The organism is Rhizobium sp. FY34, assembly GCF_005222845.1.
Classification (GTDB): Bacteria; Pseudomonadota; Alphaproteobacteria; order Rhizobiales; family Rhizobiaceae; genus Neorhizobium.
On sequence record NZ_STFZ01000021.1, the window covers coordinates 114,029 to 171,699 of the forward strand.

The 57,671-nt window shown below is 59.5% G+C and carries 50 protein-coding genes, 2 tRNA genes and 2 pseudogenes (1 of these 54 cut by a window edge); 34 read left to right on the forward strand and 20 right to left on the reverse strand.

The features are described from left to right. The first annotated feature begins 200 nt into the window (after positions 1-200). Positions 201-842, forward strand: coding sequence for an exopolysaccharide biosynthesis protein (locus E8M77_RS17390; RefSeq protein WP_137131897.1), 642 nt, complete (start codon positions 201-203; stop codon positions 840-842). Positions 843-864: 22 nt separating this feature from the next. On the opposite strand, the gene E8M77_RS17395 is transcribed toward E8M77_RS17390, so the two are convergent. Beyond that, positions 865-1,062 (reverse strand): hypothetical protein, encoded by a 198-nt coding sequence (locus tag E8M77_RS17395; protein WP_170975924.1) that lies wholly within the window; start codon positions 1,060-1,062, stop codon positions 865-867. A gap of 229 nt (positions 1,063-1,291) precedes the next feature. Here E8M77_RS17395 and E8M77_RS17400 point away from each other — a divergent pair. The 9 genes from E8M77_RS17400 (at position 1,292) to E8M77_RS17435 (ending at position 9,148) form a co-directional block, all read left to right on the forward strand. Then, positions 1,292-1,366: transfer RNA gene (locus tag E8M77_RS17400), tRNA-Asn, on the forward strand. 229 nt (positions 1,367-1,595) lie between these two features. Then, entirely contained in the window at positions 1,596-1,766 is a 171-nt protein-coding gene (locus E8M77_RS23935) for a hypothetical protein (RefSeq protein ID WP_170975922.1), read from the forward strand. 317 nt (positions 1,767-2,083) lie between these two features. Beyond that, the gene (locus E8M77_RS17405; protein ID WP_137131898.1) at positions 2,084-3,121 is read left to right on the forward strand and encodes a cysteine synthase A; all 1,038 of its coding nucleotides are present in this window, start codon (positions 2,084-2,086) and stop codon (positions 3,119-3,121) included. A gap of 10 nt (positions 3,122-3,131) precedes the next feature. Then, positions 3,132-3,869, forward strand: a complete 738-nt coding sequence (locus tag E8M77_RS17410; protein WP_137131899.1) for an alanyl-tRNA editing protein — start codon at positions 3,132-3,134, stop codon at positions 3,867-3,869. Positions 3,870-3,910: 41 nt separating this feature from the next. After that, on the forward strand, positions 3,911-5,332 hold the full coding sequence (gene sseA, locus E8M77_RS17415) for a 3-mercaptopyruvate sulfurtransferase (RefSeq protein WP_137131900.1): 1,422 nt from the start codon (positions 3,911-3,913) through the stop codon (positions 5,330-5,332). 77 nt (positions 5,333-5,409) lie between these two features. Next, the gene (locus E8M77_RS17420; protein WP_137131901.1) at positions 5,410-5,880 is read left to right on the forward strand and encodes a DUF1203 domain-containing protein; all 471 of its coding nucleotides are present in this window, start codon (positions 5,410-5,412) and stop codon (positions 5,878-5,880) included. A 168-nt stretch (positions 5,881-6,048) separates the two neighbouring features. Further along, positions 6,049-6,378, forward strand: coding sequence for a PilZ domain-containing protein (locus tag E8M77_RS17425; RefSeq protein WP_137131902.1), 330 nt, complete (start codon positions 6,049-6,051; stop codon positions 6,376-6,378). A 248-nt stretch (positions 6,379-6,626) separates the two neighbouring features. Then, positions 6,627-7,004 carry a PilZ domain-containing protein gene (locus tag E8M77_RS17430; protein ID WP_137131903.1) on the forward strand — a complete coding sequence of 126 codons (378 nt, stop codon included), beginning with the start codon at positions 6,627-6,629 and terminating at the stop codon, positions 7,002-7,004. A gap of 155 nt (positions 7,005-7,159) precedes the next feature. After that, the gene (locus E8M77_RS17435) at positions 7,160-9,148 is read left to right on the forward strand and encodes a bifunctional 2',3'-cyclic-nucleotide 2'-phosphodiesterase/3'-nucleotidase (protein WP_137131904.1); all 1,989 of its coding nucleotides are present in this window, start codon (positions 7,160-7,162) and stop codon (positions 9,146-9,148) included. Positions 9,149-9,234: 86 nt separating this feature from the next. Here the strand turns inward: E8M77_RS17435 and E8M77_RS17440 are convergent, their stop codons facing one another. Next, the gene (locus E8M77_RS17440; protein ID WP_137131905.1) at positions 9,235-10,206 is read right to left on the reverse strand and encodes a LysR family transcriptional regulator; all 972 of its coding nucleotides are present in this window, start codon (positions 10,204-10,206) and stop codon (positions 9,235-9,237) included. A 128-nt stretch (positions 10,207-10,334) separates the two neighbouring features. On the opposite strand from E8M77_RS17440, the gene E8M77_RS17445 reads away from it, so the two are divergent. Next, positions 10,335-10,949: an FMN-dependent NADH-azoreductase gene (locus tag E8M77_RS17445; RefSeq protein ID WP_137131906.1), complete on the forward strand. Its 615-nt coding sequence runs from the start codon at positions 10,335-10,337 to the stop codon at positions 10,947-10,949. A gap of 75 nt (positions 10,950-11,024) precedes the next feature. Here E8M77_RS17445 and amt read toward each other — a convergent pair whose 3' ends face one another. From amt to ilvA, 3 genes are all read right to left on the reverse strand, one after another. Next, on the reverse strand, positions 11,025-14,210 hold the full coding sequence (gene amt, locus E8M77_RS17450) for an ammonium transporter (protein WP_246659308.1): 3,186 nt from the start codon (positions 14,208-14,210) through the stop codon (positions 11,025-11,027). A gap of 130 nt (positions 14,211-14,340) precedes the next feature. Then, positions 14,341-14,661 (reverse strand): HlyU family transcriptional regulator, encoded by a 321-nt coding sequence (locus tag E8M77_RS17455; RefSeq protein WP_137131908.1) that lies wholly within the window; start codon positions 14,659-14,661, stop codon positions 14,341-14,343. A gap of 76 nt (positions 14,662-14,737) precedes the next feature. Then, positions 14,738-15,988, reverse strand: coding sequence for a threonine ammonia-lyase (gene ilvA, locus E8M77_RS17460; RefSeq protein ID WP_137131994.1), 1,251 nt, complete (start codon positions 15,986-15,988; stop codon positions 14,738-14,740). Between the two features lie 103 nt (positions 15,989-16,091). On the opposite strand from ilvA, the gene E8M77_RS17465 reads away from it, so the two are divergent. Further along, entirely contained in the window at positions 16,092-17,546 is a 1,455-nt protein-coding gene (locus E8M77_RS17465; RefSeq protein WP_137131909.1) for a TrkH family potassium uptake protein, read from the forward strand. Between the two features lie 255 nt (positions 17,547-17,801). After that, positions 17,802-18,176 carry a tudor domain-containing protein gene (locus tag E8M77_RS17470; RefSeq protein WP_137131910.1) on the forward strand — a complete coding sequence of 125 codons (375 nt, stop codon included), beginning with the start codon at positions 17,802-17,804 and terminating at the stop codon, positions 18,174-18,176. A 39-nt stretch (positions 18,177-18,215) separates the two neighbouring features. Here E8M77_RS17470 and E8M77_RS17475 read toward each other — a convergent pair. Beyond that, positions 18,216-18,300 (reverse strand) — tRNA-Leu (locus E8M77_RS17475). A gap of 248 nt (positions 18,301-18,548) precedes the next feature. On the opposite strand from E8M77_RS17475, the gene E8M77_RS17480 reads away from it, so the two are divergent. After that, positions 18,549-18,818 (forward strand): hypothetical protein, encoded by a 270-nt coding sequence (locus E8M77_RS17480; protein WP_137131911.1) that lies wholly within the window; start codon positions 18,549-18,551, stop codon positions 18,816-18,818. Between the two features lie 116 nt (positions 18,819-18,934). On the opposite strand, the gene wrbA is transcribed toward E8M77_RS17480, so the two are convergent. Further along, complete coding sequence (wrbA, locus tag E8M77_RS17485; RefSeq protein ID WP_137131912.1) at positions 18,935-19,534, reverse strand: NAD(P)H:quinone oxidoreductase; 600 nt, start codon at positions 19,532-19,534, stop codon at positions 18,935-18,937. A gap of 237 nt (positions 19,535-19,771) precedes the next feature. On the opposite strand from wrbA, the gene E8M77_RS17490 reads away from it, so the two are divergent. The 6 genes from E8M77_RS17490 to E8M77_RS17515 all read left to right on the forward strand — a co-directional run bounded on the left by E8M77_RS17490 (position 19,772) and on the right by E8M77_RS17515 (position 27,063). After that, entirely contained in the window at positions 19,772-20,542 is a 771-nt protein-coding gene (locus E8M77_RS17490) for a competence/damage-inducible protein A (RefSeq protein ID WP_137131913.1), read from the forward strand. A gap of 100 nt (positions 20,543-20,642) precedes the next feature. Beyond that, positions 20,643-21,485 (forward strand): universal stress protein, encoded by an 843-nt coding sequence (locus E8M77_RS17495; protein ID WP_137131914.1) that lies wholly within the window; start codon positions 20,643-20,645, stop codon positions 21,483-21,485. Positions 21,486-21,716: 231 nt separating this feature from the next. After that, positions 21,717-22,214: a xanthine phosphoribosyltransferase gene (gene gpt, locus E8M77_RS17500; RefSeq protein WP_137131915.1), complete on the forward strand. Its 498-nt coding sequence runs from the start codon at positions 21,717-21,719 to the stop codon at positions 22,212-22,214. 320 nt (positions 22,215-22,534) lie between these two features. After that, entirely contained in the window at positions 22,535-24,319 is a 1,785-nt protein-coding gene (locus E8M77_RS17505; RefSeq protein WP_137131916.1) for a methyl-accepting chemotaxis protein, read from the forward strand. 76 nt (positions 24,320-24,395) lie between these two features. Continuing rightward, positions 24,396-24,986, forward strand: a complete 591-nt coding sequence (locus E8M77_RS17510; RefSeq protein ID WP_137131917.1) for a hypothetical protein — start codon at positions 24,396-24,398, stop codon at positions 24,984-24,986. 226 nt (positions 24,987-25,212) lie between these two features. After that, positions 25,213-27,063: an ABC transporter ATP-binding protein gene (locus E8M77_RS17515; protein ID WP_137131918.1), complete on the forward strand. Its 1,851-nt coding sequence runs from the start codon at positions 25,213-25,215 to the stop codon at positions 27,061-27,063. A gap of 20 nt (positions 27,064-27,083) precedes the next feature. On the opposite strand, the gene E8M77_RS17520 is transcribed toward E8M77_RS17515, so the two are convergent. Next, the gene (locus E8M77_RS17520; RefSeq protein WP_137131919.1) at positions 27,084-27,674 is read right to left on the reverse strand and encodes a DUF1349 domain-containing protein; all 591 of its coding nucleotides are present in this window, start codon (positions 27,672-27,674) and stop codon (positions 27,084-27,086) included. Between the two features lie 143 nt (positions 27,675-27,817). Beyond that, complete coding sequence (locus E8M77_RS17525) at positions 27,818-29,725, reverse strand: methyl-accepting chemotaxis protein (RefSeq protein WP_246659309.1); 1,908 nt, start codon at positions 29,723-29,725, stop codon at positions 27,818-27,820. 655 nt (positions 29,726-30,380) lie between these two features. Between E8M77_RS17525 and E8M77_RS17530 the strand changes: the two genes are divergently transcribed. Together E8M77_RS17530 and E8M77_RS17535 are read left to right on the forward strand one after the other, a co-directional pair. Beyond that, positions 30,381-34,196 (forward strand): vitamin B12-dependent ribonucleotide reductase, encoded by a 3,816-nt coding sequence (locus E8M77_RS17530; RefSeq protein ID WP_137131920.1) that lies wholly within the window; start codon positions 30,381-30,383, stop codon positions 34,194-34,196. Positions 34,197-34,269: 73 nt separating this feature from the next. Next, a pseudogene (locus E8M77_RS17535) lies at positions 34,270-34,457 on the forward strand (IS4 family transposase); the annotation flags it as partial. 126 nt (positions 34,458-34,583) lie between these two features. Here E8M77_RS17535 and E8M77_RS17540 read toward each other — a convergent pair. Continuing rightward, the gene (locus tag E8M77_RS17540) at positions 34,584-35,891 is read right to left on the reverse strand and encodes an NtaA/DmoA family FMN-dependent monooxygenase (RefSeq protein WP_137131996.1); all 1,308 of its coding nucleotides are present in this window, start codon (positions 35,889-35,891) and stop codon (positions 34,584-34,586) included. Between the two features lie 66 nt (positions 35,892-35,957). Continuing rightward, a complete protein-coding gene (locus E8M77_RS17545; protein WP_137131921.1) occupies positions 35,958-38,057 on the reverse strand; it encodes a TonB-dependent receptor in 2,100 nt (699 codons plus the stop codon). A gap of 258 nt (positions 38,058-38,315) precedes the next feature. On the opposite strand from E8M77_RS17545, the gene E8M77_RS17550 reads away from it, so the two are divergent. After that, positions 38,316-39,125 carry an IclR family transcriptional regulator gene (locus E8M77_RS17550; protein WP_137131997.1) on the forward strand — a complete coding sequence of 270 codons (810 nt, stop codon included), beginning with the start codon at positions 38,316-38,318 and terminating at the stop codon, positions 39,123-39,125. Here E8M77_RS17550 and E8M77_RS17555 read toward each other — a convergent pair. After that, a complete protein-coding gene (locus tag E8M77_RS17555) occupies positions 39,122-39,907 on the reverse strand; it encodes an ABC transporter ATP-binding protein (RefSeq protein WP_137131922.1) in 786 nt (261 codons plus the stop codon). The genes E8M77_RS17550 and E8M77_RS17555 overlap by 4 nt on opposite strands. 12 nt (positions 39,908-39,919) lie before the next feature. On the opposite strand from E8M77_RS17555, the gene fepB reads away from it, so the two are divergent. The 5 genes and pseudogenes from fepB to E8M77_RS17585 all read left to right on the forward strand — a co-directional run bounded on the left by fepB (position 39,920) and on the right by E8M77_RS17585 (position 44,019). Continuing rightward, complete coding sequence (gene fepB, locus E8M77_RS17560; protein ID WP_246659310.1) at positions 39,920-41,002, forward strand: Fe2+-enterobactin ABC transporter substrate-binding protein; 1,083 nt, start codon at positions 39,920-39,922, stop codon at positions 41,000-41,002. Next, positions 40,999-42,054, forward strand: coding sequence for an iron chelate uptake ABC transporter family permease subunit (locus E8M77_RS17565; RefSeq protein ID WP_137131923.1), 1,056 nt, complete (start codon positions 40,999-41,001; stop codon positions 42,052-42,054). Before fepB ends, E8M77_RS17565 begins: the two co-directional genes overlap by 4 nt. Next, positions 42,051-43,073, forward strand: a complete 1,023-nt coding sequence (locus E8M77_RS17570; RefSeq protein ID WP_137131924.1) for an iron chelate uptake ABC transporter family permease subunit — start codon at positions 42,051-42,053, stop codon at positions 43,071-43,073. The genes E8M77_RS17565 and E8M77_RS17570 overlap by 4 nt, the downstream gene beginning before the upstream one ends. A gap of 219 nt (positions 43,074-43,292) precedes the next feature. Then, positions 43,293-43,394 (forward strand): annotated as a pseudogene (locus E8M77_RS24280) (AlpA family phage regulatory protein); the annotation flags it as partial. A 367-nt stretch (positions 43,395-43,761) separates the two neighbouring features. Then, complete coding sequence (locus tag E8M77_RS17585) at positions 43,762-44,019, forward strand: GIY-YIG nuclease family protein (RefSeq protein ID WP_137131925.1); 258 nt, start codon at positions 43,762-43,764, stop codon at positions 44,017-44,019. A 483-nt stretch (positions 44,020-44,502) separates the two neighbouring features. Here the strand turns inward: E8M77_RS17585 and ftsZ are convergent, their stop codons facing one another. From ftsZ to E8M77_RS17600, 3 genes are all read right to left on the reverse strand, one after another. Further along, a complete protein-coding gene (gene ftsZ, locus E8M77_RS17590) occupies positions 44,503-45,468 on the reverse strand; it encodes a cell division protein FtsZ (RefSeq protein WP_137131926.1) in 966 nt (321 codons plus the stop codon). A gap of 199 nt (positions 45,469-45,667) precedes the next feature. Then, complete coding sequence (locus tag E8M77_RS17595) at positions 45,668-46,312, reverse strand: outer membrane beta-barrel protein (RefSeq protein ID WP_137131927.1); 645 nt, start codon at positions 46,310-46,312, stop codon at positions 45,668-45,670. A gap of 238 nt (positions 46,313-46,550) precedes the next feature. After that, the gene (locus E8M77_RS17600; protein ID WP_246659311.1) at positions 46,551-46,985 is read right to left on the reverse strand and encodes a cytochrome c family protein; all 435 of its coding nucleotides are present in this window, start codon (positions 46,983-46,985) and stop codon (positions 46,551-46,553) included. A gap of 398 nt (positions 46,986-47,383) precedes the next feature. On the opposite strand from E8M77_RS17600, the gene E8M77_RS17605 reads away from it, so the two are divergent. Then, the gene (locus tag E8M77_RS17605; protein WP_137131928.1) at positions 47,384-47,704 is read left to right on the forward strand and encodes a DUF1883 domain-containing protein; all 321 of its coding nucleotides are present in this window, start codon (positions 47,384-47,386) and stop codon (positions 47,702-47,704) included. A gap of 12 nt (positions 47,705-47,716) precedes the next feature. Here the strand turns inward: E8M77_RS17605 and E8M77_RS17610 are convergent, their stop codons facing one another. Together E8M77_RS17610 and E8M77_RS17615 are read right to left on the reverse strand one after the other, a co-directional pair. After that, entirely contained in the window at positions 47,717-49,030 is a 1,314-nt protein-coding gene (locus E8M77_RS17610; RefSeq protein ID WP_137131929.1) for a replication-associated recombination protein A, read from the reverse strand. Then, on the reverse strand, positions 49,027-50,427 hold the full coding sequence (locus E8M77_RS17615) for a DegQ family serine endoprotease (protein ID WP_137131930.1): 1,401 nt from the start codon (positions 50,425-50,427) through the stop codon (positions 49,027-49,029). Before E8M77_RS17615 ends, E8M77_RS17610 begins: the two co-directional genes overlap by 4 nt. A 241-nt stretch (positions 50,428-50,668) precedes the next feature. On the opposite strand from E8M77_RS17615, the gene E8M77_RS17620 reads away from it, so the two are divergent. After that, a complete protein-coding gene (locus E8M77_RS17620; protein ID WP_137131931.1) occupies positions 50,669-51,826 on the forward strand; it encodes an endonuclease/exonuclease/phosphatase family protein in 1,158 nt (385 codons plus the stop codon). A gap of 13 nt (positions 51,827-51,839) precedes the next feature. Here E8M77_RS17620 and ilvD read toward each other — a convergent pair whose 3' ends face one another. Beyond that, entirely contained in the window at positions 51,840-53,675 is a 1,836-nt protein-coding gene (gene ilvD, locus E8M77_RS17625; RefSeq protein WP_137131932.1) for a dihydroxy-acid dehydratase, read from the reverse strand. 251 nt (positions 53,676-53,926) lie between these two features. Here ilvD and msrP point away from each other — a divergent pair, with 251 nt between their 5' ends. The 3 genes from msrP to E8M77_RS17640 all read left to right on the forward strand — a co-directional run bounded on the left by msrP (position 53,927) and on the right by E8M77_RS17640 (position 56,028). Then, a complete protein-coding gene (gene msrP, locus E8M77_RS17630) occupies positions 53,927-54,874 on the forward strand; it encodes a protein-methionine-sulfoxide reductase catalytic subunit MsrP (RefSeq protein WP_137131933.1) in 948 nt (315 codons plus the stop codon). Between the two features lie 2 nt (positions 54,875-54,876). After that, a complete protein-coding gene (msrQ, locus tag E8M77_RS17635; RefSeq protein WP_137131934.1) occupies positions 54,877-55,509 on the forward strand; it encodes a protein-methionine-sulfoxide reductase heme-binding subunit MsrQ in 633 nt (210 codons plus the stop codon). Between the two features lie 150 nt (positions 55,510-55,659). After that, on the forward strand, positions 55,660-56,028 hold the full coding sequence (locus E8M77_RS17640) for a YciI family protein (protein WP_137131935.1): 369 nt from the start codon (positions 55,660-55,662) through the stop codon (positions 56,026-56,028). A gap of 117 nt (positions 56,029-56,145) precedes the next feature. On the opposite strand, the gene E8M77_RS17645 is transcribed toward E8M77_RS17640, so the two are convergent. Further along, positions 56,146-56,472: a DUF1330 domain-containing protein gene (locus E8M77_RS17645; RefSeq protein WP_137131936.1), complete on the reverse strand. Its 327-nt coding sequence runs from the start codon at positions 56,470-56,472 to the stop codon at positions 56,146-56,148. Positions 56,473-56,483: 11 nt separating this feature from the next. Next, entirely contained in the window at positions 56,484-56,885 is a 402-nt protein-coding gene (locus E8M77_RS17650) for a hypothetical protein (RefSeq protein ID WP_137131937.1), read from the reverse strand. 128 nt (positions 56,886-57,013) lie between these two features. Here E8M77_RS17650 and E8M77_RS17655 point away from each other — a divergent pair, with 128 nt between their 5' ends. Further along, positions 57,014-57,671: the 5' portion of a helix-turn-helix transcriptional regulator gene (locus tag E8M77_RS17655; protein ID WP_137131938.1), read on the forward strand. It continues 155 nt past the right edge of the window; only the first 658 of its 813 coding nucleotides appear in the window; its start codon is at positions 57,014-57,016; its stop codon lies off the right edge, out of view.

Sequence of the window (57,671 nt, forward strand, 5' to 3'; positions counted from 1 at the left end):
CCTGATCGGTTGGAGGAGAACCGTGATGCAATATCTGTCTTACCTGACATCGCTCAACCCTTACGTCCTTGCAGCCCTTGGCATCGTTTTGTGCTGTGGTGCCGTCGATTGGTGGATGACGCTGCGTTAGCGCATGCCCTTCAAGCCGCGGGCGATTGCTGCTAGACCTCTGCACTTGGACAACAAGCGCGGAGCCCGATGTGCAGCATCCCACCGATTTTGAAGATTCGACAAAGCCACTCAGCGATACGCTACGCTATCTGATCGCCGGGATCAGGGGCGAGACCGTGACGTTGCGAGACCTGATGGAGGCGGTCGGCGAGCAGGGTCTTCTGCTGATCTGCGCGCTTGCCTGCCTGCCCTTCCTCATTCCGGTTTCCATTCCCGGTGTGAGCACCGTATTCGGCGCGGCGATCATTCTGGTTGGAATTGCTATCTTTCTGAACCGCTTACCTTGGCTTCCCGCACGCATTCTCGACCGCAAGCTCGACACGGCAAAGCTGGTGCCAGCGTTGGAAAAAGGTGCAGGCGTCGTCTCGCGCATCGATCGCTACCTGAAGCCGCGTCTGTCGGGGCTCACACAAGGGGCAACAGTCAACCGTATGAATGCGCTTGGCATTACCGCCGGCGGCATTCTGCTGATGTTTCCGCTCGGCCTCATTCCCTTTTCCAACACGCTGCCGGCCGTGGCGATCCTTCTTCTGGCAACCGGCATGATCCAGCGCGATGGTCTGATGGTTCTGGCCGGCTATGCCTTCCTGGTGTTCACGGTCATCTATTTCAGCGTTCTGGCCGTGATGGCCGTCAGCGCCGGCCAGGGCCTTGCCACCTTCATCAACTGATAATGTTCATCCAAAGCTGTGCTTAGCGGCGCGCCGCCCGTCGGCGCGCCCACCACACAGACACCCGACGACGCCTGCGGCGCACGAAAGCCAGATCGTGCGACAGCACCAGCAGCCCCAAAGGCACCATCCAGAAACCGAGGATGGGCAGAAATCCCAACACTCCGCCGCCGACAAGACCTGACCCGATGACAATGCGGCCCATCCGCGTGCGGGGCATCGGTACGTGCCAATTGCCCAGATGCAGACGCCCTGTGTGCGCGTCGATTCCGAACCTGGACGGCTTTGCTTTTTCGTTCAAACGCTTCACCTGATTTTCTCGCCTCTGCAGCGCGGCAGATGGGAAGCAGATGGGGATAAAACAAGCAGATGAAATTTTTTTGAAAAAACCGCTTGGCAAATGGCCGAAGCGTTTGTATTACCCCGCTCACACCGCGGCGACGCGATGTTCCCTGGTAGCTCAGCGGTAGAGCATTCGACTGTTAATCGACAGGTCGCCGGTTCGAATCCGGCCCGGGGAGCCAAATTCTTCAGCTCAAAGCTGACTATAGACAAAAGCCGGTTCACTTGTGAACCGGCTTTTTTCATATTTCCCGTCAAGCGCCTGTCTTCCATCCTGGCTCACCGCTCCTTGCCCATCCACTGCGAGATCTGACCTGCCCTCCTCCCCCTCCATCAGCCTTTGCTGATCTTGCGCTTGACGAGGCGATTCGTTTCCGCTAGAACAAAAGAAGAACAAAGCGGAGATGTCGCATGACCAGTGCCGAACAAGCCGTCGAAAACGCCATGGCAGCCGTTGCCGCCTCACGCGCCCTGCGGGAGCGTGCAGCCGAAGATCGCAAGACATTCCATCGCATTCAGCTGGCGAGCATGAAGCCGCTTTACGTGCCAAAGGGCGTGCAGATGTCGTTCAACCTCAGCTGATACTGGCCTGGGAAAAATGGCTGCAACAGATGCTGCTGCGTGTTGCGTACGAAATTTCCCAGGAAAGACATCGGAGCAAGTTCCGTCCCGGCAGGTTTGATCACCGGCATGAGAAGAGAGGCGGCTCCAGACTGCCCCTTTCTTGTTCGTGCCTTGGCCTGCGTATCTATTGCCTGTTTCGGCATAGCAAGCAGCCGCATAGTGCTTCGACGATATGGATTTTGCCTGCAAAACGACAGGCGCGGAACGGATTTCCTTGCCCAACGAGCAGCAAAGTTGGAAAAGCGGCTTAGCATCTTTTTTGTAAGGGCCAGTTCATGACCATCCAACCGACCGTGCTGAATGTGATCGGCAACACTCCCCTGATCCGTCTCAAGGGCCCATCCGAGGCGACGGGCTGCGAGATTCTCGGCAAGGCCGAATTCCTCAATCCCGGCCAGTCGGTCAAGGATCGCGCCGCGCTGTTCATTATCCGCGATGCGGAGAAGAAAGGCCTGCTGCGCCCCGGCGGCGTGATCGTTGAAGGCACGGCCGGCAATACCGGCATCGGGCTGACGCTGGTGGCCAAGACGCTCGGATACCGCACCGTCATCGTCATTCCGGAGACCCAGAGCCAGGAAAAGAAGGACGCCCTGCGGCTGCTCGGCGCAGAGCTGGTTGAAGTACCGGCCGTTCCCTACAAAAATCCCAATAACTATGTGAAGCTTTCGGGACGGCTTGCCGAGGAACTGGCAAAGACCGAGCCGAACGGCGCCATCTGGGCAAACCAGTTCGACAATACCGCCAACCGCGATGCGCATATCGCCACCACAGCGCCGGAAATCTGGCAGCAGACGGATGGCAAGGTCGATGGCTTCATCTGCGCCGTCGGTTCGGGCGGAACGCTGGCCGGCACGGGTGCTGGCCTCAAGGCGAAAAACCCGAATATCAAGATCGGCCTTGCCGATCCGGAAGGTGCGGCACTTTACGAATATTACGCCCATGGCGAGCTGAAGTCGGAAGGCTCCTCCATCACCGAGGGCATTGGCCAGGGCCGCATCACCGCCAATCTCGAAGGTTTCACGCCGGATTTCGCCTATCGGATTTCAGATGCCGAAGCACTGCCGATCGTCTTTGATCTGGTGGAACGGGAAGGCCTCTGCCTCGGTGGTTCGTCCGGCATCAACATTGCCGGCGCCATGCGCATGGCACGCGATCTGGGTCCGGGGCACACCATCGTTACCATTCTGTGCGATTACGGCAATCGCTACCAGTCGAAGCTCTTCAATCCGGAGTTCCTGAAGTCCAAGGGCTTGCCCGTGCCGGCTTGGCTGGTAGAAAAGCGGGACATTGCCGTTCCCTTCCAAGCTGCCTGAGCAGGACTTCATGACCAGCAAAGCCCTCTACCGCGATGATTTTTATCTTTCCACGGCAGAGGGCAGTGTCATCGCCGTCCATGCGGATGGCGGCATCGAACTCGACCAGACCTGTTTTTACGCAACCTCCGGCGGTCAGCCCGGCGATACGGGCTTTCTGGAGCGCGCCGATGGGTCGCATATCCTGCTTGGTCAGACGCGTCATGGCGCGACAAAGGATGTGATCCTGCATATGCCGCTCGAAGGCCAGCCGCTCCCGGAGATCGGCGAAGGGCTGACCCTGCATGTCGATTGGGCACGGCGCTACAGGCTGATGCGCATGCATACCGCCTGTCACCTTCTCTCGGTCGTCTGCCCCTTCCCCATCACCGGGGCGGCCGTTGGCGAAGACGAATCGCGCGTCGATTTCGACATGGCGGACGGCATCGACAAGGATGAGGTGACCGCAAAACTGATGCAGCTTGTGGCTGAAAACCATCCGGTCTTTCTCACCTGGATCACGGATGATGAGCTGAGCGCCAATCCGGATATCGTCAAGTCGAAGAATGTCCGCCCGCCCGTCGGGCTTGGCCGCGTCAGCCTTGTGTGTATAGGCGAAAACTCCAGCGTTGACAGCCAGCCATGCGGCGGCACACATGTCTCCGAGACCCAGGAGGTCGGCGCGATTCATATCGCCAAGATCGAAAAGAAGGGCAAGGAGAACCGCCGCTTCCGCATTCGCTTCGGCACAGGCTCCGAAAGCGCCTGACGGATAGGCGTTTATCTCCCGCCGAACAGTGGAGAGACACAATGAGCACAGGCAAGAGCCGTTTCGTCGTTTCCGCCGATTGGGTGGAACAGCAGCTGAGCACTGCAGGCTTTCGCGTCATTGACGCATCCTGGTACCTGCCAGCGCAAAAGCGCAATGGCGCGCTGGATTATGCCTCGGGCCATATCCCCGGCGCGGTTTTCTTTGATCAGGATGTGATCGCCGATCACTCGACAGGCCTGCCGCATTCGCTTCCCGCACCGGAATTCTTTGCCCGCGAACTGGGCATGCTTGGCATCAGCGAGCACGACGTGATCGTCGTCTATGATGGACCGGGCTTTTTCTCGGCGCCGCGCGTCTGGTGGATGCTGCGCGCCATGGGCGCTGAAAAGGTCTATGTGCTGGAAGGTGGTCTGGATGGCTGGAAGAAAGATGGGCGACCGCTGGAAACCGATCTGCCGGAGCCGGAACCGGCGGTGTTTACCGCAAAATTCCGTGGCCGCCGGGTCACCACGCTCACCGAAATGCGCGCCGTGGTCGATAGCGGCTCGGCCCAGGTGGTCGATGCTCGCGGGGCGGGCCGTTTTACCGGCGAGGAGCCCGAACCGCGCGAGGGCATGCGGTCTGGCCATATGCCGGGGGCCCGCAGCCTTCCGGCTGCAAGCCTGTCGGAAGGGGGCGTATTGAAGGATCTCGATGCGCTGAAGGCCCTGATGGACGAGGCCGGCATAGATCTGGCGCGTCCCGTCGTGACCAGCTGCGGATCGGGCGTCACCGCCGCCGTCGTCACGCTGGCGCTCGAATCGCTCGGCCACACGAACAACTCGCTCTATGACGGCTCCTGGTCCGAATGGGGCGGCCGTACCGATACGCCGGTCGCAACGGGGCCATCCGATATTTTGGAGCCTTCACGTCATGGGCCGGTCAAGGCGCATGTGACGCGGCTTGAAATGACAGCCGCGCCGCGCCAGAGCCTGTCTGTGCCGGTCAACCTGCACACGGCGCTAATGAGCACGCAGAACATTCCCCTGCACTATTACCGTTATCTCTACCGGCAGGTCGGCAAGCGCTGGCACTGGTACAATCGTTTGCGCCTCAGCGACGAGGAACTGTCGGCAATCCTCACCGACAAGCGGGTATCGGTGACCATTCTCTATGTGAACGGCGCACCGGCCGGCTTTTTCGAGCTGAACCATGTGAACGAGGATGTGGTCGAGCTTTCCTATTTCGGCCTGTTTGAACATGCGCTGGGGCTCGGCATAGGCAAATGGTTCCTGCTGCAGGCCCTCTATTCCGCCTGGCAATTGAACCCGAAGAAAGTCACCGTCACCACCAACACGCTCGATCATCCGCGCGCTTTACCGCTCTACCAGATGATGGGATTTGCACCCGTGAGCACCAGCGAGGTCTGGGTGGAGCCGATGTCGGATGCCGAACTCCTTGCGCTTGCCAAGCGCGATTGATCTTCCTTTGCAGGAAACGGGTGGCGCCTGCGCCACCCGGCACGCATGGTCCAGGCATCGCAACAGAGGGATGCCCCATGAACACCATTCGTTTTACAGCAATGCCGACCGAGATTGCGCAGGCCCTTCGCGCCGGTGATGCCGATGCCTATGGCCAGGCACCGGAACGCATCACGTCTCCCGGCGACGGAATGCCCTGCCGCCACTGCCTGGACCTGATTGATGCCGGCGAGGAAATGCTGGTTCTGGCCTACCGCCCTTTCCCAGCACTTCAGCCCTATGCCGAAACAGGCCCCATTTTTCTCCATGCACGCCACTGCCCGCGCTACGAAGCGGTGGAAATCCTGCCACCCATGCTCGCAAGCCCTGACTATATCCTGCGCGGCTACGGACAGGACGACCGAATCGTCTACGGCACCGGTGCCGTGACGCAGACACACGAGATCGCCGAGCGAGCAGGTGCACTGCTGGCACGTCCCGATATTGCCTATGTCCACATCCGCTCGGCGCGCAACAATTGCTATCAGTGCCGTATTGATCGGGTCTGAAGCCGCAAAATACGCTATCTTGTCGGGCCTACCGCAGGAGCACCATGCTCTCGCAACAGCAGGCCTGCATCAAAGCGGGCATCGCGAAAATTTGACGGTTGTTGGTAAGACGTTTTAAACGCTCAGGGTGCCATTCTCCCGCAGAATGCAGCAAGCGAGCGCAAAGTCATGCATCTTTTTCCCGGCATCAAGGCCCGCAAGGCGGAACGCAAACGCACCCGGATCACCGGCACCGTCCGCTACGGCATGCAGCATGCGCTTGGCCGGGTGATAGACCTTTCAGCCGTTGGCATGGCGCTCGATCTGGAGAAGCCTCTGCATGCCGCCATAGGCAGCCGCATTCGCGTTGAGAGCGAAGCCCTCGGCCTCATCGAGGGCACCGTCCAATGGTGCCACGGTGCACGCCTTGGCGTGCAGTTCGACCGTTCGTCGAACGCCTTTGCCAAGGTCGCCTCCTATTTCCGCTTCTTCCATCGAGAAACACGCCCGCTGCGCTGATAGCAAGTGTCGATGGCGGTCGCCCGGTCCTATGCGCGACACGCAGGTGGTGTGAACCTATCCCGCCCGCCCTTCAAAATAGGGCGACCACAGCGCAAAACCCACACAAGAACCGAATAACATACTGATAAAACAAATACTTATAAAAATAATTCTTTAAGATTCTAACGAATAAATAAAGACCACGTCAGGAGGTTTTAACGCTCATTCACATGATCTTGAAGTTCAACACTTTGGAACATGATGACATGAGTGGCACCACAGGGGACAATCGACGCGCTGAGCGCATACGCTGCCAGTTTTCCGGCTTTCTTTATTTCATCGATGAGGTCGTCGAGACAAGAATCATCGATATTTCGCGCACAGGGCTTTGTCTCAGCCTGAAGGACTGGATCGGCGCGAAGCCCGGCAGCAACATCCGTATCCGCACCAATGAGCTTGGATTGATTGAGGGAACCGTTCGGTGGTACCGAGCCGGCAAGATGGGCATCAAGCTGGACGAAACGACCAATACCGCAGCCCAGGTGAACTCCTATTTCAAGCACTATCATCGCCAGATTGCCGCGACACCGCTGCCCGTGTCTCATTTGCGTGCACATGCAACCAAGATGATGCGACCACTATGAGCCGCTCAGCGTCATGCCGCATGGCCCTTGGGCATGACTGCAAAAGCACAGGCAGACAGTGTCGCAGGCACGGCACTGATTCCCTGTCATTTTCCTGATGCGTTTGCGTGACATTGACCCTACACTTGGCATTGCAACGTCCGAGGGAGAGCACCATGTCATACCTGTTTCACACCACCCACATGACACGCCGATCGCTGCTCGGCACTATTGCGGCGACCTCCGCCCTGGTCATGCTGCATCCGTTCGCGGCCCGCGCACAGGCCAACCAGGCGCATCTGCGGCTGATGGAAACAACTGACATCCATGTGCATGTGATGCCCTACGACTATTACGGCGACAAGCCGAACGACACGCTGGGCCTTGCCCGCACGGCCTCGATCATCAATGCCATTCGCGCCGAAGCCGGCAATTCCATGCTGATCGACAATGGCGACTTCCTGCAAGGCAATCCGCTCGGCGATTACATGGCCTATGAGCGCGGCATGAAGGAAGGCGACGTGCATCCGGTCGTCAAGGCGATGAATGTCATCGGCTATGATGCCGGAACGCTCGGCAATCATGAATTCAACTATGGCCTGGACTTCATGTTCAAGGCCCTTGCCGGCGCCAAGTTTCCCTATGTCTGCGCCAACCTGACCAAGGGCCAGCTGGCTGCCAATGCCCGGAATGACGAACTTTTCCTCAAGCCCTATGTGATCGTTGAGAAGCAGATCCGCGACGGTTCCGGTGCAACGAGCCCGATCAAGGTTGGCTTCATCGGTTTCGTGCCGCCGCAGATCATGGTCTGGGATGCCAAAAACCTCGAAGGCAAGGCGCAGACGCGCGATATCGTCGATGCCGCCAAGGCCTGGGTGCCGCTGATGAAGGAAGAGGGCGCCGATATCATCATTGCGCTATCGCATTCCGGCATTGATGGCACTGGCCAGAGCGACCGCATGGAAAACGCCTCGCTCTATCTTGCCGGCGTACAGGGCATTGATGCGGTGTTTACCGGCCATCAGCATCTGGTCTTCCCCGGCCCCAAGGACTTTGAGGGCATTGCCGGCGCCGATGCCAAGAAGGGCACGCTGATGGGCAAGCCTGCCGTCATGGCCGGCTTCTGGGGCTCGCATATGGGCCTGATCGACCTCTTGATCGAGAAGGACGGTGCCGGCTGGAAGATTGTCGATTTCACCTCCGAAGCCCGGCCAATCTATCACCGCGACGAAAACCGCAAGATCATCGCTGACGTCAAGGACAAGCCGGACGTGGTAGCCGCCGTCAAGGAAGAGCACGAGGCAACGCTTGCTTACGTTCGCCGTCCGGTTGGCAAGTCCTCGGCACCACTCTACTCCTATTTTGCGCTGGTGGCTGATGATCCGTCCGTGCAGATCGTCTCCAATGCCCAGACCTGGTATGTGAAGGACCTGCTGAAGGAAGGCCAGTACAAGGATTATCCGGTGCTGTCGGCCGCAGCTCCGTTCAAGGCCGGTGGCCGTGGCGGCGCAGACTATTTCACCGATGTTGCAGCCGGCGATATCGCCATCAAGAATGTCGCCGATCTCTACCTCTATCCCAACACGGTGCAGGCGGTTCTGATCACCGGCGCGCAGGTGAAGAACTGGCTGGAAATGTCGGCCGGCATGTTCAACCAGGTGGCGCCCGGAACGAAGGATGCGCCGCTTTTGAGCACATCCTTCCCCTCCTATAATTACGACGTCATTGACGGCGTGACCTACCAGATCGACCTGTCGCAGCCGGCCCGCTTCGACAAGGACGGAAAGCTTGTGAACGCCGATGCCCACCGCATCGTCGCATTGAGTTTTGATGGAAAGCCGATCGACCCTTCGCAGAAATTCGTCGTGGCCACCAACAATTACCGCGCCGGCGGCGGCGGCAAGTTTCCAGACATTGCCGGTGACAAGGTGATCCTGGTCGCGCCCGATACCAACCGCGATGTTCTGGTGCGCTACATCATGGATCAGGGCACGATCAACCCATCCGCCGATGCCAACTGGTCGTTCAAGCCCATGCCGGGCGCCACGGCCGTCTTCGAAAGTGGCCCCAAGGGCCGGCAATATCTGGCCGACGTAAAGGGTGCCAAGATCGAGGATGCCGGCGAAGGCGCCGAAGGCTTTGCAAAGTTCCGCCTGGTTCTTTGACGAGAAAATTGATGAGCGCATGACATAAAGCCGCCGGCACCGCTGGCGGCCTGTTCGCCTCTCTCGACCTATGCGGCCTAAGCTGCCTATTCCGCCGCGATGCGTCTGTCGTCAATCCGTTGCGAACGCTGAAGCAGCGAGTCGTATTCGTCACGGTTGGGACATTGGCTCAGTTTTGCAGCAAGTGCAGCAATCAGCCAACTGGTGGCGGGACCGGGCGGATTGGCCAGACGACGGATCACATAGAGCGGATATTCCACCGTCTCATAGGCATCGATATCCAGCGCCATCAGCCGGCCGCTGGCCAGATCCTCATGGATCAGCGAGGCCGGAAGCCCACCCCAGCCGAGCCCACCGCGGATCAGTTGATGCTTGGTGGCCACATCGCTGACCCGCCATGTCTTGTAGGACAGAACATTGAAATCGCGCCCCTGCGTAATGCCGGAAGCATCCGTCACGACAAGCTGCACCTCTTCGCGCACATCCGCATGGGCAAGCGGTCGGCGCAATTGCACCAGCGGGTGGTCGGATGCGGCAACCGGCACCATGAAGGAATGTCCGATCCGCTCCACCGTCAGCGTGTCATCCTGTTTCAGAAGCGCCCCGCCAACGCCGACGCATGCCTTACCGGTGGAAACCAGGTCCATGACCATGCCAAGCTCGCCGGCATTCACCCGCAGCGCCACGGAAGGAAACATCCTGCCGAACTCCGTCAGTGCCTCGACCACGGCTTCGGTCGGCACCATATTGCTGATTGCCAGCGACAGTTCCGCCTCCAGTCCCTGGCGAAGACCCTTGGCACGCGAACGCATCACCTGCAGATCCGAGAGGATGCGGCGCGCATCAGCGAGCAGAGCCATACCTGCCTCCGTCAGCCGGGTCTGGCGCGAACCGCTACGCTCGAACAGCGTCACTTCCAGCTGCGCCTCAAGGTTCGAAATGGAATAGCTGACCACCGATTGCGCCCGGTTGAGCTGACGGGACGCGGCAGAAAAACTGCCCGTCTCCGCAACGGATAGAAATACCTGTAACTGATCCAGTGTCGGATTGGCGTCCATGATCCCTATCCAATTCGTAGATGGCTTTCTTCGACATTATCTGGATTTTCTCGATAGGTGTCCATTCCTATGTTGCGCGCGATGGAGGCAAGCCCTTCGGCCCTCCGCACCTTATCGGGAACACTATCATGTCGAATATCCTTCTCGTAACATCCAGCCCGCGCGGCGACGAATCCGTCTCCACCAAGGTCGCCACCGATCTCGCGGCAGCACTGGCTGCCAGCGCAGGCAAGACCGTCGTTGCGCGCGATCTCGGCCAGAACCCGATCGCCCATCTCGATACCGTTACCACCTCGGCCATCCGCAAGGCACCGGCAGACCGTTCACCGGAAGAAGCAGCAGCCGCTGCGGCCTCGGATGCGCTGGTTGCTGAACTGTTTGCCGCTGACTCCATCGTCATCGCCACCGGCCTCATCAACTTCAACATCTATTCCGGCCTGAAGAGCTGGATCGACAATATCGCCCGCGCCGGCGTCACCTTCCGCTATACGGCGGAAGGCCCGGAAGGTCTTGTCACCGACAAGAAGGTCTACATCGTACTGGCATCGGCTGGCGTCTATTCCGATGGCCCCGCAGCTCCGCTCAACCATGCCGTCCCTTACCTGAAGACGGTTCTGGGCTTCCTCGGCATGAAGAATGTCGAAGTGGTCTATGTCGAAGGCCTGGCCTTTGGTCCGGACGCTGTCGCCAAGGCGCTTGCTTCGGCTGAAAGCCGCACCAAGGAACTGGCGCTCGCCGCCTGATCCACCGCATTGCCGTGAACATGAAGAAAGGGTCGCGTAATGCGGCCCTTTTTTCGTTCCAGATCGTGAATACCTTCAGGCGCGCACGGACTTCGGCACCCGTTGCGCGCCAGCCAATGCCATGGGCATTACCGTTTGCGCCGGGATGCCCCGCAGGTGGCGCGCGACATCATCCGGAATAGCAATGATCCGCTCGTCAACCGGGGTCGGGCGACCAAGAAGATAGCCCTGCAACTCGTCGCAGCCAGATCGGGCAAGGAAGAGCGCTTCCTCCACCGTCTCGACCCCTTCGGCAACAATCTTCATGCCAAGGCTTGCGCCCAGATTAATGATCGTCGTGACAATCGCCTGGGCCTTATCGGTGGCGGCCAGATTGGTCACAAAACTGCGGTCGATCTTGATCGAATCGAAGGGATAGCGCGACAGGTAGCTGAGTGACGAATAGCCGGTGCCGAAATCGTCCAGCGCGATCGACAGGCCCATCTGCTTCAGATCCCGTAGTACCTGCAGGGCCCGCCTGTCATCGTCGATCAGCACGCTTTCGGTGATTTCCAACTCAATCAGGCGCGGGTCGGCACCGGATGTGCGCAGGATCTCGCTCAGACCCGAAATGAAGCCGGAATGGCGAAACTGTAAGGGACTGACATTGATGCTGATACGTCGCCCGTCAAGATCCTGCAAAAGCCGGCAGGCTTCCGCCACAACCCAGCGTCCCAGCGGAATGATCTTGCCGGAGGCTTCCGCAACGGGAATGAAATCCAGAGGCGAGACCAGTCCGCGCAGCGGATGGTTCCAGCGGATCAGCGCCTCATAGCCCGCTACCTCGCCGGATAGCGCCTCGACACGCGGCTGAAGATAGAGTTCAAACTCGCCGCGCTCCAGCGCAAGGTCGAGATCGGCCTCCAGCAACCGGCGCTTTTCGATCAACGCATTCATGCCGGGCTTGAACACCCGCCCGGTATTGCGTCCGCCATCCTTGGCCTCGTAAAGGGCAATGTCGGCGCAGCCGATCAGGCTATCGGTATCACGCGCATGGTCGGGGCAGAGTGCACCGCCAATGCTGACCGTGACATTGACCTGATCGCCACGACCGACCGTGACCGGACGTGCCATGGCCTGTAGAACGCGGTGGGCAAAATCCTCCAGCTGGCTGGCAAAGGCCGCCTTTGTCAGAATGACGGCAAATTCATCGCCACCGAGCCGCGCCACGATATCATCCGGCCCGGATTGAGCCACCAGCCTTGCGGCCACCTCGCGGATCACCATGTCGCCGGCCTGATGGCCGTGGATATCGTTGATATCCTTGAAATGGTCGATATCGACCAGGATCACGCCGCAGCGCGCGCCGCGATCTGCCCATTGCACGAGGCTCTCCAGACGTTCGGAAAACAGTGTGCGGTTGGGCAATTCCGTCAAGGGGTCGTGCAGGGCCATGAAGCGGATGCGCCGCTCGGCCTCCTTGCGCTCGCGCAGGTCCACCAGGCAGCCGATCCGCGCCTTCTCGCCGCGGTAGTCGATATCGCGACCGCGCACCTGCACCGGAATACGCTCGCCGGAACCGCGCAACAGCCAGACTTCGTGGCTACTGTCATCGTTCAGCTTCATGATGCTGGGGATATCGAGCCCGGAGCCGTTCTCGAGAAACTCGAAGATGGAGCGGCCGGCGATCTCCGAAAGGGGCACATCGAGCAGTTTCTCCAATTGCTGGTTGCCGTCGATGATGCGCCCGCCGATATGCAGCACGATGGCCTCAAAAGTGGTGTTGGCAAGCACTGCCACCCGCTCGGCCTCTTCATGGTTCCGCTTCAGGTCGCGCAATTCCTCGCGGTTGCGCTCATCCACCTCGATCGTATCCATCAGCCGGTTGAACAGACCCGTCAGCCGCTCCGATTCATCGCCGCGCACCACGGCCAGCCGTTTTCCCAGATCCGCCTCGCCCTTCAGGAGATCGGAAATAGCATCCTCCACATGGCCGACGCCCAGACGGCTGCCATGTTCGGCGGTGTTGAGTCCATCCTCTTCGTCCTTGGCCTCCACCCGCAGCTTGATGAAACGGTTGCAGGTCCAGAAAAAGGCGTAACCCAAGCCGAAGGCCCAGTAGAAATTCACGCCGAGCCCGAAAGCCTGGATATAGAGCTGGGCCAGGCGTCCACCGGCCGGCAGAAGTTCGACAGGCGCCAGAAGCGCAAGGCCGAGAGTGCCCGTCACACCGGCAAAGGCATGGATGCCGATGGCACCCACCGCATCATCAATCTTCAGCCTCGTCTCAACAAAGGCATTGCCGAGGATGGCAACAATACCGCCAACGGCGCCGATCATCAGCGCACCGCCAGGCTCCAGAATATGGCAGCCGGCGGTGACCGCCACGAGCCCGCCCAGCATGCCGCCATTGGATTTTTCCGGCAGGATGACGCCATCCTGGAAATAGCCGAGCACATAGCCGACGCAGGTGCCCATGCCGCCGGCCAGCACCGTGTTCATGATGATCGGCGCGATATCGGCATTGGCATGCAGCGTTGAGCCGCCGTTGAAGCCGATCCAGCCGATGAACAGCAGGAAGGCACCGGTGGTTGACAGGACCGGATTGTGGCCTGCAATCCGCACCGGCATGCCCTTTTCATCGAACCGACCGATGCGCGGACCAATGACCAGACAGGCGGCAAGCGACACCCAGCCGCCGGTGGCATGCACCACTGTCGAGCCGGCAAAATCGACAAAGCCGAGATCGCCAAGGAATGCCGAGCCATTGGGTATGAGCGCGCTTCCCCAGGCCCAGTGCACGAAAACCGGATAGATGATGGCCGAGAGAAACACCGAGCCGAAGACATAGGCCGACAGGCGCATGCGCTCTGCCACGGCGCCAGAAACGATAGTGGCCGCCGTACCGCAAAACATCATCTGGAACACGAAGAAGCCGGCCTGCCAGGGATCAAGGTCGGCGAGAAAATAGAAGTTTGCGTCCCAGCCGAAGGGCATGCCGTTTGAATCGCCAAATGCCAGCATGAAGCCGATGGCGGCAAAGGCAACGACGCCGAAGACGAAATCCAGCAGGTTCTTCTGCGCGACATTGATGGAATTTTTCGAGCGCACCATGCCGGCTTCCAGCAACAGAAAGCCAACCTGCATCATCATGACGAGGCCCGCCGCCGACATCAGCCAGGCGAGATCAACATTGAAGGACGGGTCACTGGAGGAGATAACGGCAGGAAAAGCAGGCGTTGCCGCAAGGAGGCTGAGGGCTGCACCGATGGCAACAGACAAACGAGAACCTGGGCAAAGTCTCATGAAAAATTACAACCGCGCAATCACTGGGGGCAATAAGACATGAAACTTAGTCTCAATCACTTAACATTGCGTGATTGCAGGTGTGCAGTAATGCCCGTCGGCGGGATCAGGCGGAACGCTGCTCGACCTTGTCGGAAAACAGCGAGGCGCCGTTCTGGTCGATGATCTGGCGCGCCTTGCGGAAGGTGCATTCCAGCGCATCATCCATAGAGGTGAACATGTCTGCACGCACGAAGCTGCGCACCAGTTTCTGGCCATCCACGTCCTTTTCGATGCGACCCGCCAGACGATACTGCGACCCTTCCCGGATCGGCTCTGCAAAAATCATGCAGCCTTCATGCTGCTGCGGCTCTGCAGCCGGCGCCTGCGGGGCAGGTGAACCGGTGCCTGAAAATATCGAGAGGAATTTTGAAAAGATCGAAGCCATTTTGTCCGCCTATCATATCTGCCGGTCTCCGGGAAGGGCCGGATTTCAACCGGTCCCCTCTCCTGCCCTCTCGGGATCAGATGACCAGGTTCGCCAGGATTTCGTTGTCGGTGATATCCTGATAGCCAAGCCCCGCCGCATCAAAGCGCGCCAGAAGGTCGGCGAAATTCTCCGGCCGGCCGGTTTCGATACCGATCAGGATGGAGCCGAAATTGCGCGCCGATTTCTTCAGGTATTCGAAACGGGCGATATCGTCTTCCGGGCCAAGCAGATTGAGGAAATCGCGCAGCGCGCCGGGGCGTTGCGCCAGCCGCAGCACGTAATATTTCTTCAGCCCCGCATGGCGCATGGCGCGCTCTTTGACGTCGGGCAGGCGCTCGAAGTCGAAATTGCCGCCAGACACAACGGCCACAATCGTCTTGCCACGCACCGTTTCAGGGTCAAGCGCCGCAAGGGCTGCAAGCGACAGCGCACCGGCAGGCTCCAGAACGACACCCTCGATGTTGAGCATTTCGGTTATGGTCACGCAGATGGCGTTTTCCGGGACGGCCATGACCTGGCTTTCCGAAAAATGCTTCAGCGCCTCGAAATTCAGGTCGCCCAGGCGGGCAACTGCCGCGCCATCGACGAAATTATCGACCTTGGACAGAGTGATGGCGCGGCCGGCCTTCAGGCTTTCCTTGAGGCTCGGCGCGCCGGCCGGCTCCACCATCAGGAAGGCAGAGGCCCCAAGGCTTGGCTCCAGATAACCGGTCATGCCGGAGGACAGACCACCGCCACCAACCGGCATGATAACGAGATCCGGCCGCACACCGTCCGGCAACTGCGCTTGAACTTCAGAGGCAACAGTCGCCTGTCCTTCGATGATATCGGCATGATCGAAGGGCGGGACCATGGCGCCACCGATCTCTTCCACATGGGCGCGGGCTGCTGCATAGCATTGGTCGAAGATATCGCCGATGAGGCGAATGGTGATGAAGGGACCGCCGAACATACGCGTCTTGTCGATCTTCTGCTGCGGCGTGGTGACCGGCATGAAGACCACGCCATGCACCTGAAAATGTCGGCAGACAAAGGCAAAGCCCTGGGCATGGTTTCCCGCCGAAGCGCAGACGAAGACCCGGTCGCGGGACCCCTCACGCAGCGCCTTGCGGAAGAAGTTGAAGGCGCCACGGATCTTGTAGGAACGCACCGGCGACAGATCCTCGCGCTTCAGCCAGACCTCGGCACCGAAGCGACGGCTCAAGTGCTCGTTCAGTTGCAGCGGCGTTTCGGGAAAGATTTCCCGCATCGCATCTCTTGCGTCATCCACAGCTGCATTCGTCATCATCGTCCATCCGTTGAATTTCCAGTCGCGCCCCGCTATGCCATAGGTGATCGACAGAGACAAAAGCTTCTTTCCGCAGCCAACATATCGAGGCCCTACGCTTTTGAACGCGAACCTATTCCGGTCTTCGATCTATATCGCGGCACTTTGCGGGATGTATCTTTCCGCCGCCATGCTCGTACCCGTGCTTGCCGATCTCTACTATGAAGACGAAAACTGGGAGGTCTTCTTCCTGTCTGCCTGCATGATCGGCGGCCTGTCGCTGGCAGCGGCGATGGCGACGCGAGGACCGCCACCGGTTTTCAACAAGCGCTTCGGCTTCTTCATCGTCAACCTGCTCTGGGCCGTCTTCTCGCTGATCGGCGCCATTCCGCTCTATCTGTCCTCGATCAATCTCAGCTTTGCCCAAGCGCTGTTTGAATCGATCTCCGCCATCACCACGACCGGCTCCACGGTGATTGCCGGCCTCGATTCGACAGCACCGGGCATTCTCATGTGGCGATCGCTGCTGCACTGGCTCGGCGGTATCGGCATCGTGGCGCTCGGGCTGTTCGTGCTACCCTTCCTGCGCGTCGGCGGCATGTCCTTCTTCAAGCTGGAATCCTCGGAGATTGGCGACAAGCCCTTTGCCAAGCTTGCAAGCTTCACCCGTGCCTTCATGGCCGTCTATGTCGGCATCACGCTGGCCTGTACGGTCGCCTATGATGCCGCGGGCATGAGCCATTTCGATGCCTTGAACCATGCCATGGCAACGGTTGCCACCGGCGGCTTTTCCACCCATGACGCCTCCTTCGGCTATTTCAAGAGCCTGCCGCTGATGTGGATCGGCACATTCTTCATGACGCTGTGCAGCCTGCCCTTCTCGATCCTCATCCTGTTTGCCGTGCGCCGCCGGCTGGATAGCCTGCGTGATCCGCAGGTGGGTTTCTTCATCGGCTATCTCGTGCTGTTTTCCGTTCTGGCCGGCGTCTACCATCATATGCGCAATGGCGTGGATATCACCGTCGCGCTGACCCATTCCTTCTTCAATATCTCGTCCATTCTCTCCACCACCGGCTTTGCCAGCGAGGATTACCTGCTCTGGGGACCCTTCATGGTGATGCTGTCGCTGTTTGCAACCTTCATGGGCGGCTGCTCCGGATCGACCGCCGGCGGCATCAAGTCCTACCGCTTCGTGGTGATCATCAATGTCATCCGCAGCGGCCTGAAGCGGCTGATCTATCCCAATGCCATCTATCCGGTGCGCTATGGCAATGCGACGGTCGAGCAGGACGTGCTGCGCGGCATCTTCCTGTTCGTCAGCCTCTACATCATCATCTGGGCGCTCGGCAGCCTGTGCATGACCATGCTCGGCTATGATGTTCAGACAGCCATTTCGGCGGTCATCACCTGCCTCTCCAATGTCGGTCCCGGCATTGGCAATATCATCGGCCCGGCCGGCAATTTCGCAACGATCAGCGATCCCGCGCTCTATCTCCTTTCGGTGATGATGCTGCTGGGGCGTCTCGAAATCCTGACTGTCCTCGTTCTCTTCACGCCGCTCTTCTGGCGTCACTGAGCATAGAGAAGGCTGCCCTATGCGCAGCCACCGCAAGACAACCGATCCTTAAAAACGCAATGACTGCTTGAACCCGATTGAACGCATCATGAATATTGAGGTCAAAAACCCTTTGTAATTATTTATTTTTAAGTGAATACTTACATGATGTATTGCTCACACAATTGCTCTACCAAGTCTCTAGCAAAAGATCAGATTGCTCACATCATCCGCTGGGGATGGGTGTTCGGGGCAAATCCCCGCAGGAGACGCGACATGAAGACTTCCATCCGGCTTGGGCTTGTTGCAGCCATAATGCTTGCAGGCGCCGCTTCGGCCAGTGCGCAGACTGTCGGCGACTGGGTGCTCGGCAATTATCGCAGTGGCGGCTACTGGTATCCGGGCGTGATCGAAAAGCTGCAGGGCGGCAAGATCACCATCCGCTACGACGATGGCGATAGGGAAACCGTCGCGCTGAACGCCGTGCGCCCCTATGACTGGTCAATCGGCAAGAAGGTCGAATGCAATTTCAAGAATGCCGGCACCTGGTATCCGGGCAAGATCGCCTCGCTTGCCGGCGAAAAGATCGGCATCGCCTATGACGACGGCGACAAGGAAACCACGAAGACCGGACGCTGCCGCTCCAACTAAGCATGCCCGACGCGTTGTTACCGGCAGGGCAGGATTGAATGGTGCGGACGGCGGGGCTCGAACCCGCACGGATCTCTCCGAGAGATTTTAAGTCTCTTGCGTCTACCGGTTTCGCCACGTCCGCATGCGAGCCTTATTCAGCAGGTTGCGCGAAAAATGCAAGGGCATGTATGGGCGGAATCGACCGTTGCGAGCAATCCATCCTGTTTTTCCTTCCGCCCGTTGCGGGCTATGATCCGGTTGCTTTTTACGTCCATAGAAGGAGCGTTGCGGTTTTCCGGAAGAAATGTCATCGCCATCCGCTCAGGTGTCGGGAACAATGGCACCAGACGCACAGTTGATGGAACAGACGCAAGAACAGGATACTGGATCATGGACAGACAGATCATAGCCGTGCTGGGCCTTGTGGCACTTGCCAGCTGCACGACCGGCAGCACGGAGCTTGAGCCCATCCCCGGCAGCCTCACGTATAATGGCCAGCCCTCGACACGGCTGACAAAGTCACCAATCGGCAGCACGTTCAGTCATGATTTCTATGATGGCTCGCGCCAGGTTCTGGAAACCTATGTCATCCAGCCCGATCGCAGCGTGAAGCTGGTTCGACGCGAATACCAGCCGGACCTTTTGAGCTTCAACGACTGATACAAGCGAAAGGGTGTAGCCCATGCGCGCCACATCCAACCTCATGGCGGCGTTTTGCGCCGTGAAAAGCGCCGGCAATCTACCGACGCTCTTGCCTATGCGATGGGATGACAGCCTCAGCTGGCCAGTTTTGCGGCAAGCTTTGCCACATGCGCGCCCTGGAAGCGGGCACCGGCAAGCTCAATTTCAGACGGCATGCGCGAGCCATCGCCATTGGTAATGGTGGAGGCGCCATAGGGCGAATTGCCCATGACCTCTTCTGTCCCCATCTGGCCCTGGAAGGAATAGGGAAGACCGGCAACAACCATTCCATGGTGCAGGAAGGTCGGGATGAAGGACAGGATGGTGGATTCCTGGCCGCCATGCTGGGTGGCGCTGGAGGTGAAGACGGAGCCCAGCTTGCCGATCAGTTTGCCGGTAAACCACTGGCCGCCGGTCTGGTCCCAGAAATTGCGCATCTGAGAAGCGACCGTGCCAAAGCGTGTGCCGGCACCGACGATGATGGCATCATAGGCTTCGAGATCGGCAGGTGTCGCAATCGGGGCGGCCTGGTCCATCTTGTAATGCGAAGCCTTGGCGACCTCGTCCGAAACCAGTTCCGGAACGCGCATGACGGTGACGTCCGCACCTTCGGATTTTGCGCCTTCGGCAACCGCATAGGCCATCGTTTCGATATGTCCGTATGTCGAATGATAAAGTACCAGAACCTTGGTCATGTCGTATCTCCCTGAACTGACGCTCACCGGGCTTGGTGGCCGCGTTGAAACTAGACTTAATCACAACCTTGACAAGCACCAGCCCTCAAGCCTCGGACGGACTGTTCAATTATGAGCAACGACAAATCTGAAACAGTCACATTGGCGTAACAATGGCCAGCGCGAACAGGCTTCTGTGTATGTTCATTTTATCATAGGAAGCGGCTATCCCTTCCATCCAAGACGAGGAATTCCATGATGTCCCAAGAGATCGTCACTGCCGCAATCCTGGCGATTGGCGACGAACTGCTATCTGGCCGCACCAAGGATAAGAATATCGGTCATCTGGCTGACATTCTGCTCTTGGCCGGCATCGACCTCAAAGAAGTGCGCATCGTAGCCGACGAGGAAGAGGCAATCGTCGAAGCGCTGAATGGCTTGCGCGCCCGCTACACCTATGTGTTCACCTCTGGCGGCATCGGCCCGACGCATGACGATATTACCGCTGATGCCGTCTCCAAGGCCTTTGGCGTGCCCTGCGAACATGACGCGGAAGCCATGCGGCTTCTGGGCGAGATGTATGCGCGGCGCGAGATGGAGTTTACCGAAGCCCGCCAGCGCATGGCACGCATGCCGAAGGGCGCCCGCCATATTGCAAATCCGGTCTCCACGGCGCCGGGCTTCATCGTCGAGAATGTCTATGTCATGGCCGGCGTGCCGCAGGTTTTCCAGGCCATGGTCAACAATATTCTGCCGGAACTGACAAAGGGCTCGGTCATGCTCAGCCGTGCGCTCCCCTGCCCTTACGGCGAAGGCGATATCGGCACCTTGCTCGGCGAGGTGCAGAAGGCACATCCGCAGACCAGCATCGGCTCCTATCCGAAATATGACGGTCAGCGCTTTTCCACCGAACTTGTGGTGCGCGCCCGCGACGAACAGACGCTGGAGGCGGCCACCGATGCCGTGCTTGCCATGATCGCCTCTCTTGCCAAGGCCCGCGCCGAAGACCATCCCGGCCCGGAAGCCTGATACCAAGCCGCTCGCGCTTGACCCAGCGCAATGCGCGGCCCATCTCCCATGGGATGGTGGAGCCTGACAGGTTCCACCCCCTGTACGAGGAGACACCGCCATGGGTTACAAGACCATCGTCACTGTGGCCGATACGATGCGCCATGCGCAGCCGGTAACGGATTTCGCGCTTTCCATCGCGCAGCAGTTTTCCGCCCATCTCATCGGCCTTCGCGCCGAAGGACTGGCAACGGTGCCGCTGATCGCGCCGATGGAAATTCCCGATCCAACGGCGATCGAAATGCTGCAAAAGGCAGCGCAGGACGAAACACATCGCATCGAGACGCTGTTTCGCGCCCGCGCCACGCAGGAAGGTGTCTCGCATGAATGGCGGACCTATGTCTGCTCGGCCGGTTATGGTTCGCAAAGCGTGCTGGAATGCGCGCGCACCAGCGACCTGATCATTGCCTGCCAGACAGACCCGCGCCATGGCCATGACGGCAATGCGGAGCTTGAAACCCTTTTGATGGAAAGCGGTCGGCCGCTGCTTCTGGTGCCCTACGTGCTGACCACACCCGCACCACTGCGGCGCGTGCTCATCGCCTGGAACGGCTCCAAGGAAGCGGCGCGCGCCGCCTTCGATGCACTGCCGCTGCTGAAGCAGGCCGATAGTGTCGAGATCTTTTGCGTTGATCCGCCCGGCATGCCGCGCCAGGCGCCTGAACTGGCCGGAGCGGATCTTGCCGCAGCGCTTGCCCGCCACGATGTGAAGGTCACGCTGCGCACGGAGGAGAACCTGGAGATTTCCACCGCCGATGCCATCGAGAACCGGCTGACCGATGCAAGCGTCGATCTTCTGGTCATGGGTGGCTATGGCCATGCGCGCTGGTGGGAAATGCTGTTTGGCGGTGTCACGCGCAGCATTCTCGACACGATGACGGCGGTGACGCTGATCTCCCGCTAAGGATGGCAGGGCTACCGGAGCAAGTGGCAGAAAAGACCAGGCGTGCTGCGCTGCTTTACCATCCTCGGCATTGCAGCCAGCCTCCTTCATCATGCGGCTTGCCTGACGACCGCCATTGCCGCTAATAGCAGAGGCCAACGGGACCGGCTGAACATCGGCGGTCCCCGGAGGCTGCACCGGTTCGACGGCGCGCCTGTCATTGATCCATTGCGCGCCTCGGAGCCCCGACGAATGTCTCTACCTGATAAAGCCTTCCCCGTTTCCTGGGATCAGTTTCACCGCGATGCACGGGCGCTGGCCTGGCGGCTTGCCGGGCTTGGGCAGGATTTCCGCGCCATCGTCTGCATCACCCGTGGCGGTCTCGTGCCGGCGGCGATCATTTCGCGCGAGCTGAATATCCGGCTGATCGAAACGGTCTGCGTCGCTTCATATCATGACTATGTCAACCAGGGGGAATTCAACCTGCTGAAGGGTATTGCGCCGGAACTGACCGTCGATGGCGGCAAGGGCGTGCTGGTTGTCGACGACCTGACGGATACGGGCAAAACCGCATCTGAAGTGCGCGTGCTGATGCCGAATGCACATTTCGCCTGCGTCTATGCCAAGCCGAAGGGCGTGCCGACGATCGATACCTTCGTCACGGAAGTCAGCCAGGATACTTGGATCTATTTCCCCTGGGACATGGGTTTCACCTACCAGGAACCGATCGCCAAGGGCGCCAAAGGCTAGGACCGATCGTCCATTTTCAAGACCATCCGAAAGCCCGCCACCCGGCGGGCTTTTTCGTTTTGTGCATCGCACACCACCCGCGCAGATGGCCGTTAATCTTTTCGCGCAACTAAAGTAAAATACAATTCAATTGGTTGATCTATTCAACCGATACCGTTCAGCATGCAGCTGTTGCGATTTATTAAGGTTCCCCTCCTATAAATTCGAATGTACTCCTGCATCTCAAGGATGCGCAGCGGATCATGATCGATATCGCTTTCAGGAGCTCAATGCACCGCCACCTGCCGGGTTCAACCGGCCTGATAAGTGAAGCGTGCCCCATGTTGAAAATGATCAAATCCCTGCCACTGACGGCGAAGCTCGCGACCCTGATCGTCGGTATCAATCTTCTCGGGATGGCAGGTCTTGCAGCCTACACCTGGCGCAGCGAAAGTGCATCCATGCTCAGCATGGCCAAGGTCAACTGGAGCAAGGACACGACCCAATTCGCAACACTGGCGGCCGGCGGCATAAAATGGGGCAAGGCCGATGCCGTGGCTGAGACCTATTCGCTGTACCGTGACGATGCAGCCCTCAACCTCGTGCAGTTCTCCGCCTACAACGCCGAACTGAAACTGATCGACAGCTGGAATCGATCCGGCCTCGACGGCCTACCAAGTACCGAAACACTGGCGAAGGACGTCGCGACACGGCCGGAAAAGCTGATGGTCGATGAAAATGCCTTAGGCGCCGGCTTCATTAGCCTCGTCAGCCCGCTCCCGCTCGATAAGAATGGCAAGGTAGGCGGCTATGTCGTCACCACCTGGACTGCGGAAAGTATACTCGCCGATGCCCGTCGTAAGGCGCTGATCGCTCTTGGCCTACAGGCCTGCGCCATCGTCGCTGCCATCATCGCCTTCATCTTCAGCATGCGCCGGCTTGTCGGACAGCCCCTCAATGTGCTTAGCCATCGCATAACGGCATTGCAGGGCGGCGATCTGGCAACGCCCGTCATCTATCAGCAGAACGGCGACGAAATCGGTTTCCTGGCGCGTGCGCTGGAAGGCTTTCGCAATGATGCCATTGCAACGCTCGAACAGCGACGCCTGGCCGAACAGCAGCAGGTCACCATCAACAACGAGCGGGCGCGCAATGCCGAACTGACCGAGGCAAGTGCCGCCACCCAGCGCCGTGTGATGAACAAAGTGGGCCACGCGCTCGAAATGCTCGCCAAGGGGCAGCTCAATGCCAAGCTTGATGATCTCGGCACAGATTTCGAAAAACTGCGCTTGGACTTCAATGTGATGGTCGATTCGATTGCCGATGCCATCAACGAGATCAAGACTGCCTCCATCGCGGTGGAGACCGGAGCCGGGCAATTGGCCGACCAGGCGGAGCAATTGGCGCGCCGCACGGAACAGCAGGCAGCAGCGCTCGAGGAAACCGCAGCGGCACTGGACGAGGTGACGACCACCGTGCGCAATTCGTCGCGCAGTGCCGAACAGACGGGTTCCATGGTGAGTGAGGCCAAGACCGAGGCGCATCTCTCGGCTCAGGTGGTGCGCAATGCCATAGGGGCGATGGACCGCATCCAGCACTCATCCTCACAAATCGGCCAGATCATCAGCGTGATCGATGAAATCGCCTTCCAGACCAATCTTCTGGCGCTGAATGCCGGCGTCGAGGCCGCCCGCGCTGGCGAAGCCGGCAAGGGATTTGCCGTGGTGGCTCAGGAAGTGCGCGAACTTGCACAACGCTCCGCCAATGCCGCCAAGGAGATCAAGCATCTGATCGGCGTGTCGAACACGGAGGTCTCCGGAGGCGTGGCGCTTGTCAACCAGACCGGCGATGCGCTCCTCAAGATCGAGGACCATATCTCGCGCATCAATGAAGGCATTGTCGGTATCGTCGAATCCTACCGTCAGCAATCGTCCGGCCTGCAGGAAATCAACAGTGCCATCAACAGCATGGACCAGACGACCCAGCAGAATGCCGCCATGGTCGAGGAAACCAGCGCTGCCTGCCACGATCTTTTGTCTCAGAGCCGCGTGATGCAGGGAGCAGCCGACCGCTTCCGCCTCGAACGCGTCCATTCCGCCTCGGGACCTGCCCGGCGCGTCGCCTGACATCCAAAACCCTCCGCTCGGGAACCTGGGAGGAAGAAGGCAGGTTCCCAATACGTCTACCCTGGAGAGAAACCCCATGACGTTCGCAATCCGCAGACATGTCGCATCCAGCCTGGCCTTGGCCTTTATCGCATTTGCCGCTTCGGGTGCATCCGCGCAGGAGGCGCATGTCGCTCCCGTCACCGATTATATCAAGCAGAATGTTGCAACCTGGGTCAGCGACCCGGTGATCATCGGCGCCATCAAGGCGCAGAATGTCAAGAATGCCGGCCTTAGCGAGGCAGATATCATCGCGCTGGACAAGAAATGGCGTGCCGAAGTGGAGGCCGCAGACAAGCCAATGGTGAATGCGACACTCGGCAATGCGGTATCCACCTTCCTCAAGGACAAGCAGGCTTCCTCGAAAGGCGCCATTGCCGAAGTCTTCGTGATGGATGCCAAGGGGCTCAATGTCGGCCAGAGCGACGTCACGTCCGACTACTGGCAGGGCGACGAGGCGAAGTTCAAGAAGAGTTTCGGCATGGGCAAGGATGTGCTGTTCGTCGATGAAGTCGAGAAAGACGAATCGACTCAGGCACTCCAGTCGCAGGCCTCGATGACCATTGTCGATGAAACCGGCACGCCGATCGGCGCCATCACCGTCGGCGTCAACCTCGAATCGCTCTGATAACCTCCCCGGCAAGCGCTTCGCATGGCCGTCCCCTTGGGGGCGGCCATTTCCATTTGATGTCAGGTGTCTAAAGTGATTTCTTCAACCTTTACGTGCTCAGGCAACCAGAAATAAATCGGACAATCTCTCATACTTCCGCTGGTGCAGGCGCACGCAAGATGCTCCAACTTCCGTTCCAGCTGTTTTGCGTGCGGTTTCATGTCCATTTGTCCAAGAGCGCCTCATGTCCATTTCAGATCGCATTTATCGCCCGTTCGAAACATTGATCAGACCGCTTGAGATTGCCTACAAGCCATTGCCCTCCAAAGGCCCAGTTGCCGTAATTTGGCATTTCGTTCGGATGTTTCGCGGCGTCCTCATCGCCATGGCCCTCAGTTCCATGGCAGTCGAGGCGATCAACCTGACGATCATCTGGGGCCTTTCGGTGATCGTCGATGGCGTGACGACGCAAGGTGCCGCTGCCTTCCTGCAGGAGCGGTTCTGGTTTCTGACCTTGCTCGGAATCCTGATCTTTCCGGTCCTGCCCGTCACTTTCTACATCACCAATATCCTGAATTCGCACACGATCGGCATCAGCCTACCGGTTGCCATCCAGTGGCAGGGACACAAGGCCGTCGAGCAGCAGGATATCGCCTTTTTCCATGATCTGTTTGCCGGACAGGTCGCCTCGCGCCTGAACCAGGTTGCCAATGCTGTTCAGCAACAGATCCTTATCGGCTTCCAGACGGCACCGCGCTTCCTCTTGCAGATCATCGGTTCCTTCGTCATCCTTCTCGCGCTCTCCTGGCCGCTTGCCATCCCCATCGTGCTCTGGGTGGCGTTCAGCGTCCTCTACACGGTCAAAGTCGTCCCGGATTTTGCCGCGCGCGCCAGCCGGTCCGCCAAGCAGAACAGTCTGGTTTCCGGCGCCATGACCGACGTCTACAGCAATATCCAGATGGTCAAGCAGTTTGCCGCCGAAGACAGCGAAGCGGGCGCACTGGGCAAAACCATGACCAAGGCCGTCGGCATGATGCACCAGGAGCAGCGGGCCTACCGGACCTCGGAGCTTGTCATCATCACCGCCAATATGGCGCTCTGGCTGGCGATGCTCACCATCGGTTTCTGGGGTCTGCTGGACCAGTTCGTCACGGTGGGGGATTTCGTCGTCGCCATCTACATCCTGCAGCGCCTGTCGAATGGCTCCTTCACCTTCATCCAGATGGGCCAACAGCTTTTCAAGACGCTTGGCACCATCAAGGATGCCATGCCGGTGATGACCACGCCGCCGACGATTTCCGACACGCCGGGCGCCAGGGAATTGACGGTCGCTGCCGGCGAGATCCGCTTCGAGCGCGTCGGTTTTGCCTACAAGTCTGGCAAGACAGTCATCGACGACCTATCGCTCACCATCGCAGCCGGCGAGAAGGTCGGGCTTGTCGGCCTGTCTGGCGCCGGCAAGACGACGCTCGTCAACCTGCTGCTGCGCTTCTACGATGTCGGCAACGGGCAGATCTTGATCGATGGCCAGGATATCCGCCAGGTGACGCAGTCCAGCCTGCGCCGATCGATCGGCGTCATTGCGCAAGATGTCGCGCTGCTTCACCGCTCGGTCAGCGACAATATCCGTTATGGCCGGCCGGATGCGCATATAGCCGAGATCGAGGCAGCGGCGAAGGCGGCGCAGGCAGATGGCTTCATCGCCGACCTATCCGATAGCGAGGGTCGCAAGGGCTACGCAGCCTTTGTCGGCGATCGCGGCATCAAGCTTTCGGGCGGTCAGCGCCAGCGCGTCGCGATTGCCCGCGTGCTGTTGAAGAACGCGCCTATCCTTGTGCTCGATGAAGCGACATCGGCGCTGGATAGCGAAGCCGAGGCCGCAATCCAGGACAAGCTTTCCATGCTGATGCAGGGCAAGACGGTGATTGCCATTGCCCATCGCCTGTCGACGATTGCCAGGATGGACCGAATCCTCGTCATCGATCGTGGCCACGTGGTCGAGGAAGGCACGCCCGCCGAACTTCTCGAGCAGGATGGGCTTTATGCGCGCCTGTGGCAGCGCCAGACGGGCGGCTTCATACCGGAACGGCTGTAGCTGGCCCGGATGCGCCGCGCTCAGCCGAGATCGTGCAGATCGCGATCGAGCGGTTCCGTCAGATGGAAATCGGAAAAATGCACGCCAAGCCCCTGGCGCTCCGGCGTGCAGCACATCGGGCCGACCTGATAGGTCGCAGCCTGCGGAAAGGGCGAAAGCCGCACAAGCGGCCAGGTAAGCCCATCCGCCGAGGCCTGCACCCGCAGAACGCCATCTTTCACGGAGAGCCGCAGATAGAAATCCTGCGCATCACCGGTATAGGGCGCCGTTGCCCAGTCCGACCGGTCAACGGTCAACACGGTGGAGAGCATGGCCTGTCCGTCGGAAAACTCGATTCCAGCCTTCAGCCAGGTGCTATCATCCAGCCGCACCATCAGTCCGGCCTGATCGTAGAGACTGTCGAAACGGGCCCGCACGCGGATCTGGGCGGTAAAGCCGGCACCGGTCGAAAAGCCCAAAAAATGCCCGTTGTCGCGGATGAACCCATAATGGGTCTTTCGCCAGAAATCGGTGGCGGTATCCGTCACCACGTGAAGGTTCTGGCCGTCGATCCACACCTGTTGCGGCCGGTTCAACCAAATGCCGTGCTCGAAATTCATCTTGCCCTGCATGATCCATCCCGCCTCCCATTGGTGTTGCAGTCTGGACCCTGCTCTGGCCGGAACCAAGGCCTCTGAGCGGGATTTTCCTGTGCAGAACGCAAAAAGGGCGCCGCATGGTTGCAGCGCCCCTTGATGGAGTATGAAGCCTATTCTCAGGCAGCCGAGCGATAGCCCTGCCCTGCGCCTGCATGACCGTCGAGGCGGAAGCGTGCCAGCGTTGCCGTCAGTTGGCGGCTTTCGGCAGCCAGCACCTGGCTTGCAGCCGTGGTCTCTTCGACCATGGCGGCATTCTGCTGGGTCATCTGGTCCATGTGGTTGACGGAGGTGTTGATCTCACCGAGCGCCGAGGACTGTTCGCCGGCAGCGCGGGCAATCATTGCCACATGTTCGTTGACGCGGTTGACCAGATCGTCGATCTCCTTCAGCGCTTCACCGGTGGAGAGAACCAAGGTTACGCCGCCCTTTACTTCGCCGGCCGATGCGTTGATCAGCACCTTGATTTCCTTGGCCGCATTGGCAGAGCGCTGGGCCAGCTCGCGCACTTCCTGGGCAACCACGGCAAAGCCACGACCAGCTTCGCCGGCACGAGCCGCTTCCACGCCAGCATTCAGCGCCAGCAGGTTGGTCTGGAAGGCTATCTCGTCGATCACCGAGATGATCTGGCTGATCTTCTGCGACGACTGCTCGATACGGCCCATGGCGTCGATGGCGTCGCGCACGATGCCACCGGAGCGCCCGGCACTTGCCTTCGTCTCGCCCACCATGCGGGTCGCCTCATTAGCGCGGTCGGTCGACATGCGCACCGTGGTGGTGATTTCCTCAAGTGCCGCCGCCGTTTCTTCCAGCGCTGCGGCCTGCTGCTCGGTACGCCGCGCCAACTGGTTGGAGGCCGTGGAAAGCTCGCCCGAATTGTCTGAGATCGTGCCGGCGGCCGTGCGGACATTGTCCATCGTAGCGCGCAGCGTCGCCATCGTCGTGTTGACGTTCTGCTGCAATTCGGCAAATGCGCCCTGGAATTGACCGCGCATATCCTGCGTCAGATCCTGCTCGGCCAGGGCTGCAATGACGCGACGCACTTCGCTGATGCCGCGATCAACATTTTCGACAAGTTCGTTGACGCTGCCCGCAAAACGCTTCAGGTCGCCGTCGTCATAGGCCTTGGTGATTCGCTGGCTGAAATCGCCGGCAACGGCTGCCGCCACAATGCCGCTGATCGAGATCTGCAGATCCTTGCTCTGGCGGGTCAATGCCTGTTCCTGAGCCTCCATCTCACGCATGTGGATTTCATTGGCGCGGAAAACCTCCAGCGCGCGGGCCATGGCGCCGATTTCGTCCTTGCGGTCCGTATCAGTCACCGGCTGGTCGGTGCGGCCATTGGCCATCTCGCCCATCACCGCCGTCAGGCGGCGGATCGGGTTTGCGATATCTCGGCGCGCCATCAACAGGCTGAGCGCAACGCCGAAGGCAATGCAGATGGCAGCGGTTGCGCCAAGGATCAGCACCGTGGTGCTCGATTCGTCCAAGGCATAGGCTCGCGAGGCTGACAGGGTCTTGGCCGAATAGGTGCTGTAAACCTTGACGGCGGCCGTCACGGCCTTCTGGCCATCCAGCGCCTTGGCCAGCGCATCGGACAGAACCTTGGGGTCCTTCGCCGCGTCAGTGCCGGCAACCTTCACCATGGCGCGGATACTATCGAAATAGGTGTTGAGGCTGACCCGGATATCGGAAAGCTGCTTCTGCTCTTCCGCATCGGCTGTCGTTGCAATCTTCGGCAGCCTGTCCAGCATTTCCTTGGCACGCTTTTCCGTTTCAGCGGCGAAATCGGCGGCTTTTTCCGGCGCCAGCGCCAGCTGATAGGTCATGCGGCTGATGGCGATGATATCGACGCGCAGGTCCATGGCCTCGCGGGCCACCTCTTCGCGGGCGCCGGTATCCTTCAGCGCCGCGCCAAGCGAAAACAAACCTTGCGTTCCCACCCCGGCAATGGCTGCCGCAGAGGCGCCCATCAACACGACAACGAGACTAATCTTTTTCAGTATGGAAAGGTTTTTAATATTCACGGCCTTGGCCCCGCAAGTTACACGAGAATGAGGATGGACGTGACAACCACGCATCCATACCTCTTCATTATCTAACCTACGAAAGTTAAAATTTCGGAGCAGATGTCGCATCGCAACCTTATGAAGGCTTGACACGACAAACCAAGCCTTTGCGGGCCTCGGCTCACAGACGCCGAAATGTCGCAAATCCGCGCAAGCACTTGAGTTCGCTTGCTGATTCGCCAATCCCCGTTTTCCACAGGTACCGACCACAATATCTTGTGGTTAAAAATGCATTATAAACTATGCCTTGACGAATCTCGATGAGAGCCCGAGATTGGTTTCATGTTGCGGCGGCAACTGAACCGGTTTTCACGAGGCCGGTTCTTTGGAAAACGAATCCTGTAACCGCGTCTGAAACCGGCCCGCCATGATGGCGCGCCGCATGCGGTGCCTTGTGCCGTTTTACACGCCTCCCTCGGCATAATATGGCTGGCATAAAAAGCCTGTTGATACTATATTTAGTGTTTGCAGGAAAAATACGCACCATATACAGGTCGCCCATCCACGAATGATGAGCCATTCGAATTCCCGGCACGGTGCGGGTTGCACAAGCAATCTTCGCCGATAGAGATCTCTGCGCCTTTTTCAGGGCGCGACAGCGAGGACCAGACAGATGCGCATTGAACGTCGCTTCACCAAACCGGGCCAGGGAGCCTATGCCGACATCGCCTTCCGCAAGGGTGTCAGCGAGATCCGCAATCCTGACGGTTCGATCGTCTTCCGCCTCGCGGATATCGACGTGCCGGTGCAGTTCTCGCAGGTTGCGACCGATGTTCTGGCGCAGAAATATTTCCGCAAGGCCGGCGTGCCGAAGTTCCTGAAGAAGGTTGAAGAGAACGACGTTCCCTCCTTTCTCTGGCGCTCGGTCGCCGACGAAAAGGCGCTGAAGGATCTGCCGGAAGGCGAGCGCTACGGCTCGGAAACCGATGCGCGTCAGGTTTTCGATCGTCTGGCCGGCACCTGGACCTATTGGGGCTGGAAGGGCAAATATTTCACCTCGGAAGAAGATGCGGCCGCCTTCAAGGACGAGCTTGCCTATATGCTTGCCACCCAGCGCGTGGCGCCGAATTCCCCGCAATGGTTCAACACCGGCCTGCACTGGGCCTATGGCATTGACGGTCCCGGCCAGGGCCATTTCTATGTCGATCCCTTCACGGGCAAACTGACAAAGTCGAAATCCTCCTACGAGCATCCGCAGCCGCATGCCTGCTTCATCCAGTCGGTCGAGGACGATCTCGTCAACGAAGGCGGCATCATGGATCTGTGGGTGCGTGAAGCGCGCCTGTTCAAATATGGCTCCGGCACCGGTTCCAACTTCTCCTATCTGCGCGGCGAAGGCGAAAAGCTGTCGGGCGGCGGACGCTCAAGCGGCCTCATGTCCTTCCTGAAGATCGGTGACCGGGCAGCCGGCGCCATCAAGTCTGGCGGCACGACGCGCCGTGCGGCCAAGATGGTCGTCGTCGACATCGACCATCCGGATATCGAAGCCTATATCGACTGGAAGGTGAAGGAAGAGCAGAAGGTTGCCGCACTCGTCACCGGCTCGAAAGTGGTTGCCAAGCACCTGAAGGCGATCATGAAGGCCTGCGTCAATTGCGAGGGCGACAATGAAGCCTGCTATGACCCGAACCAGAACCCGGCCCTGAAGCGTGAAATCAAGGCCGCCAAGAAGGACCAGGTTCCGGAAAACTATGTGAAGCGCGTCATCCAGTTCGCCAAGCAGGGCTACAAGGATCTCGACTTCAAGACCTATGACACGGACTGGGATTCGGAAGCCTATCTCACGGTCTCCGGCCAGAACTCCAACAATTCCGTCTCGCTGAAGGATGATTTCCTGCGCTCGGTCGAAAACGACGGCGACTGGAACCTGACGGCCCGCAAGGACGGCAAGGTGATGAAGACACTGAAGGCACGCGATCTGTGGGAAAAGATTTCCTACGCCGCCTGGGCCTCTGCCGATCCGGGCCTGCACTTCAACACGACGATGAACGACTGGCACACCTGCCCGGCCGCCGGCCCGATCCGCGCCTCGAACCCGTGCTCGGAATATATGTTCCTCGATGACACGGCCTGCAACCTGGCCTCGCTGAACCTGCTTCAGTTCAAGGATGCCGGCACCAAGCGCATCCATATTGCCGATTACGAGCATGCCGTTCGCCTGTGGACCGTGGTTCTCGAAATCTCGGTGATGATGGCGCAGTTCCCTTCGCGCGAAATCGCCGAACGTTCCTACCAGTACCGCACGCTCGGCCTTGGCTATGCCAATATCGGCGGCCTGCTGATGTCGAGCGGCATTCCTTACGATTCATCCGAAGGCCGCGCCATTGCCGGCTCGCTGACGGCGATCATGACCGGCGTTGCCTATGCCACGTCGGCGGAAATTGCATCGGAACTCGGCCCCTTCCCCGGCTTTGCCCCGAACCGCGACAACATGCTGCGCGTCATGCGCAACCATCGCCGCGCAGCTTACGGCGAAGCCACCGGCTATGAGGGCCTGTCGGTCAATCCCGTGCCGCTCATCCATGGCGACAATCCGGACCAGGATCTGGTGGCGCATGCCAAGGCTGCCTGGGACAAGGCCATCTCGCTTGGCGAAGAGCACGGCTACCGCAATGCCCAGACGACCGTGATTGCGCCGACCGGCACGATCGGCCTCGTGATGGATTGCGACACGACCGGCATCGAGCCTGACTTTGCGCTGGTAAAGTTCAAGAAGCTTGCCGGCGGTGGCTATTTCAAGATCATCAATGGTGCCGTGCCGGAAGCCCTGCGCACGCTAGGCTATTCCGAAAGCCAGCTTGCCGAAATCGAGGCCTATGCCGTCGGTCACGGCAATATCAACCAGGCACCCGGCATCAATCCCGGTAGCCTGCGCGCCAAGGGCTTTACCGACGAGAAGATCGAGGCAATCAACGGCGCCACCAAGGCCGCCTTCGACATCAAGTTCGTCTTTAATCAGTGGACGCTTGGCGCCGACTTCCTGAAGGACACGCTGAAGGTATCGGATGCGCAGCTTGCCGATATGAGCTTCAACCTGCTTGAGCATATCGGTTTCTCGAAGAAGGACATCGAGGCCGCCAATATCCATGTCTGCGGTGCGATGACGCTGGAAGGCGCGCCCTTCCTGAAGGCCGAGCATCTGCCGGTCTTTGATTGCGCCAATCCCTGCGGCAAGATCGGCAAGCGTTATCTCTCGGTCGATAGCCACATCCTGATGATGGCAGCCGCCCAGCCCTTCATCTCGGGCGCGATTTCCAAGACGATCAACATGCCGAACGAGGCAACCGTCGAGGATTGCGGTTCTGCTTATATGCTCTCCTGGAAGCTGGCGCTGAAGGCAAACGCCCTTTACCGCGATGGCTCCAAGCTCTCCCAGCCGCTCAATGCCTCGCTGATCGAGGATGAGGACGACGAGGATGCGCTGGAAGACCTGATCCAGCAGCCGCAGGCAGCGCAGGCGGTGACGATCACCGAAAAGATCGTCGAACGCGTCATCGAACGTGTGACGCGCGAGCGGGAAAAGCTGCCGAACCGTCGTCAGGGCTATACCCAGAAGGCCAATGTCGGTGGCCACAAAGTGTATCTGCGCACCGGCGAATTCGGCGATGGCCGCATCGGCGAGATCTTCATCGACATGCACAAGGAAGGCGCCGCCTTCCGGGCGATGATGAACAATTTCGCCATCTCCATCTCGCTTGGCCTGCAATATGGCGTGCCGCTGGAAGAATTCGTCGAGGCCTTCACCTTCACGAAGTTCGAGCCGGCCGGTATCGTCACGGGCAATGACGCGATCAAGAACGCCACGTCGATCCTCGACTACGTGTTCCGCGAACTCGCCGTCTCCTATCTCGGCCGTCACGATCTGGCCCATGTCGATACCTCCGACTTCTCGCAGACGGCGCTCGGCAAGGGCATCCAGGAGGGCAAGACCAACCTGCTCTCCACCGGCTGGACCCGTGGCTACAAGCCGACACTCGTCTCCGGCGGCGCCGATCGTCTCGCCGCTAACGAGCCGAAGGGTTCTGCAGGTGGCAGCCCGGCCAAGGCGTCCGTCAGCGGCAATGTGACGGCATTTGCCGGCTCTGCCGCCCGCAAGCTGGAAACCACGCTTGCCATCTCCACTTCGGAAGTCGTGTCCTTCAAGCGCGATTACGAAGAGCGGGCAAAGGAATTGGCGGAAGAGATTGCCGAGGAAATGGTGGTCGGTGAAAGCCAGCAGGTCGCCACCGCGCTCTTCTCCGACAAGGCGGAGGCCGATGCGGCGGCTGCAAAGTCCGAAGCCAAGAAGATGGAGACCCAGCGGCGCATGCGCTCCATCGCGCAGGGCTATACCGGCAACATGTGCTCCGAATGCCAGAACTTCACGATGGTGCGCAATGGCACATGCGAGAAATGCGATACGTGTGGCGCCACGAGCGGGTGCAGCTGAGGACGCTTGAGGTTTGAATGATAGTGCGGCCCGAGGGAAACCTCGGGCCTTTCTTTTGCTGTTTCAGCACCACAAGAGTGTCACACGAAGCGGCCATGGCGGGGCTTGCGGCGGGCAGTTGGTGAGGCGACCTATCTGATCGATGCAACAGGGGTCAGGCTCAGTGGCGCTGGATCGCAGTGGGCGAGGTTCTCCGACCATGCCTGTGGTGCCAAGGTCCACATTGTCTATGATGCGGACGCCGAGCAGCCCATCTATAGTGATTTCGGTCCAGGCGATCGTGAGATCCATCGAATCTTGCCGCACCCAGCGGAACTATAACACATTGAAATAAAAAACGTATTTTTGCTGCGTCCTCTTAGCCGCAAGTTTTTCTGTTCTGTGCGATTATGGGTTTTGCAGATGGTGCGCGAAAGTGTCGCCAGAGTAATCACGCCGCAGGAGATCTGCATCTGACAGTGCCGGCATCAACTGCTCAAGGGCAAGATGCATGCAGCCGGTCGATCCGCCGGGTGTCAGAACAAAGCCGTCGATGGCGCACTCGTCAACCCACTGGCTGATTTCCGAGAGCGCATCCTCCACCGTGCCGATGATTCGCCAATGCCCTGATCCGTTGACTTCGGGCCTTTCCAGCAACTGGGAGACCGTCAGGTCCTCGCGCGCAATCAGACGCCGCAGCAATTCGGCATGCGTCTGACTTCCGCGCGTGGCGAAGGGATGCGGCAGATCGGCGACCGTCACTTGCCGGTCATCCGGCCAATCGGACAGATCAAGCCCGATCAGGTTGAACACATGGGCAAGTTTCCGCCCGCGATCGGCTCCCGCATGCGTCGCCTCGAACAGGTCCATCGCTTCGGCCCTGCTGGCTCCAAGAAAGAGGCTCAAGCCCGGCAACAGGCGGATGTCGTCAGCGTTGCGCCCCTGAGCCGTGGCCCGCGCACGCAGGTCTCGCCGAAACTGGATGGCCGCCTGCATGTCCGGCGTCGATGCGAAGATCGCATCGGCGAAGCGAGACGCGAACTGGCGCCCGGCCTCCGAGGCGCCGGCCTGCACCAGCGGAACAGGCGCACGGCTAAAGGCAGGAATGTTCAGCGGCCCCTTCACCTTGAAATGCCTGCCATCGTAGTCGATCGGTCGGATCAGGCTCGGATCCGCCATCATCCCCGTCTCACGATCCCGGACCATGGCCTTTTCGGGATAACTCTCCCACAGGAGCCGCACGACTTCGACATATTCATGGGCCCGGTCGTAGCGGTCTTGCGAAGACGGCATGGCATCGAGTCCGAAATTTTGATTGCCATCCAGGGCAGTGACGATGTTCCACCCTGCACGCCCCTGGCTCAGCCAGTGCAAAGACATCATCTGCCGCGCCAAAATATAGGGCGGCATGAACATGGTGGAGACGGTGGATAAGAGGCCGATCTTCTGCGTTTCGCGTGCCAGCGCCGCAAGCAGCACAGTCGGATCCAGGCTGGCGAAACCACCACCCTTGCCGAGCAGCGCCATATTCACGAACATCGCATCCGGACGGAACACGAAGTCGAGCTTGGCGGCCTCCGCCCTGTGGGCGATATCGATGAAGAACTCCGCACCGAGCATGTTGTGCGTCCCGCTATCGGGGCGCCGCCAGCCATTGCCACTGAGCCATGTCGGGGCCAGCGACATTCCTACATTCAATCTCTTCGACCTACGCATCGCATGCCCTTTCATTTCTTGAAGTTTGGGGCCAGCTGGGAAGCCGGCCCTTTCCAGGCATGGCAATCAGAAGGTTCCGCGAACACCGACGCCGAACATGCGCGGCGCAGTCATGCTGGCCTCGGTACCACCGATACCGCGGTTCTGCTGCATGTAGGTCGGTGACCGCTCGTCAAAGACGTTCTTGACGTAACCATAGACATCCAGCCCCTCGTGGACCTTATAGTTCGCGTTGACATCCACGACCGTATAGGGATCGACCGCATACATGGCGTCGTTGGCCGTATTGGAGTAGTATCCGTCGATGTGGCGGACCTGGCTGGACAGGTTGAGCGCCTCGGTGACGTCCCAGCTGACGCCCAGCGTCAGGGTATAGCCGGGAGATTTCGCGAACTCGTTGCCTTCATAAGCGACATTGCTCTTGATCTCGTCGATCTCCGTTTTCAGCAGACCGCCGCCCGCCTTGACCACCAGATTGTCGAGCAGCTGGTAATTCGCTTCCACTTCCATCCCGTAGGCATGCGCCTTCTCGGCATTGATGGTGTAAGACTGGAAGACGTTGTTCGAGACTTCCACCGGAATGTTGAACTGGGCATTCTTCATGTCCATGTAGAACACGTTGGCATTCACCGTGAGCCGATCGTCAAGCAGGCTCGTGCGCGTGAAGATTTCGTAATTCCAGATCGACTCCTCTTCGAACTCCATCCACTTGCGCGAGGTGAGGTTGAGCGAGACGCCGCCCGGATTATAACCGCGGCTTACCATGGCGCCGACGGTCCATTCCGGATTGAATTCATAAGCCAACGAGGCTTTGGGAAGCAGCGCGGAGAAGGTTTCGTCGAAAGCAACGCTGTTGGCGGAATAGACTGAAACGCCATCGCGCTGGATGCGATCAACCTGGTAACGCAGACCACCCGTGAACGTCCATTGATCGGTCAGCCGGTAACTCGCCTCCGTGAAGAGACCGACATTGTCCTTTGTATCGTCGAAGGTAGAAGTCGTGCCATATGTACCGGTTAGATAAAGGATTTCGTCTGTTTTTGTATGGCCGTAGTAGAGGCCGGCGACACCGCTCAGAACATCCTCCTGATCTCCGAAGGTAACCCGGGTTTCGTTCGAAACATTGGTCTGGTCCACGTCGGCATCGCCATTATTCACCTGACCGACCGTTCGAACGGCTTCGGTGTCGGTTAGCTGGGTCTGGTTGGATACGACAACCCCGTTGGCGAAATCATAGCTCAGGTCGAGCACGCCGGTATTGGTCTTCTGCGCCCAGCTCGGCATGGTCGTGGTGATGTGGTTCAGGTCCTCATAGGGGGCAGACGCCGCCTCCTGGCTCGGCCGATTCGTATCGCTATACGAATAGGTAAGCTTGGCCGAAAAGCCGGAAAGCTCTGATGGTTCCCAGAGCAGCTTAGCGCGACCGGTGAAGGATTTGAAATTCTGGTCCGTACCATTCTCGTAAAAGCCGGAATTGATGTAGTCGATGAAGGTGTCCCGGCCGGAATAGTCAAGCGCAATACGCCCCGCCAGCTCATCCTCGATGATCGGACCTGAGACGGCGACCGAGGCGCGGCGTGTTTTGTAACTGCCGATTTCCCCCTGGTAGGACACCTCCGGGTCGAAGGTCGGATCCTTCGTCTTTACAATGAGCGCACCGGCAATCGCGTTGGCACCCTGCGACGTCGTCTGCGGTCCACGGAATACTTCGAGGCTCTCAAGGTCCCAGATCGAGGAGGCACCGAAGTAGAACTCATTATAGGTAAGGTAGTGGCCATCGACATTGATGGAGGCGCGCGGCACGGTTCCCGCGAAGAATGCCGTTGAGCCTGTATTCGGTCCCTGCGTATCCAGACCGCGAATGATCGGCGCACTGACACTATCAGGGTAGACGACATTCGGCACATCAGAGATAGCCTCGGAGACCGAGGTCTTTCCTTCTTTCTCTTCCTGCTCGATCTGCTTGGCGGACTTGGCCGAGACGGAGGATGCGGTCTTGCGGATGTCTCGCGACACCTTCTCGCCGGTGATGAGGATTGGCGCAAGAACCGTGCCTTCCTCGTTTTCCTTCGTATCTTCCGCCCTTGCAACGCCAGCGACGAGCGCGGTGGACAAAGCCAGGAAACTGACGCCGTAACGCAGACGGCGCGTGGACATGGACCCCATTACTACTCTCTCCTAATACATGACTAAAATCGTCATGTTCTTCTAAGCGCACAGGAGATTGTTCCGCAATAAGGAATGCATTCCACATTTAAAGGAATTGTATCAGTCTGCAAACTGTTGCTGGACCGCAACACATGCCGAACAGGAAAGCTCCATCGGGCAAAATCCTGGCTGTTGACTGAGTGAACTCAGCGCGCCATGACAGTGACACGGGAACCGGCGGTGCCGCTGAAGATGAGAGGATGAGGAGCTTTGCCCATCGACAATTCAGAAGAACACGAGACAGATGCCCATGCCGAAAAGCGCTCGGGCACGATTCAGTCAGTCTCGATCGCGACCCGTTTTCTCAGCATTTTAGCCGATGCCGAACAGGAACTCGCACTCGGCGAACTGGCCCGACGCGCCGAAACCGGCCGCTCGACCGCCCACCGCTATCTGCAAAGCCTGGTAAAGGAGGGTCTTGCCCAACAGGATCCCGGCACCGGCCTCTATGATCTTGGCCCAACCGCCCTTCACATCGGCATCGGCGCGCTGAGGCGCATCGACGCTGTAGAGATCGCGGCCCGCCACATGAAATCACTGACCCATGACCATGCCATGAGTGGCGGCGTCGCCATCTGGACCGATCGAGGACCGACACTTGTCCGCTGGTACAGGAGTGCTTTTTTCTCGGTCAACCCTTTGGCCTTGGGCGACATTCTGCCGATCGACAACACCGCCTGCGGCCTGGTTTTCCAGGCGCATCTCCCCAAGATCAGAATCGATGCCGCCCGCAAGCAGCAACCCACCCATTTCCGCGGCTCCGCCCCGGACAAAGCGACCCTGGACCGCGTCCGGGAAACCGGTTGGGCGGAAATGACGAGCCATCTTCTGTCGAATGTCACGGGACAGGCCGTTCCGATCTTCGACGCGCAGGAGGAAATCGTCTGCGTGGCCACCACGGTCACGGATCTGGGCCAATTGCGCGCGCCAGAGGATCGCGAAGCGCTGCTGCGGGAAGCCTGTCGCATCAATGAAGCCACCGGCGGCGTCGCCTTTGCCAGACGGGTGCAGGGCTCCGCGTCCTAGACAGCCTGCCGCAGGGGAACGACGAGCGGCGTCCCGGCCACAGGATCGGGAATGATCTTCGCACGAAGACCAAAGACATCGAGCAGAAGCGCCTCGGTCACAATATCGGCGGGAGCGCCTTGCGCCAGGATCGCCCCGTCCTTCATGGCGATCAGATGCGAGGCATAGCGGCAGGCCTGATTGAGATCGTGCAGGACCGCAACGATCATACGACCCTGGCTGTTCAGATCCGACAGGAGATCGAGCAATTCGATCTGGTGAGTGATATCCAGATAGGTTGTCGGCTCGTCGAGCAGCAGCAGCGGTGTATCCTGCGCGAGCAGCATAGCAATCCACACACGCTGGCGCTGCCCGCCCGAAAGTTCGTCCACCAGCCGATTGGCCAGCGCTGAGATCCGCGTCGCGACCATGGCGCGCTCCACGGCCTCGTGATCCGCATTGCTCCACTGTCGAAAGAAGCTTTGGTGCGGAAACCGCCCCCGCACCACCAGGTCAAAGACGGTGATCCCGGGTGGGGCCGTCGCCGACTGTGGCAACAGCCCGAGCTGGCGCGCGACAGATTGTGACGGCAGCCCATGGATGCTCTTGCCATCGAGCAGAACGCGGCCCGCAGTCGGCGCGATAAGTCGCGACAGGGCTTTTAACAAAGTCGACTTTCCGCTGGCATTCGGCCCGATAATGACCGTGAAGCCGCCATTGGGAATGACAACGGAAAGACCTTCGGACACCGTGCGGTTCTCGTAGCGAAGTGTCAGGTCTTGAGCGGCAAGGCGATGGATCAAAGAGGGCTCCCGATGGCCAATCTGCTTTCTGGCGTATTGCATTGCGGAACGCATCCTGCAATATGGACTAGACTAAATTTATCAAGTTTACTCTCGCCCGTCGAGGGCCACAATGACGGCATGACAATGCGAACCTATCTTTTACATCTGCTGCTGGCTGCGGTTGGCGCGGTTTCCGTGATTTTCGGTGCTGACCCGGTCCTCGCACAGGAAAGTGCCTGGCCCCGCACGATCCAGCATGCGGCAGGCGAGTTGACCCTTCCTGCCAAGCCGAAACGCATTCTCTCCACAACGCCAAGCGTTACCGGCATTTTGCTGGCGATGCAGGCCCCTCTTCTTGCGACGGCCGCCACTACACCCAGTCCGCTGACCGACGACAAGGGCTTTTTCATCCAATGGGCAGATGTTGCCGATCAGCGCGCAGTGGAAGTTCTCTATCCGAACCTGTCTTTCGATATTGAAGCCATCATCGGCTGGGAGCCCGATCTGGTGATCGGCTCCGCCACCGGCGCCGATAGCATTGTCCAATATCTGCCGGAACTGCAGGCACAGGGCATACCCACCCTGGTGGTCAACTACTCCAACCAAAGCTGGCAGGAACTGGCCACGCAACTCGGCGCTGCCACCGGCCTGGAACGAGAGGCCACCGAATCCATCAACCGCTTCGACGCCCGAATACGTAAGGTGGCTCAAGCCATCCAACCGCCGAAGGAGCCGGTCTCGATCGTCGGCTACGACATCAGCGGCAGTTTCTCGATCGGTAAGCTACACAGCCCACAGGGGCAGTTGCTGGCTGCCCTTGGCCTCACCGTCAGCGAATTGCCGGCAACACTGAAATCACAGGTCAGCCGCAGCTCCAATGCCGACTTTATCTCACGCGAGAACCTGCCTGCCGCGATCACCGGCACACACGTCTTCCTTTTGCGCGCGACGGAGCACGACGTCGCGGATTTTCTGGCCGATCCGCTACTCGCCAATCTGACAGCAGTGCAGAAGAAGCAAGTCTATCCGCTCGGCCCCACATCCTTCCGCATCGACTATTATTCCGGCCTGGAAATGGCCGATGTGGTGGCACATAGTCTCGGCACGCAATGAAGCGCGTTCAAGGTCTCATTCCATCAACCGTGAGGAAGCAGCAGCATGGGGGCCGACACCAGAAACCTCTGTGGCTTGCTGCCTGCATCGCGCTTCTGGGCGTTGTGGCACTTCTCTCCATCCTCGTCGGGTCCCGGTCGCTGGCACCGTCTGTGATCGGCGCAGCACTTTTTTCGTTCGACCCCCACAACGATGCGCATCTGGTGATCTGGAGCCTTCGGATCCCTCGTCTGATCATCGGGATTCTCGCCGGTGCCGCCCTGGGCGCATCCGGCGCCGTGATGCAGGCACTCACGCGAAATCCGCTCGCCGAGCCGGGCCTGCTCGGCGTCAATGCCGGCGCGGCAGCGGCGGTCATTCTTGGCGTAGCCATTGGAGACATCAACAATATTCACCACTATGTCTGGCTTGCCTTCGCCGGTGCCGGCCTTGCGGGAGGAGCGGTCTTCGTCCTCTCCGCGAACGGTGGGCGCGGTCCCGATCCGCTGCGACTGGTGCTCGCGGGTGCCGCCCTTTCAATCATCCTTGCATCTCTCACCGGCATTGCGCTGCTCAATACGCCGACATCCGCGCTGGAGACCTTTCGCAACTGGGCGGCCGGCTCAGTCGATGGTCGCGATTTCGAGGTCGCGGCGACCCTTGCCCTTTCCGTTGGCTGCGGTTTGCTGATCTGCATCATGATTGCCGGCCATCTGAATGCCGTCGCCCTCGGCGACGATCTTGGCCGTGCACTCGGCGTTGACCTGCGCCGCACTCTGCTGCTCGCTTGCCTAGCGGTCATGTTGCTTGCCGGCTCTGCGACAGCTGCAGCCGGGCCGATTGGATTTGTCGGCCTGATGGCCCCGCATCTCGCCCGTGCGATCGCCGGCCCCGACCAGCGCTGGATCCTCAGTTTGTCAACCGTGATGGCAGCCCTGCTGCTGCTGGTGGCGGACATCATCGGCCGGGTGATCGCAGCCCCGGCAGAAGTCGCGGCAGGCATCGTCACCGCACTGATCGGCGGACCATTTTTCCTGGTCATCGTACGGCGCACGGGGGGTGGCAAACCATGAGCCACGTCGTCATCCGACCTCTGGGCAATGCAGTCTTTCGTCTTCACCGGCGCAGCTTGTGGGTCGGGCTTCTCGTCATGATCTCGACCATTTTTCTCGCAGCGCTGCTCATGCGGACAGGAACCATGGCGCTGTCCATCAGCGAGATATGGGAAAGCCTGATTTCACCTGGGTCCCATCCGACAACGGACCGCATCATTATCCGTATCCGCCTACCGCGCCTGCTGACAGCCGTGCTGGTCGGTGGATCACTTGGGGTGAGTGGCGCCATCTTCCAGTCGCTCTCCCGCAATCCGCTCGGCTCCCCCGACATCATCGGCTTCACCACAGGAGCGGCCACGGGGGCAATCGTTCAGATCATCCTGTTCAACTCGGGACCTTTCCAGACATCGCTCGCGGCCATAGCCTCCGGGATGGTGACGGCAGGCCTTGTCTTCGTGCTGGCGCGGAAAGCCGGAACCACGGGCAGTTATCGCCTCATTCTCGCCGGTCTCGGCCTGGGTGCGGTTCTGTCGGGCGTGAACACGGTTCTGCTGGTGATGGGGAACCTCGACCAGGCCGCCTCTGCGCAACTCTGGCTTGCCGGTTCGCTCACCGGCCGCAGTTGGTCCCATGTCCTACCGGCCCTGATCGGCTTTGTCGTCTTGCTGCCGGTTGCCGCCTGGCATGCCCCGCAGTTGGACCTACTGGAAATGGGTGACGATACAGCACGACAGCTGGGTATTTCCCTCGAACGCCTGCGCCTTGTCACGGTGCTCGTCGCGGTCGCTTTGTCGGCAATTGCAACAGCTGCAGCCGGACCGATCGCGTTCGTCGCACTCGCCGCTCCACAGCTCGCACGCAGGCTGACGGGCACGCCGACCGTGCCGATTGTCATTGCTGCGTTGACCGGAATGGCTCTGCTGTTGGCTGCAGACTGCGTGACCCAGCACATGCCGTTCGATCTCAACATGCCGATCGGCCTGACGACGGGCCTGCTCGGGGGCATCTATCTCCTCTGGATGCTGACCAAGCGATGAGCGCGGAGGAATGCACGGCGCACCGGAACTCTAAGGCAGTGAGCGGCAACGTGTCGAAGAAAACAGCCTAGTATGTTATCGTAGGCACAAGGAGACAGGGTAGTCCTCCCCGCTTTAACCGGGTTCATCTATAGAAATCGCGCGGCCATTTTCAGCTTCTGAGCGGGTGTGATGCCCTTTGACAGCAGTCAGGAACGAGCAGCAGGAGTTAGCACCGCCATGCCTGCATCAGACGTTATCGTCCGGCTGAGCACCGGCCGCTCCCGCACGTGTCTGTACCGCGCCACACTCTATCGCAAGATCGCCGAAGGCACATTTCCCGACAGGACAGCCACACGGCGAGTCTCGCCGATATCCCGCAGGACGTTCCCGACCTTCATCCAGGCATCGCGGAGACCTATAGGCGCAGAATCGAGCGTTTGACCGCAACGCTTTCCCAACCTGGTAACGCGCTAGAAGCCGCAGACACCATTCGCGAGATCATCGATCGCGTGGTGGTCACTCCCGGCCAGAAGCGCGGCAGCTACAGCATCACACTGGAAGGCGAGCTTGGCACCATCCTCGACTGGATCGATCGCAGCGGAAAACCTGGTTACAAACCCAGGTCAGACGCGGCCCAATCCCGTTTGTCAGTCTCGGTAAATGCCCGGGCTTTACCCGAGGATCCATCGCCAAGCATTCTGCACGCATGGCAGGATGTGTTTACATCATCACCAATCAAAAACGCGGCACGCTGTATATCGGCGTCACGTCCAATATTGAACGGCGCATTTGGGAGCATCGCGAGGGCATCACACCCGGTTTTGCGAGCAAATATGGATGCAATCGTATGGTTTGCCATGAGGAGCACGATAACATAGGAACGGCGATCCAGCGCCAAAAGTCCCTCAAGCGCTGGTATCGAAAGTGGAAGATCGAAATCATCGAAGGTCTCAATCCAGACTAGGGCGACCTCTATCCGGAGCTCTGGTGAAGGATAGAGCTGCGCGATTGGGAACAGGGGCACTGCGTGCGCGACCAGACGGCACGCGCCTATCTGAAGGTCATCGCCACCAATCCGGATGGCACGGCGGAGGTACTCCAAAGAGGGCGTGGCGTGATCGCCGGCGTATGAGCCAGTTCGCCTCCACTGCTGCACCATTGCCCCTCACCCTGACCCTCTTCCCGCAAGCAGGGAGAGGGGACGAGCGTAGCCGATGCGGCTTACCGCGCCGCAAACGTCGCCTGGCCAAGGTAGGGATGAAGACATTTCAGAAAATGAACGGGCCTGCGTTTCTACCGGCTTAAAGACGGCACCTGGAGCACGATAAAAGCGCGGGGCACGTCCCCTCGCCCCGTCAAAACGGAGAGAGGGTTAGGGTGAGGGGCAGGCATCAATGCCGCAAGGCAGGGCAAGATGCCATATCCGCACCTGCCCCCGCCAAAAAACTCAGCCGCGGCCTTCCAGTCCCGTCGCCACAACCGATACGCGGAACCGACCATCGAGATTGCGGTCGAAGATCGCGCCGACGACGATATCGGCCTCGTCCTGCACTTCGTCGCGGATGCGGCTTGCTGCCTCATCCACTTCAAACAGCGTCATGTCCGATCCGCCGGAAATGGAGATCAGCACGCCGCGCGCGCCATGCACGGAAATATCATCAAGCAACGGGTTGGCGATGGCCGCTTCCGCCGCCCGCATCGCCCGGCCCTCGCCTTCGGCCTCGCCGGTGCCCATCATTGCCCGGCCCATGCCGCGCATGACGGATTTCACATCGGCGAAATCGAGGTTGATCAGGCCTTCCTTGACGATCAGATCGGTGATGCAGCCAACGCCGGCAAACAGCACCCGATCGGCGGTCATGAAGGCATCGGCAAAGGTGGTCTTGGCATCGGCAATGCGAAACAGGTTCTGGTTGGGAATGACAATCACGGTGTCGGCCGCCAGACGCAGCGCCTCGATGCCGGCCTCGGCCGTCTTCAGGCGGCGATTGCCCTCAAACGAAAAAGGCTTGGTGACGACGCCGACGGTCAAGATGCCGGCAGCGCGGGCTGCGGCTGCAATTACCGGGGCGGCCCCCGTGCCCGTGCCGCCGCCCATGCCGGCGGTGACGAAGCACATATGCGAGCCGGCGAGATGGTTCATGATCTCATCGATCGATTCTTCGGCCGCAGCGCGACCGACTTCCGGCAGCGAGCCAGCGCCGAGACCCTCGGTCACATGCGCCCCCAGTTGGATGCGGCGCGTCGCCTTGGACGTGGCCAGCACCTGCGCATCCGTATTGGCGGCGATGAATTCCACGCCCTGCAATTCTTCGGCAATCATGTTGTTGATGGCGTTGCCACCGCCGCCGCCGACACCGATAACGGTGATATGCGGCCGTAAACCAGAAATGCCGCTCTTGGCGTCGGTCATTTTTACTCTCCTTTGATGCCGGGCAGGCTGCCTCACCTGTTGGCGGGCAGCGAATCGATGCGCACAGTAGCACAGGCAACAAGGCATGGCCGGGGCAAGACGGCCCCTGGTGCAACATGCCTGCTTGCCATATTCAGGCAAAACGAAAATGGCTTCCCCGGTTGCCGGGGAAGCCATGCATTTGGGTCAAGCGGTTCGATCAGAACTTGTAGTTCAGGCCGGCCTTGATCGTGTGGTCATGCACGTCCTTTTCCGAGCCGACGCCATTGGCAAAGCTGCGGACATTCGGCGTGCCGGTATAGTTATATTCCACCTTGGCGGAAATCTTGGCATTCAGTTTCTGCTCGATGCCGGCGCCGACGATATAGCCGGCCTTCCAGCCATCCGGACCCGATACGCCATCGGCATCGCGAAAATTGGTCATGGCCAGACCGGCCGTGCCGTAGAGCAGCGTCTGGTCAAGCGGCACGCCGGCCTTGGCCTTCAGGCCCAGACGATGACGTTCCTTCAGGTTACCGCCATCGACGCGCACATTGGCGTCGCCGAGATAGGACAGTTCGCCTTCGCCGCCGACGACCATGCCGCCAACATCGGCATTGTAACCGCCCTGCACGCCGGCAGCGACACCCTTGCCGCCATCAAACGGGTTGAGGTGGCGCGATGCGGTGCCCAGATGGCCGCCGACATAGGCGCCATCCCAGGTGCCGCCGGACGCGGCAGCCGGTTCACTATAGGCCGGTGGTTCGGAATAATTGGTGAGGTCGGCAGCCGATGCGAGCGTCGAGGCGAAAGGTGCGGCCGAAAGCGTGGCAATCACTGCCAAGGCGAGGGATTTCGTGGTCATTGTTAAACTCCATACACAGCCTGCGTGCGGCGGATGCGCAGGCGATACATCTGGCCTTGAGCCTCGGGATCTTTCAGCGCAGCCCACCCTGCCCCTTCGCGGCACTGTCGATCCCGTACCGAAGCCTCATCATTTTCACGAATCTATAAACACATCCTTAACCAGACCGGCCGGGCAGCCAAGTTCTGCGACAATCCCCCGTCACGAGCCCGTGAGCCGTAAAAAGGCCTCAAAATCGTCAGGGATTGGCCTTGAGATAGGCAATCATGTCGTCAATATCGGACTGAAACCAGAAGCCGAAGAAACTCATCTTGTTGCCGGGTACCGCAGCCTTCGGGCTTGAAAGAAAGGCCGACAGCGAGGCCTCATCCCAGACGAGCCCGACTGATCCGGCATCGCGAAGGGCAGCGGAATAATTATAGCCCGCGACACTGGCGGCACGCCGGCCAAACACGCCCTTCAGATGCGGACCAAAACCGTTCGCCTCGCTACCCACAACATGGCAGGAGGCGCATTTCTGGAAGGATTTCCGACCAGCCTCGGCATCTGCGGCGTAGGACGTGACCGGTGCCAAGGGCAGGAACAGGCATGCCAGAGCCACGATCAGGCCCGACTTGGCGGATCGCCGTTTGACAGACATGGAGCTCAGCATAGTCGAACCTCTGATCATCATGACACTCTCTACGGTCAAGCGGGAGCCTGGATCTTTGCCCGTGCCGTCAGCAGCACCCGTATCGGCCGCTGAGATTGTGAATCAAGCGCTTGAGACGCTGATTCCGCAAACCTGTGGAAGTCCTTGTTCGCATAGTGGGAATGTCAGGACGGGGCACAAAAGCAAAAGGCCCTCGCCCGCAGGGGAACGGGAAAGGGCCTGACATGACTGATAGTCAATTCTTTGTCCTTCGAAGCAACGTGGAGGGCTGCGCTGACTTTCGGTCGTCTGTTTTCGAAAAGTAAAAATTTTAGGCAGTGGATCACCCAGACAACGAAGCTTTGCAGCTTTGGTTCCACTGATCCTTAACTTCCAGCCGTTAGCATTTTCGCTGCCACTCACATAACAGGGAGAAGAACATGGCGGCTCCAAGCTTCCGCTTCACGCATTACGACCTCAAGGAACAGCGAGGCGGCACGACAATCGAAGTCACGCTGTCGGCGGTCAACAATGTCCGCCTGATGACGGCTGCAAATTTCCAGCGCTTTACCGAAAAGCTCGACTTCAAATATACCGGCGGCGTGGCGAAAAAGTCCCCCGTGCGCATGGTCATCCCGGAGGGTGGCCATTGGCACCTGCTGGTCGATGCCGAAGGCCATCACGGATTGGCGGAATCGAATGTCAAGATGCTGGCAGCACCGGGAAGCAGCAGTGCGCCCCGTCAGCAGAAGGCCTCCTGAAGCCTAAAGCCCTTAGCCGCCGCGTTCGCGCCGCAGCTTGGCCCACCAGTCGAGCCGCTTGCGGATATCGCGCTCGAAACCGCGTTCCGGCGGATCGTAGAAAGTCTGCCGGCCAAGCTTGTCTGGAAAGTAATCCTGACCGGAAAAGGCGTCGGGCTCATCATGGTCATAGCGATAGCCATCGCCATAGCCCTCCCCCTTCATCAGTTTGGTCGGCGCATTCAGGATGCGCTTGGGCGGCAAAAGCGATCCATGCTCCTTGGCCGCCCGCATCGCCGCCTTGAAAGCCACGTAAACGGCATTGGATTTCGGTGCCGTCGCCAGGTAGACGCAGGCCTGCGCCAGCGCCAGTTCGCCCTCCGGCGAGCCGAGATAGTCATAGGCATCCTTGGCGGCATTGCAGATGACCAGCGCCTGCGGATCGGCAAGGCCGATATCCTCCACCGCCATGCGCACAAGACGCCTTCCGATATAGAGCGGATCCTCGCCGGCATCAAACATGCGCGACAGATAATAGAGCGCTGCATCCGGGTCCGAGCCGCGCACGGATTTGTGCAGGGCCGAGATGAGATTGTAATGCCCGTCCTGCGCCTTGTCATAGACCGGCGCACGTCGCTGGACGATCGTCACCAGACCATCCGGATCAAAGACTTCATCGGTGCGGGCCGCCCGCCACACCTCTTCTGCAAGGGTCAAAACAGCCCGGCCATCACCATCTGCCATGCGGATCAGCGTGGCGCGCGCATCATCGGTCAGCGGCAGCAGCTTTTCCTCGGCCTGTTCGGCGCGGGCCAAAAGCTCGGCCAGGCTCTCTTCATCATGGGCTCGGAAGGTCAGCACGCGGGCGCGTGACAGAAGAGCGGCGTTCAGCTCGAAACTCGGGTTTTCCGTCGTTGCGCCAACAAGGATGACCGTACCATCCTCCATCACCGGCAGGAAACTATCCTGCTGGGCGCGGTTGAAGCGGTGGATCTCGTCGACGAAGAGCAGTGTCTGGCGCCCGTCCATGCGGCGAATGCGGGCACTCTCGAAGACTTTCTTCAAGTCAGCCACGCCGGAAAAGATCGCCGAAATCTGTTCAAAGGCCAGACCTGCCTCGCCCGACAAAAGCCGCGCCACCGTCGTCTTGCCGGTGCCGGGCGGCCCCCAGAAGATCATTGAGCCGAGTGAGCCAGAGGCGATCATCCGCCGTAGCGCGCCATCCTCGCCCGTCAGATGCGGCTGGCCCGTCACCTCGGACAGAACTGTTGGCCGCAGGCGATCCGCAAGCGGCCGCCGGGAGGCGACCGCATCGGGGAGTTTCGGCTTAAACAGGTCATCGCTCATCGGAAGAACTGGCGGATGCGCTGCCCGTCGCGCTCGATCTCGACCCGCCAGAAACCGGGATTATCCTCGACAAGCACTTCCATCGCCTTGGTCGTGGGCACCGGGTCGCCATTGACGGCAATCATGATATCGCCCGGCTGGAAACCGAGGCGGGCAGCAGGCGAGCCGCGCACCACTTCCGTGACCACAATGCCGGTCTTGTCCGTCGGCAAGCGCAGTTCGGTGGCAAGCTTTGGCGAAAGATTGGCGACACGGAGGCCGGCGAACGGGTTGCGGCCCTCGATCAGCCGTTCATCGCGCGGCACGGTTTCCGGTGCCACGCCCAGCGACATCGTCACATTGCGCTCTGTGCCGTTCTGCAGCACGGTCAGGCGGACCGACTGGCCAAGGCCCGCCGTCGTCAACCGGTACCAGAGCGCATCAGGATGTTCGACGGCGATGCCATTGACGGCGCTGATGACTTCGCCGGATTTCAGGCCGGCCTTATCGGCGGGACCGCCTTCGACGACGCCGACGATAAGCGCACCGCGTGCCGATTTGAGGCCAAGCGCCTCGGCAACCTCGGAATTCACGGGCTGGAAGGTCGCTCCCACATAGGGCTTCTCAAAGGTCTTCTTGCCCTCTTCGGCAGCCGCCACGAAAACCTTGACGAGATTGGCCGGGATGGCAAAGCCGATACCGTTCGATCCACCACCGCGCGAAAAGATCGCGGTATTGATGCCGATCAGTTCGCCCTTCATATTCATCAGCGCACCACCGGAATTGCCGGGATTGATGGCGGCATCCGTCTGGATGAAGAAGCCTACATCGCCGCTCGTTACCTGGTTGCGGGCGAGTGCCGAGACAATGCCGCTCGTCACGGTCTGGCCGACGCCAAAGGGATTGCCGATGGCCAGCACCAGATCACCCACTTCGACGGCATCCGAATTGCCGATGGGGAGCACAGGAAAATCATGCTGACCCTTCACCTTCAGAACGGCCAGATCGATGTTCTCATCCGTCAGCAGCACTTCGCAGGGAAATTCACGGCCATCGGGCAGCGCGATCTTGATATCGTCGGCGCCCTGGATGACGTGGTTGTTCGTCACCACGATGCCATTCTGTGAGACCAGTACGCCAGAGCCGAGCGACGACTGCTTTTCCGAACGGTTCGGCATGCGCTGGCCAAAAAACTGTTCGAAGAAGGGGTCGCCGGCAAACGGGTTCAGGCGCTGTACGACGCGCTCGGCATAGACATTGACGACGGCCCCGGACGTCTGCTTCACCAGTGGCGCAAAGGACAGCTGCATCTCCGTGCGGTTCTGCGGCACGGATTTATCCTGCGCAAAGACGGCGGATGGAAGACACAGCACCAGCGCCACGATTGCGGTCGCGACGCGTTTCGGCATGCTCAACATGTGATTCCTCACTTCAAAGGGGACGATAGTCTTGTAGCGTCTGAGGCTAGAAAGAAAAGGTGGCCGAAAATAGGGACAGATCGGCGCCGATCTTACCCAGATAGAGTGCAATGGCCCTGGTGCCAAGCGTTGCAAACATGGACCGACGCCGCAATCCTATGCCTGTCACCCAGATTTAATACACGCCTTTAGTGCATATGTTGTAGCATCTCTCGCTATCAACACTGTAGCGGAGGCGAGCATGACAAAAGCGTTCAAGTTGACCTCATGGAATGTCGAATGGCTGATCGACGCGTATGGTGTCGTCAGCGGACTATTTGAGGAAAAGTCCAAGAGTTTCACCGGGCGTCGTCCATCCATGGCGGATGCAGAGGCCAAATTGAAAGCTCTGCGCCAGGAAGTCCTCGAGATGGATCCTGACATCCTGTTTTTCATAGAAGCGATTCGCGGTGCAGAGGCGATGGCACAGTTTGCCCAAAGCTATCTTCCCGAATACAAGCTTATCACCCATGCGGGCAAAGACGACAAGGCGTACGGCACGCTGGGTGAACAGTGGATGTGGTTTTTGGTGAAGCCAGCGCTTGCGGACAGAACCGGGGCCCATTTGCTCGATCTTGCCATATGGAAGTCCTATACGGAGCAGGCCTCACTCGGCAGTCACCGCAATGGAAGATGGACCTTCTCTGCGCCGTCGCTTGACAAGAAAAACATGTCTTCCGGTGCAAACATCCGCCAAGAACACGAGCATTACCGCCATCCACAGATCCTGGTCATGAGCTATGAGGGACGCCGTATCGAAATCATTGGCTGCCACTTCAAGAGCAAACATATCGGCATCGATGTGCCGCAACGACAGGCGGACGAAGCAGACAAGGCATACTTCGAAAGAGCCGACGTCTCATGGTTCATGGCCAATGCTCATGTGGCCCGCGCCAAACTGACGACAGAGGCTAGCGATGTTCGCTATTACATTGACAAGCGCTTCGACCAAGAGGAGTTGCCGATCATCTTCGTCATCGGAGATCTGAACGATGGTCCGGGTAAAGAATTGCTGGAACGCGAGTATCTGCTTCACGACCTTATCGGCGTATTGCAGGGCGACATCTTTTTTGCCCGCAGATTTCTCAACCATGCCCTCTTCGATTACCCGCAAAATCTACGGTGGACGGCACGCTTTGAGGACAAGCTTGACCCCGCACGCAAACCGACAATCCTCCTCGATCACATCACGTTCACCGAGGCAATCAGCCGGCGTGGACTTGGCCCCCTGATTATAAAGCCTCAGTCAGGCTTTATCGAACACGAGGTCCATGACCGCATAAACGCAGTGCTGAGTGACAAGGCCAAGACGAGCGACCACGCACCGGTCAGCCTCGTGGTATCGAACCACGAGGCATAGCATCTGGTCAGGCCTATTCCGGCAGGATGCGCACGGCACCCTTGTCGGCGCTCGAGGCAAAGGCTGCATAGGCCTTCAGCGCCGTCGTTACATTGCGCTTGCGCGGTGCCAAAGGCTTCCAGCCCAGTCTGTCCTGTTCGGCGCGGCGGGCGGCCAGTTCCGATTCGACAACCCGCAGGTTGATCGTTCGGTTTGGAATGTCGATGTCGATCATGTCGCCTTCGCGCACCAAGCCGATTGCGCCGCCATTCGCGGCTTCCGGGGAGGCATGGCCGATCGAGAGACCGGATGTGCCGCCGGAGAAGCGCCCGTCGGTGATCAACGCGCAGGCCTTGCCGAGGCCCTTGGACTTCAGGTAGCTCGTCGGATAGAGCATTTCCTGCATGCCGGGGCCACCCTTCGGGCCTTCATAGCGGATGACGACGACATCGCCAGCCACCACTTCATTGTTGAGGATGGCCTTCACCGACGCATCCTGGCTTTCAAAGACGCGGGCCGGACCGGAGAATTTCAGGATCGATTCATCCACGCCGGCCGTTTTCACGATACAGCCGTCGAGCGCAATATTGCCATAGAGTACAGCAAGCCCACCATCCTTGGAGAAGGGTTTTGCCACCGAGCGGATGACGCCGTTGTCGCTATCGGTATCCAGTTCATCCCAGCGCGACGACTGTGAGAACGCAACCTGCGTCGGCACACCGCCCGGCGCTGCCTTGAAGAAAGTGCGCACGGTTTCCGAATTGGTGCGGGTAATATCCCAGCGGTTGATGGCATCACCCAGCGTTGCCGCATGCACGGTCTTGCAAGCGGTATTAAGCAGGCCGCCACGCTCCAACTCGCCCAGAATGCGCATGATGCCGCCGGCGCGGTGCACATCTTCCATATGCACGTCCTGCTTGGCCGGCGCGACCTTGGACAGGCAGGGCACACGGCGCGACAGCCGGTCGATATCATCCATGGTGAAATCGACGCCGCCTTCATAGGCGGCCGCCAGAATATGCAGCACGGTATTGGTCGATCCGCCCATGGCGATATCGAGCGTCATGGCGTTTTCGAAGGCTTCCTTCGTGGCAATCGAACGCGGCAGCACGCCGTCATCGTCCTGCTCATAATAGCGACGGGCCAGATCGACGATCAGGTGGCCGGCTTCGACGAACAGGCGCTTGCGGTCCGAATGGGTGGCGAGCGTCGATCCATTGCCAGGCAGCGACAGGCCGAGCGCCTCGGTGAGGCAGTTCATCGAATTGGCGGTAAACATGCCCGAGCATGAGCCGCAGGTGGGACAGGCCGAACGCTCGATCGTTGCGACGTCTTCGTCGGAAATCTTGTCATCGGCAGCCGCCACCATGGCATCGACGAGGTCGAGTGCGACGGTCTTGCCGTGCATCACAACCTTGCCGGCCTCCATCGGGCCACCGGACACGAAGACGGCCGGGATGTTGAGGCGCATGGCAGCGCTCAGCATGCCGGGCGTGATCTTGTCACAGTTGGAAATGCACACCATGGCATCGGCGCAATGGGCGTTGACCATATATTCGACCGAGTCGGAAATGATCTCGCGCGATGGCAGCGAATAGAGCATGCCATCATGGCCCATGGCGATACCGTCATCCACGGCAATCGTGTTGAACTCCTTGGCCACGCCACCGGCGGCCTCGATCTCGCGGGCGACGAGCTGGCCAAGATCCTTCAAATGCACATGGCCCGGTACGAACTGCGTGAAGGAATTGACCACGGCAATGATCGGCTTGCCGAAATCGCTGTCCTTCATGCCCGTTGCGCGCCAAAGACCGCGCGCGCCAGCCATGTTGCGGCCGTGAGTCGTCGTTCTGGAACGGTAGGCAGGCATGGTGTTATCCTCGTCTGGATTGATGGGAGCCCGCCGCTTGCACCGACGGTCTGAAAGCCCCGCTTTTTTGAACTTTCCTAGACGAAATGCCCTGGAGTGTCACTATCAGGAGACGCCAAACCGGTACGGTTGACCGGTAACGGCGACCACGTCAACGTGGCGACACTTTTCTGCAGCCCGCTGTGAAACTATTCCATCCTGCCTTACGTATGAGGGCATAGATCCTCAATGCCGCGTCGGAGATATGATCCATGTCGCTTTACCGCCCACCCCGCACTCAATCTTCCGAAATCACCCCCCGCGAGGTATATCTGTCGCGCCGAAGCTTCATGGCCGGCACGGCGGCAGGCCTTGCCTTTGCCGCATCCGGCACGGCCCTGGCTGCACCACTTGCAGCCACGCCCAGCGCCTACAAGGTCGCTGACAAGCTGACGCCCAAGCAGGACGTGACGACCTACAATAATTTCTACGAATTCGGCGTCAACAAGTCAGATCCCGCCGCCAATTCCGGCGACTTCAAGCCCACGCCCTGGGCGATCGAAGTGGGCGGGCTGGTTGCCAAGCCGCAGGTGATCGATCTTGAAAAGATCATGACCGAAATACCGATGGAAGAGCGCGTCTACCGCATGCGTTGCGTCGAGACCTGGTCCATGGTCATTCCCTGGATCGGCTTTCCACTCTCGGCCCTGCTGGACCGTGTCGAGCCGCTCGGCAGTGCAAAATACGTCGCGTTCGAAACCGTCGTCAGACCGGCGGAAATGCCCGGCCAGAGCGGTTTCTTCCAGCCCCTCAACTGGCCCTATGTCGAGGGCTTGCGGCTGGACGAAGCGCGCCATCCGCTGACGATCCTTGCGACCGGCCTTTATGGCGAGACGCTACCCAACCAGAATGGTGCGCCGATCCGCCTTGTCGTGCCTTGGAAATATGGCTTCAAGGGCGTCAAATCGATCGTCAAGATCACGCTGACCGAAAAAGAGCCGCCCACCACCTGGAAGAATTCCGGCCCGTCGGAATATGGCTTCTATGCAAACGTCAATCCGGCGGTCGATCACCCGCGCTGGAGCCAGGCAACGGAGCGGCGTATCGGCGAAGGCGATGGGCTGTTCGGCGGCAGGCGTGTCGATACCCTGCCCTTCAACGGCTATGCCGATGAGGTTGCCGGGCTCTATGCCGGCATGGACTTGAAGAAGTTCTATTGATCATGGCGCTCCCTGCCCTGCCCGCACGGCTGAAGCCGGCATCCGTCTGGGCGCTGTATGCGCTTGGCCTGATGCCGGGTCTTTATGCCTTCTACCTCGGCATCTATGGCGGCTTAGGCGCCGATCCGGTGCGCGAATTCGAGCATCTGCTCGGCACCTGGGCGCTGCGCTTCCTCTGCGCCGGGCTCGTCATCACGCCGATCCGCGATCTTCTCAGTGTCAACCTTATCGCCTATCGTCGGGCGCTTGGCCTGATCGCCTTCTACTATGTGCTGGCGCATTTTACCGTCTATCTGACGCTCGATCGCGGCCTGATCCTGACCTCCATCCTCGGCGACATCCTGAAGCGGCCCTATATCATGCTCGGCATGGTGGGATTGCTGATCCTAATTCCGCTGGCCCTGACCTCGAACCGCTGGTCGATCCGCCGGCTTGGCAGCCGCTGGAACAGCCTGCACAAACTCGCCTATCCGCTGCTTCTGGCAGCCCTCCTGCACTATGTGCTGTCGCTGAAATCCATCACGCTGGAACCGGCCATCTATATCGCCGTGGTCACTGTTCTGCTCGGCTATCGGCTGGTGCGACCAAAGCTGATGGAACGTCGCCGGGCGCGGCGCGTCACAGCGACCCGGTAGTAGCCCCACGGCCGGACCGGGCATAGGAAGATCCGCCACAGCACCCACGCCAGAAGAATATTTATCTCGTAAGCTTGTCGAGTGACGCCCTGCCCGTTCAATGTAGCGCAGGGAGCGAAGGGCGCCCTCAACCACAAGAGGAGACGAGACATGCGTGTCATGGTGATGGTCAAGGCAACCGAAGACAGTGAAACAGGCATTATGCCAACCGCGGCTCAACTCGCGGCCATGGGAGAGTTCAACGAACAACTGCAACAGGCGGGCATTATGATCACCGGCGATGGCTTGAAGCCCTCAAAGCTTGGCAAGAGGATCGCCTTCGACGGAACCGATCGGCGGGTCATTGACGGTCCATTCCCGCAAACCCGCGAACTGGTCGCCGGCTACTGGATCTGGGAGGTCGAGACCATGGAGGACGCGATTGCCTGGGTAAAGCGTTGCCCCAATCCCATGCCGGGTCCAAGCGAAATCGAGATCCGTCCTTTCTACGAGATGGCGGATTTTGCCGACATAGTATAACCGATGTTCCGGGGCTGATCGTGGCGAATTGGGTGGAGGAGCGTATCTTATGACTGCTAAGCGGGACAAGGTGAACCCTGCGAACTAATGGATCTGCAGTCCGCAGAACTCGCGACTTCATCCCGCCGAAAGGATATCGGTCGCATGATGATCTTCGTCCACGCCCTCTATCAGGAAAACAGCACCGTCAGCGTTCTTGGTCCGCAGAGGCAGAATATACTGATAGGCGGACGATGCGTACCAAGATTGCGCCAGAGCCAAATTTGGGAAGGCAATCACGATCAGGTCGCCCTTGAACGTTCCCTCCAGCATGTGCTTCTGCCCGCCGTGCACGATGAAGCGCCCGTCGAACGGAGCCAGCGTTGCGTCGATACTTTCGAGATAGGACACTATCGCGGCACCCATCTCGACATGTTGAAGATGACCAATGGCATAGCAAGTCATCGTGTTTCCTCTCAGAAGTCGATCAGGCCGCCGCAGCGGGGCGCGAACCATTCGAGGCTCCCGAAGATCGCCACGACCATCGCCTGTGAGAGGATGAATATCCAGCCAAAGCCATTCGGGAAGATCAGTTCGAGCATTGGCAGGGCTACACTAACCAAGACCCAAAGCGCGTTTCCAAGAACGATCATCTGAACCGCCCAAGTCGGGACGATCGGGGTCCGAGCGAGGTACCCAATAAAGCCTGCGATTGGCAACAGTAAGAGACCCGCCCAGAACAGCACCCCCGCGGGGACCAGCGTGATGCTCGCAATAAATCCAGACGTGAAGACCAGCAGAGCACCCATGATGGCGCAGGTTGCTGCGTCCAAAACAAGAATGGATTGCAGTGAGGTGCAGCGGAAACGATCGGGCATGACATGTTCCTTCGGTTATGGCCCCTGCGTGCAAGTGCCGGGGCGCCATCATCATCTGACAGGAACGGACACGCATCAATTACCTCACAGGTAATGGCCCTACCTCGCGTAGCGATGTATCAAAGGCCATGGTTCAGCATAATAACAGCGTTGGAAGCCTCATCAGGCAGTGGCGACAACGCCGCCGATTGACCCAACTTGGCCTTGCGGTCGATGCCGAAATATCGCAACGCCATCTCAGCTTCCTGGAATCTGGTCGCTCGCATCCGAGCCGAGAAATGCTCATACAGCTGACAGACAGGTTGGCGGTGCCGTTGCGAGATCGCAATGTGATCCTCAACGCGGCAGGCTATGCCGCTCACTTCCCACAACACCCGTTGACCGCGCCGGAGCTTCAGGCCGCAAGGGAGGCAATCGAACGCATCTTGCATGGTCATCTTCCCCATCCAGCGCTGGCAGTGGACCGGCATTGGACGCTGCTGTCCGCGAATATGGCAGCGACCGCCCTGATGACCGGCGTCGCCCCCCACCTTCTGGCCGGGGACGCCAACGTCCTGAGGCTTAGCTTGCATCCAGAGGGGCTGGCACCACGCATTCTCAATCTTGAGGAGTGGCGGAACCATGTGCTGGACCGCCTCGGCCACGAGATTGAACGCTCGGCAGATCCGACGCTGTCGATACTGATGGACGAATTAAGCGCATATCCCGTTCCAAAGGCGGGACGTCACCGCCGTCCAACTCCAAAACAGCATCAGGATATCGCGGTTCCGCTGAGGATACAAAGCG

Bases quoted from the DNA above. Each gene is read 5' to 3' on its own strand.
- E8M77_RS17395 (WP_170975924.1), bottom strand. From the start codon at position 1,062: ATGCCCCGCACGCGGATGGGCCGCATTGTCATCGGGTCAGGTCTTGTC.
- E8M77_RS23935 (WP_170975922.1), top strand. From the start codon at position 1,596: ATGACCAGTGCCGAACAAGCCGTCGAAAACGCCATGGCAGCCGTTGCC.
- E8M77_RS17405 (WP_137131898.1), top strand. From the start codon at position 2,084: ATGACCATCCAACCGACCGTGCTGAATGTGATCGGCAACACTCCCCTG.
- E8M77_RS17410 (WP_137131899.1), top strand. From the start codon at position 3,132: ATGACCAGCAAAGCCCTCTACCGCGATGATTTTTATCTTTCCACGGCA.
- sseA (WP_137131900.1), top strand. From the start codon at position 3,911: ATGAGCACAGGCAAGAGCCGTTTCGTCGTTTCCGCCGATTGGGTGGAA.
- E8M77_RS17420 (WP_137131901.1), top strand. From the start codon at position 5,410: ATGAACACCATTCGTTTTACAGCAATGCCGACCGAGATTGCGCAGGCC.
- E8M77_RS17425 (WP_137131902.1), top strand. From the start codon at position 6,049: ATGCATCTTTTTCCCGGCATCAAGGCCCGCAAGGCGGAACGCAAACGC.
- E8M77_RS17430 (WP_137131903.1), top strand. From the start codon at position 6,627: ATGAGTGGCACCACAGGGGACAATCGACGCGCTGAGCGCATACGCTGC.
- E8M77_RS17435 (WP_137131904.1), top strand. From the start codon at position 7,160: ATGTCATACCTGTTTCACACCACCCACATGACACGCCGATCGCTGCTC.
- E8M77_RS17440 (WP_137131905.1), bottom strand. From the start codon at position 10,206: ATGGACGCCAATCCGACACTGGATCAGTTACAGGTATTTCTATCCGTT.
- E8M77_RS17445 (WP_137131906.1), top strand. From the start codon at position 10,335: ATGTCGAATATCCTTCTCGTAACATCCAGCCCGCGCGGCGACGAATCC.
- E8M77_RS17455 (WP_137131908.1), bottom strand. From the start codon at position 14,661: ATGGCTTCGATCTTTTCAAAATTCCTCTCGATATTTTCAGGCACCGGT.
- ilvA (WP_137131994.1), bottom strand. From the start codon at position 15,988: ATGACGAATGCAGCTGTGGATGACGCAAGAGATGCGATGCGGGAAATC.
- E8M77_RS17470 (WP_137131910.1), top strand. From the start codon at position 17,802: ATGAAGACTTCCATCCGGCTTGGGCTTGTTGCAGCCATAATGCTTGCA.
- E8M77_RS17480 (WP_137131911.1), top strand. From the start codon at position 18,549: ATGGACAGACAGATCATAGCCGTGCTGGGCCTTGTGGCACTTGCCAGC.
- wrbA (WP_137131912.1), bottom strand. From the start codon at position 19,534: ATGACCAAGGTTCTGGTACTTTATCATTCGACATACGGACATATCGAA.
- E8M77_RS17490 (WP_137131913.1), top strand. From the start codon at position 19,772: ATGTCCCAAGAGATCGTCACTGCCGCAATCCTGGCGATTGGCGACGAA.
- E8M77_RS17495 (WP_137131914.1), top strand. From the start codon at position 20,643: ATGGGTTACAAGACCATCGTCACTGTGGCCGATACGATGCGCCATGCG.
- gpt (WP_137131915.1), top strand. From the start codon at position 21,717: ATGTCTCTACCTGATAAAGCCTTCCCCGTTTCCTGGGATCAGTTTCAC.
- E8M77_RS17505 (WP_137131916.1), top strand. From the start codon at position 22,535: ATGTTGAAAATGATCAAATCCCTGCCACTGACGGCGAAGCTCGCGACC.
- E8M77_RS17510 (WP_137131917.1), top strand. From the start codon at position 24,396: ATGACGTTCGCAATCCGCAGACATGTCGCATCCAGCCTGGCCTTGGCC.
- E8M77_RS17515 (WP_137131918.1), top strand. From the start codon at position 25,213: ATGTCCATTTCAGATCGCATTTATCGCCCGTTCGAAACATTGATCAGA.
- E8M77_RS17520 (WP_137131919.1), bottom strand. From the start codon at position 27,674: ATGCAGGGCAAGATGAATTTCGAGCACGGCATTTGGTTGAACCGGCCG.
- E8M77_RS17530 (WP_137131920.1), top strand. From the start codon at position 30,381: ATGCGCATTGAACGTCGCTTCACCAAACCGGGCCAGGGAGCCTATGCC.
- E8M77_RS17540 (WP_137131996.1), bottom strand. From the start codon at position 35,891: ATGCGTAGGTCGAAGAGATTGAATGTAGGAATGTCGCTGGCCCCGACA.
- E8M77_RS17545 (WP_137131921.1), bottom strand. From the start codon at position 38,057: ATGGGGTCCATGTCCACGCGCCGTCTGCGTTACGGCGTCAGTTTCCTG.
- fepB (WP_246659310.1), top strand. From the start codon at position 39,920: ATGGCCAATCTGCTTTCTGGCGTATTGCATTGCGGAACGCATCCTGCA.
- E8M77_RS17565 (WP_137131923.1), top strand. From the start codon at position 40,999: ATGAAGCGCGTTCAAGGTCTCATTCCATCAACCGTGAGGAAGCAGCAG.
- E8M77_RS17570 (WP_137131924.1), top strand. From the start codon at position 42,051: ATGAGCCACGTCGTCATCCGACCTCTGGGCAATGCAGTCTTTCGTCTT.
- E8M77_RS17585 (WP_137131925.1), top strand. From the start codon at position 43,762: ATGGCAGGATGTGTTTACATCATCACCAATCAAAAACGCGGCACGCTG.
- ftsZ (WP_137131926.1), bottom strand. From the start codon at position 45,468: ATGACCGACGCCAAGAGCGGCATTTCTGGTTTACGGCCGCATATCACC.
- E8M77_RS17595 (WP_137131927.1), bottom strand. From the start codon at position 46,312: ATGACCACGAAATCCCTCGCCTTGGCAGTGATTGCCACGCTTTCGGCC.
- E8M77_RS17600 (WP_246659311.1), bottom strand. From the start codon at position 46,985: ATGATGATCAGAGGTTCGACTATGCTGAGCTCCATGTCTGTCAAACGG.
- E8M77_RS17605 (WP_137131928.1), top strand. From the start codon at position 47,384: ATGGCGGCTCCAAGCTTCCGCTTCACGCATTACGACCTCAAGGAACAG.
- E8M77_RS17610 (WP_137131929.1), bottom strand. From the start codon at position 49,030: ATGAGCGATGACCTGTTTAAGCCGAAACTCCCCGATGCGGTCGCCTCC.
- E8M77_RS17615 (WP_137131930.1), bottom strand. From the start codon at position 50,427: ATGTTGAGCATGCCGAAACGCGTCGCGACCGCAATCGTGGCGCTGGTG.
- E8M77_RS17620 (WP_137131931.1), top strand. From the start codon at position 50,669: ATGACAAAAGCGTTCAAGTTGACCTCATGGAATGTCGAATGGCTGATC.
- ilvD (WP_137131932.1), bottom strand. From the start codon at position 53,675: ATGCCTGCCTACCGTTCCAGAACGACGACTCACGGCCGCAACATGGCT.
- msrP (WP_137131933.1), top strand. From the start codon at position 53,927: ATGTCGCTTTACCGCCCACCCCGCACTCAATCTTCCGAAATCACCCCC.
- msrQ (WP_137131934.1), top strand. From the start codon at position 54,877: ATGGCGCTCCCTGCCCTGCCCGCACGGCTGAAGCCGGCATCCGTCTGG.
- E8M77_RS17640 (WP_137131935.1), top strand. From the start codon at position 55,660: ATGCGTGTCATGGTGATGGTCAAGGCAACCGAAGACAGTGAAACAGGC.
- E8M77_RS17645 (WP_137131936.1), bottom strand. From the start codon at position 56,472: ATGACTTGCTATGCCATTGGTCATCTTCAACATGTCGAGATGGGTGCC.
- E8M77_RS17650 (WP_137131937.1), bottom strand. From the start codon at position 56,885: ATGCCCGATCGTTTCCGCTGCACCTCACTGCAATCCATTCTTGTTTTG.